We start from the raw sequence: 54,870 nt of genomic DNA on the forward strand, positions 1-54,870 counted from the left end.
GCCGTCCTTGCGCAGCCCGTGCAGCTCCAGCCCCGCACCCATCGGCCGCACCTGCCGGGTGGAGGCGTAGCCGTTGCGGTGGGCGGCATGCTTGTCGTGGAACCGGCCGGGGATGAGGATCTCGACGGGGTAGCCGAGGAGTTCGTCGCGCCGGTAGCCGAAGAGTGTCTCGGTCTGGGCGTTGACGAGTCTGATGGTTCCGGTGTCGTCCACGATCACCATCGCGTCGGGGGCCGCCTCCAGCAGTCCCCGGAACCGGTCCTCGGCGGTCGTGGGCTTGCTCGTCAGGGCGCGCCCGCGGAGTGGCCGCCCGACGGCTCCCGCCAGGCCAGTTGACACTGACGTACCTCTATCGCCCATATCTGACCTAACTGCCGGCTGATGCGCTAGGAGCCAGCTCAGCGCATCCCCCGCATCGCCACCCCCATCTGCCGCCTACTGGAGCCGAGTTGCCCGCGTTTGCCTGCCCTTGACCGGGTGGGGTTCTCGTTTGACATGAACGATTGAATCCCTCAAGCAGGCAGAGCGCTGCGCTCGCCGCCGTCGGCGAACAGGACGGCACCGTTGACGTACGAGCTGGCCGGACCGACCAGGAACGAGACGATGTCGGCGATCTCCTCGGGGCTTCCGGCCTTGCCGCGGGCGTTGGTCGTGTCCAGGACCGCGACGTGCTCGCCGAGCATCGCCTGCGTGCCCTCGGTGTGGACCGGGCCCGGGGAAACGGTGTTGACCCGCACGCCCGAGGGGCCGAACTCGGTCGCCCAGTAGCGCGTGAGGATCTCCGCGCCCGCCTTGGAGGCGCCGTAGGCGGCGCCGATCGGGGCGGGCAGACGGGCCGCGCTGGAGCCGACGATCACGACCGACCCGTGACCGCGCTCGGCCATGCCCGGCGCGAGCGCACCCACCAGGAGGAACGGGGCGCGGGCGTTGACCGCGACGTGCCGGTCGAAGCTCGCCGCGTCCGTCGCCGCGGTCGGGGCGAACTCGTACAGGCCCGCATTGCTGACCAGGATGTCCACGGCGCCGGCTTCGGCGGCCAGGCGCAGGGTGTCGTCGGCGTCGGTCAGATCGGCAGCGATGAAGCGGGCGGTTCCGCCCAGGGCCTCGATCTCCTTCATCAGGCTCTCGCCGCGTTCCTGGTCCCGGCCGTGCAGCACGATCCTCGCGCCCTGGCGGGCCAGCTTCCGGGCGACGGCCTTGCCGATCCCCGACGTCGCCCCGGTCACGAGTGCGGTACGGCCCTGCAGTGAGGTGCTGCTGCTCATCATCGATCCCTTGCGGTGGTGGTCTTGGCGACGGGCGCTGCGCGCATCGTGCGGATGCCGCCTCGGACACCGCCTCGGACACCATCCACTATGCATGGCAGATGTTCTGCCTACAAGACGATCTGTTGGGGAGCGGTTTGCTGGTAGGGTGGTCGCGTGAGCGATATGACGTCGGAGAACGGAACACGGGTCACCGGGGCCCAAGGGCCGCCACTGGAGACGGACCTGGGCTGGTCGATCCGCTTGGTCTCCGCCGCCTTCAGCCGTGTGGCCACCGAATCCGTCGCCGACCTGCCCGGGCGGGCGCGGGGCTACCTCGTGCTCATGGCACTGGCCGGCGGCGAGCCGCCCTCTCAGCTCGCACTGGCCAAGGCAGTGAGCCTCGACCGGACCGTCATGACCTACCTGCTCGACGACCTCGAAGCTCACGAGCTGATCTCGCGACGACCGGACCCCCGGGACCGCCGCGCGCGCCAGGTCATCCTCACCGACACCGGCCGCAGGCGACTGGAGCAGGTGCGGCGCAGCTTGGGGGCCGCCGAGGCGCGACTGCTGACACACCTCGGTGACGAGGACGCCGAGCAGCTCCGCGCCCTGCTCTCCCGTGTCGCGCGCAACGCCCAGCAGGAGAGGCTCGCACCCGACGACGCAGACTGCTGAAGCAAGTCCGAACGATCGTCCTCGGCCCGACACTTCCGGTCCCACAAGCCTCCGCAAGGGGGGCAACAGCACCGCATGAGAGTCCACCGGCCCAGGACGATCCAGAGCTCGGCACCTCACCATGGGAGCACTCCCGACGACGAGTTCACGCGCCGGAGACCGCGGTCCTGCGACACGGAGCAGCGATGAACCTTCAACCCCGTCCCGTGGACACGCCACCGCACTACCCGGCCGCCTACGAACGCGAGCTGCGGCTCAACGACGGCCGCCGCGTCGCGATCCGGCCGATCGTGCCGGCCGACGCGCCGGACCTGGCCGCGGCGATCCGGTCGGCGGACTCCGAGACGCTACGACGCCGCTTCCTCGGCGGCGCGCCACGCATCACGCCGGAACTGCTGGCCCGGCTGACCCAGCTGGACTACACGCACCGCTTCGCCCTGGTCGCAGCGGACGCCACGTCCGGGCAGGGCATTGCCATCGCACGCTACGAACGTCTGGCCGACGGCGTCGCGGAGGTCGCCGTCGCGGTGGACCCCGCCTGGCGCCGGGCAGGGCTTGCGACCGCGATGGTGGAGATCCTGGCCCAGGCGGCGCTGGAACGGGGCATCCACGGTTTCAGCGCCTCCTATCTCGCCGACAACCGCCCGGTGACGGCACTGTTGTCGCTTGCCGATGTCGCCCGTCCACGCCCGTTGGGACACGGACTGGCCGAGTCCGAGGTCGAGTTGGACCAGGGCGGCGTCGCTGCGGCCGTGCGCGCGATGAACACACGACCGAGTTCAGACCACCGTCAGAGGCATGCGCGACGGGCCGTACGACTGTTTGGTTCCGCGTCGCGGACGTAGCCTGATGGCGACGAGGGTACGGCCCCGAGCAAAGGCATGTGGTGCGCATGTCCGTGAACACCTCCCAGCACTTGCTGGTGCGGCTCGACCAGGTGCTGGCGTCGTACCGCGCGACGTGGCTGCGCCCACCACAAGGAGATGGCCTGGCCCGCGGGCTCGACCATCTCGGCGTGTACCTCGACCTCGCCCTCGACGAACCCGCTGCCGTTCAGCAGGTGCGGGAAGCGGCAGCCGGGCAGCGTGAGATTCCCCGGCTGGACACCGTACTTCCGACGATCACCGACACGGCGGTGGATCTCATGGGCGCCGAGTTCGGAAACATCCAGCTCGTCGACCCCGGGGACCGTTCGCTCGTCCTGGTCACCCACTCCGGCTTCCATGAGGGATTCAACGACCACTTCGCGGTGGTCCGCGACGACAGTTCCGTCTGCGGCCAGGCCGCCCGGACCAGCGCTCAGGCGGTCGTGGCCGATGTCCGGGAGGACCGGTCACTGGAACCGCACCAGGGGATCTTCCGCGCTGCCGGCGTCCGTGCCGTCCAGTCCACCCCGCTGATCGACCCGGCGGGCCGGATCATCGGCATGGTCTCCACGCACACGTCACAGCCCGGCCGGCCGTCCGATCGGGACCTGCGGCTCATGAAGCTCTACGGACGGCTCGCGGGCGAGGTCATCGCACGACACCTCGGCGACGCATCACCCACGACCCGTGAGAGCCCCGCCATCCGGCTGCCCGACGGCACCGCTCTGTCCTGGCCCGACGACCCATCGGTAGAACCGCAGGTGCGCCAAGCCCTGTCCGACACGATCAGCCGGATCTTCTCCGCCGGCCTGAACCTCGCCGGCACGCTCCAACTCGTCGCCCACGACGACCTCGCAGCGCGGCGGGTGCAGGCCGGCCTTGATGACCTCGACGCAGCGATCCGGCAGGTCCAGCGGGTCGCGCTGGAGATCGGCATCCGGCGTTCCGGCCGGACCGGAACGGACGGGTCCCAGAGCACGGGGGCCTGATCCAGTAGGTCGACAAGGCCACTGATCGGTTGTCGGACATCGCTCGGCGCCGGGCCTCCACGACTGCGTCGGCGCCGGCGTCATCACCTCGTACGAGACATCCGACGTAGCGTCCGATGCGTCGGGGTGCTCTGCTTCGGTTCGGGGCCGTGGCGGGAGCCGATTCCCTCGTCCTCACACCCGACCCACATCGAGGGGTCGAACGGATCACGGGGGATGAAGACGACCTCGGGCTGCACGGGGTTCTGCCGCGGCTCGACTGCCGCCGCGCTCTGCTGCAGCAGGTCGAGGTCCTCCTGCAGGTGGTCGGCGTCCGCGCGGGCCCGGCGGACGTCCGGGCCGTCCCCGAGGTGGCTCTGGAGGCGATCCACCACTCGGGCCAGGTCGTCGAGAGCATGCCGAGCGTGCACCAACTCGTCGTGAACCGACATCGGTCCCTCACCTCCGGACGTGTTCGTGACGGAGCCCTCCACGGTCCGCCGCGGCGTGCTTGAGCCTTGCCCCTCCATGGTGTCCAGGTCGGCCACCTCCGCGTATGGGCCGTCAGGCCCGTCGGTCAGGGCCGAACAGCCGGACTCGAAGCGTCGTCGGTGGCGAGTCGGCCCGTCCCGGGTGCGGCCTCGAACCATTCATCGTGTCTGAACACACTGTATGGTTACTGGCGGAACAACCCGGCGGGAGCACTGCGGTGACCGCCGCCGGCCAAGAAGCCACCACCTTTTCCAGAGGCAGGACACAGCCAATGACGCGGACAACCACTCCATTCGGGATGCGCGCCACCGCCACGGAGGTACTCGACGGGGTCGATCTGGGCGGACGCCGGATGATCGTCACCGGCGGGTCCTCAGGGCTCGGCGCCGAGACGGTGCGCGCTCTCGCCGGTGCAGGTGCCGAGGTCACCATCGCCACACGCAACCCCGAGGCCGCCAAGGCGCTGGTCGAGGAATTCCCCGGGACGCGAGCCGTCGCCCTCGACCTCGCCGACCTGGATTCCGTCCGCGCCTTCTGCGACGCCTGGAGCGGCCCGCTCGACGGCCTCATCGCCAACGCCGGCGTGATGATGCTCGCGACCCGGCAGGTCAACGCCCAGGGCTGGGAGATGCAGCTCGCCACCAACTATCTCGGTCACTTCGGCCTGGCCGTAGGCCTGCGCTCCGCTCTGCGGAGTGCCGAGAACCCGCGCGTCGTCGTGGTCAGCTCCGGAGCGCAACTGCGGGCCGGATTCGACTTCGACGACCCGCAGTTCGAACGTCACCCCTACGACCCGTTCCTCGCCTACGCCCGGTCGAAGACCGCCGACGTACTGCTGGCCGTAGGAATCAGCCGGCGATGGGCCGAGGACGGCATCACCGCCAACGTCTGCGCACCGGGATGGATCCACACCAACCTCGCGCGCCATATCGACAAGGCGACCATGCAGGCTCTGGGCGCGATGGACGCGGACGGCAACCTCATCACGCCCGACCACTACAAGACCCCTGCTCAGGGCGCTGCCACCACGGTGCTCCTGGCCGCGTCGCCGCTCCTCGAGGGCGTGACCGGACGGTACTTCGAGGACAACCAGGAATCCGAAGTCGTCGACGGCGGCCCCGAGGCGATGGCGGGCGTGGCGAAGTGGTCCGTCGACCCGTCCATGGCCGACCGACTGTGGGACTACGCTCTTCCGGTGGTGCGCTGACCCGGTGCTCCCCGGGGCAATGGGCCGACGCCTCAGCTGCAAAAGAATCACCAGCGTGACTTGCGAGAAGGTTCCCGATGAGACCCGTGACCCGACGCCAGGCCGATCACCATGCGGCGCGCTCGGCTGCGACCGTGGCCCAGGTCATGTCCGCCCTTCAGCGGCTCCTCGATGCGGGCGAAGCCTTCTCCGAGATCAGCGTCCAGCGGATCCTGGAGGAGGCCGGGGTCTCCCGGGCCACGTTCTACGCGCACTTCCAGAGCAAGTCCGACGTCTTGGTACGGCTCACCAACGATCTTCGACAGTCGCTGCTGGCGCTTGCGCAACAGTGGGACCCGTCGGCCGGCCCCGACAGCCTCGCCGCGTTCTTCGAGGAAGTGGTCAAGATCCACCGGGCCCACCAGAGCGTCATCACAGCGGTCCACGAGGCGGCGGCCTACGACCCCACGGTGGATGACTTCTACACCGCAGACCTCGAAGGTTTCGACGAAACGGCCCTACGGTCCCTGCTCGCCGACCAGGCTGCCGGCTTGACCCCGGCCGGACTCGACGCGGTCTCCGCCAGCCGCATCATCGTCTGGGGCGGCGCTCAGGCGATCGCCCACCACATCCGCGTCGACGACGGCAGCGGCGACACGGTCTTCGCCCGCGAACTCGCACAGATCTGGTGGCACGGCGCCTACCGCCGGCCCAGTTGAACCCGGGCGCCGGACTCAGCCCGGCGTCCGCCCGCGCCGCCCCGTATCGGGCGGGGCGCGCAGTTCACCGAGCACCGCCCACGCCACCGACACCATCGGCACCGCCACGACGGCACCGATCACCCCGGCCAGGATGCCGCCGGCGATCACCGAGACGGCCACGACGACCGGGTGCAGCCGGACCGCCCAGCTCAACACCAGCGGATGAAGGACGTGGCCCTCGATCTGGCCCACGACGACGATCAGCGCGAGCACCACCAGCGCGATGACCGGCCCGCGCGACGCCAGGGCGACCACCGTGGCCACGCCCAGCGCTATGGGTGATCCCACCAGCGGGACGAAGGCGGCGAAGAACTCCAGCAGCGTCAGCGGCAGGGCCAGCGGCACCCGCAGCACGAACAGCGCGATGCCGACCAGCACCGCATTGGTGGCCGCCACGATGACGATGCCACGCGTGTATCCGGCGAAGGTCCGCCACGCCACCCGGCCCGCCCGGCCCCACGGGTCGCGCGCTTCCTGGGGCAGCCAGCCCTGGAAGCGCTGCCAGAACCGGTCACCGGAGTGGATGAAGAACAGCGAGCAGAAGAGCGCGAGCACCGCGGCGGTCAGCACCTCGACCAGCCGTCCGGCGCCGGTCACCGCACTGCTGATCAGCGCGGACCGATGCTCCGAGACGAAAGAGTTCACCTTGCTCTGAAGGTCCGACGTCACCGTGGGGCTCACATGGAGGGGAGGGCCCTGCAGCCACCGTTCGATGCGCCCGACGCCGCCGCTGAACTCCCGCCCCAGCCGATCCCATTCGCTCGCCACCAGCTCGCCGACCAGAGCCAGCAGACCGAGGACCGCCAGCAGGCTTCCCACGACGCTCAGCACCACCGCCACGACCCTCGGCAGCCACCGCGCCAGCAGATCGGCGAGGGGCCGCAGCACCGAGGTCACCACCAGGGCGAGGAACAGCGCGACGGCGACCAGCTGCAGCCGCCCCAGGATCACGAACCCCGCGTACACGGCCGCCCCGAGCACCAGCAACCGCCATGCGTACGCGGCACCCGTCCTCAGCCCGTGGTGCACGGTGACGCCGTTCCCCGCGTCCCGCGCCACCGTGGACGCCCTGCGCGCCCGGGCCACCGCGCCCACCCCGCGGGCAGGGCGACTGCCCAGCACGACGTACCGCATCCGCCGGCCGCCACCGGCGACCGTGCCCTGGCGCGAGGGCCGCGAAGCGCCGCTCACCTGCACGTCACCGCCTCGCCTCGTCGGAACCACGCAGCTACGTGTCCCCCGAGAGCACCCTTTCTAAAATCGCCGACCGCTCCACGGACCGAGCCGGCCCGCACCGCCGGCGCCTTGGCCGAGAACGGCCGCCGGGTGAAGGGGGCGGCACGGGACCGTTGTCGGCCGTGTCCGGAACAGCGAAGGCCGGCGCGGACGGCATCGAGGAGTGTTCTGGAGGCGCCCCTGATCCGGGCCGTCCGGGCCGGCGAGTTCCACAGCGGCCTGGCTCAGCACGGCACCGAGTCCCTCGCCGGAATCTGGGCCGGGGAGGGCCACGCCGCCCCCGCCTTCCTGGCGGAGCCGCGCAGCCCGGCGAAGGAGGAGGTCTTCGGCATCCTCGGAGCGCGAGCCCCGCATCTGCTGCCCGGTGGCGCCGACCAGGTGCGGTTCACGCAGATGCGTGAACTCGGGGACGCACGGCCGTAGCCAACTCATCGTAGAGACAGACCCGATGGGCCATGTGCCGATTGTCCATCTGGCCGTCACGCGTCAGATCGCACAGGAGGATGGCGACATGGCGTGGATGGTGTGGGGCGAGGAGAATTCGTTCGTCGGCCGGTCGGAGGAACTCGGGCTGATCGACGCGGCGATGAGCGGGAGCCGGCTGGTCACGCTCACCGGTACGGGCGGCGTGGGAAAGACGCGTCTCGCCCGTCGAGTTGCCTCCGCGGCACTCGAAGAGGCCGGCACCGAGCGCCACGTCGCCTGGGCGGACCTGTCCCCCCTGCTCAACACTCAGCTCCTGGCGGCCACCGTCGCAGATGCTCTCGATCTCGCCGACCACACTCCACGCCTGCCGGTGGAAGCGGTCTGTGCGTGGGTCGGTGACCGCAGGACGCTGCTGGTGCTCGACTCGTGCGAGCACCTGCTCACCGAGTGCCGCAGCCTGGTCGGCCGGCTCCTCACGGCCTGCCCGCATCTGCGGATTCTTGCCACCAGCAGGCAGCCGCTGCACGTGAGCAAGGAGGCGGTCGTGGAGATCCAGGCCCTAGCGTCGGTGCAGGAGGCGGTCGCCCTGTTCGCCGACCGTGCCGCGTCGGCCGGCAGGCCGCTCAAGGACGACGGCGATCAGCGGATGGCCGCGGACCTGTGCGATCAGCTGGAACGGCTGCCGCTGGCACTCGAGCTGGCCGCCGCGCAGTTACGGAGCATGTCGCTCGCGGAGCTCTGCGCGGGCGCGCGATCGGCGGTGGACCTTCCTCCGGCCGTGGAGCACACGACGCCGCGCCGGCACGCGGCCATGCGGACCGCCATCGGCTGGAGCCACGAGCTGTGCACCCCCTTGGAGAGGCTTCTGTGGGCACGGCTCTCCTTCCTGCCCGCCTCCTTCGACGGCCAGACCGATGGGCAGGTGGCCGGCGGCGGCCCGCTCTCACCGCTCCGTGTCCAGCGGACCCTGGCGTCGCTGTGCGACAAGTCAGTCGTCATCGAGAGGCACGGAACGTACCGGATGCTGGATGCCTTACGCGACTACGGCAGGATGTGGCTGACCGAGCTCGGCGCCGTGCGGGAGATGGCCCACCGTCACGCGGAACACGTCCTGGCGCAGACCCGGCAGGCCCACCACGAATGGTTCGGTCCCGCCCAGCGAGGCTGGTACCGGCGGATCGACTTCCTGCACGCGGACATCAGAATGGCGGCGGACTACCTCCTGGCGACCGACCCGGCCGCCGCCCTGGAGATGATCAGCAACGTCACCTTCTTCTGGGTCTGCTCCGGTTATCTGTACGAGGCCCGCCGCTACCTGGAGCAGGCGACCGCCCTCGCACCCGAGACCACACGGGACAGGATCTGGAGTCACGGCATGTGGTGCCTGGGACTCGCCCTGACCTTGCAGGGCGAGCACGACGCGGCACAGCTGAGGGCCGCCGACTGCCGCCGCGCCGCGGCAGCCGCCCTCGACGTGGAAGACCAGGGACGGGCCGCCTACCTGGACGGCCTGCTCCACCTCCTCCAGGGCCGCCCTCTTGCGGCGGCGTCCGTCGTCGAGTCGAAGACACTCCACTCCGCGGTGTCCCGGCCCGGTCGACTCACCGCCGCGACGGTCCTGTGCCGCCTCGTCCACGTCTTCGCCCTCACCGGGTGCGGACAGCTGGAGGAGGCCCGGCACGAGGCACTCGATCTCCGCGACGTCTGCCAGGCGTCGGAGGAGCACTGGACACGCTCCTACGCCGAGCACCAGCTGGCTCTCATCGCCTTGCTGGAGCGGCGCACCCAGGACGCCGTACTACACGCGCGTGCAGCCCTGGAAGGCAAGCAGCACATCGGGGACGCCTTCGGAATCGCCATGGTCATGGACGTCCTCGCCATCGCCCTGGCCGATTCGGGAGAGGAGCCGGCCGCGGCCTACGCCCTGGGGGCGGCGGCCCGCTTCTGGGAGACCGTCGGCCATCCGCAGCGCGGGACACCCGAGATGGCGTCGCTGCGGGACGAGTGTGAGGACCGGCTTGTCCGCAGCATGGGCGGCAGGCAGTACGTGGAGGTCCTTCGGCGCGCGGCCGCGTGCGACGGGCGCAAGCTCGTGGCCTGGGGCGCGGTCGGAGGGCCTCCGCCGGCGGGATGACCGAGTCCGGTTGCCGGCACGACCGACACGACCGCCGTCGTCCGAGGTCGTACCCCCGCCGTCCACCAGCGGCTGCTGCTCGTTCGGGTGGAAACGCCGGCCCATGAAGGATCTCGTGGCCGCACCGGGAACAGGCGGTCCGGCGGGCACTGTTGCATCGACGGAGGGACCGGTGCGCCGGCTGGGCCGGGATCACGGAGACCACAAGGTCGTGCGCCCGGCGGAACCGGGTCCCGGGATCGCGGACGTCCGAGGCATGCTCGGACCAGGACGTATATACGCAGGAGGACTTTTTTCATGACTGATCGACCCTTGACGCTCATGGCTGTGCACGCCCACCCCGACGACGAGGCGACCGGAACCGGAGGAGTCCTCGCGCGGTACGCGGCAGAAGGCGTCCGCACGGTTCTCGTGACGTGTACCGACGGTGCGTGCGGTGACGGACCGGGGGGTGCCAAGCCGGGCGATCCCGGGCACGATCCGGAGGCCGTCGCCCTGATGCGTCGGCAGGAACTCGAGGCGAGTTGCGGCGTGCTGAAGATCAGCGATCTGGAGATGCTGGACTATGCCGATTCCGGGATGATGGGCTGGCCGAGCAACGACGCTCCCGGATCCTTCTGGCAGACCCCCGTGGAGGAGGGCGCCGCCCGGCTCGCGGAGCTCATGCGGCACTATCAACCGGATGTGGTCGTCACCTACGACGAGAACGGTTTCTACGGCCATCCCGACCACATCCAGGCCCATCGCATCACGATGGCGGCGCTGGAGATGACCACGCTGACCCCGAAGGTGTACTGGACGACGATGCCCCGCTCGGGGATCAAGCGGTTCGGCGAGATCATGCGCGAGTTCGCCCCGGACATGCCGGAGCCCGATCCTGCGGAGGCCGCCGCGATGGCCGAGATCGGCCTCCCTGACGACGAGATCACCACGTGGGTGGACACCACCGCGTTCAGTGGCCAGAAGTTCGACGCGCTGGCCGCGCACGCCAGCCAGGGCGAGAACATCTTCTTCCTCAAGATGGGCAAGGAGAGGTTCGGCGAGTTGATGGGCGTGGAGACCTTCCAACGGGTCCAGGGCGCCACCGGCGCTGCCGTACCCGAGAACGATCTCTTCGCCGGACTGCGCTGACCCACCCGTCCGGAGCGGGGCACGGGCGACCTGGCCGGCCCCGCTCCGGCGAGCACCGACCTCTTCCCCAGATGCGGCTACGAGGCCATCAACACCGCGTCGATCTCGTCGAGTTCCGCCGAGGAGAACTCCAGCTTGTCGAGAGTTCCGAGGTTCGTCGCGAGCTGCTCCACCGAGCTGGCGCCGGTGACCACGGACGTGACACGTTCGTCCCGCAAGGCCCAGGCCAGGGACATCTGGGCGAGGCTCTGGCGTCGCCGCTCCGCGATCCGGGCAAGGGCTCGGAGCTTGGCGAGGAGGTCATTTGTGAGATCGTCCGCGGACAGGACCTCCGCCTTCTCCGCGCGAGAGCCCACAGGCACCGTCCCGTCCAGATACCGGTCCGTCAGCAGGCCCATCGACAGCGGCGCGAAGGCGATGCAACCGATGCCCTCTCCCCCGAGCGTGTCCAGCAGACCCCTCTCGATCGTCCTGGCCAGCATCGAGTAGTGGGCCTGGTGGACCAGCAGAGGCACGTTCATGCCGCGGAGGATCTTGGCCGCCTCCACGGTGGAGGGGCCGTCGTAGGACGAGATCCCGACGTGGAGAGCCTTGCCCTGGTGTACGGCATCGGCCAGCGCACCCATCGTCTCGTCGAGGGGGGTCTCGGGATCGGGGCGGTGGTGATAGTAGATGTCGACGTAGTCCACGCCCAGTCTGGCCAACGATTGATCGAGCGAGGCGTGCAGGTGTTTCCTCGACCCGTGATCTCCGTACGGACCGGGCCACATGTCCCATCCGGCTTTGGTGGAGACGACGAGTTCGTCACGGTGGCCCCGCAGATCGGTGCCGAGAACACGGCCGAAGAATTCCTCCGCCGCACCCGGCGGCGGACCGTAGTTGTTGGCGATGTCGAAGTGGGTGACTCCGGCGTCGAATGCGCAGCGGATCATTGCGCGGCCGCGCTCGCGATTGCCGTCTTCGCCGAAGTTGTGCCACAGGCCGAATGAGATGGCGGGCAGTTTCAGCCCGCTGCGGCCGCAGCGTCGGTACGGCATCGTCGCATGGCGGCGCTGCTCCATGTCGTGCATGTGGATGTCCTTGTCCGATGAGGTGTCCGTCCGGGGTGTGCGACGTCAGGCGCCGGCCGGAATCTCCTTGTTGGAGTAATACGCCTTGCCGAACGGGAAGGCGCCGGCCGTCCACTGGCGGAGCGCCCTGTAAAGGGTGACGTAGTAACCGCGCTCGTAGGCGTCAGGGGTCACCCACCAGCTCACATCGACGTCGAATTCCAGCTTGTCCTCGGTGAGTCGGGTTCGCCGGCCCATCGGATACAGGTAGCAGCAGCCGAGATAGCCGCCGCCGGACTCGTACACGGCATAGGCGAACGACTCGCCCTCGCGGAACTCGCATTCGTGCCAGACCAGGTCGACGAAGTTGAAGTCGGCGGTGACCGGTTCGACGGGCCAGGATCCACCTCGCGTCCGGCGGATGAGGTCGAGGCTGGCGTTGATCCCCCGGACGTCGTCGTCGAGGTGTTCACGGGTCAGTGCGGCGGCCCGGATGTCGTCGTAGGTCAGCTCGATCGGGGCGACCCACCCCGCGGGCAGGTTCAGACGCTTGACAAGCAGCTCGGTGTCCACGATGCATCGGCCCCCTCAGCGAGCTGAGACGCGGTAGGTGAGCATGACGATGCCGCTGTCGAGCTGGATCGTGTCGACGAGGTCGAACATGGCGCTGGATCCCGCCCGGAAGAGGAGATCGGTTCCCGTGCCGGTGCCGAGAATGAACGGGTGCACCCACAGGCGCAACTCGTCCAGCAGCCCGTTGGCCATGAGCTCGTGAGCGAGCTGACCGAATCCGTACTGCGCGATGTGGGCACCGGGTTGCTGCTTCAGATCGGCCACGGCGGCGATCGGGTCGTGATCGATGACGGTCGTGTTGTTCCACGCCGGGTCGGCGAGCGTTGTCGAGACGACGTATTTCGGAAGAGCGTTCATCCGGTCGCCGATGGGGATGCCGGCCAGGCCGGGCCATACGGCGGCGAAACTGTCGTACGTATGGCGGCCCATCAGCACGGCGTCGCAGTCCTCCAGCAGCTTCAGCTGGAGGTCATTCCCCTTGTCCCCGAAACCGCCCGTCGACGGCCAGTTCTGGGGATTCTGGATAACGCCGTCGAGAGTGACGTAGGTCGAATTGATGATCTTACGCACGGTGAACTCCCTCTCCGTGTCGGATCGGTCTCCTGCCGGCCGTTCGCCGCGCAACGGCCGGCGGCACGCCTCGATCCTGGACGATTCTCACCCGGCCCGGACAGCCGACCGCGTGCCTTCTTTCGATAGTTTGTCGTCATGCACCGGGTTGCCGTGATAGCCGCCGATCGAGTTGCCGGATTCGATCTCGTGGTGCCGGGTCAGGTGTTCGGCACGGCGCACTCGATGGACAAGCCGCCCGGGGCGCTCCTCGGTCATCCGTTGTACGAGGTCAAGGTCTGCGGCGAGCAGCCCGATCTCATGGTGACGGGCGTGGGCGGAACGGACCTGTTCCGTCTTTCCCCGCTGTACGACCTTGCCGAGGCCGTGGAGGCCGACACTGTCGTCCTGCCCGGCATGCCCACGCCCGAGGCCGAACCGACCGAGGTGATGCGCGTCGTGATGGCGGCGTACGAGCGGGGCGCACGCATCGCGGCCATCTGCAGTGGTGCGTTCCTGCTCGCGCGAACGGGACTTCTGAACGGCCGGCGCGCCACATGCCACTGGACGGACCTTGATGCCTTCGCGATGAACTTCCCGTCGGTGACGGTCGTTTCAGACGTGCTGTACGTCCAGGACGGCCGACTGGTCACCGCGGCGGGCGCGGCCACCGGCCTGGACGTCTGCCTCCACCTGATCCGCCAGGACTTCGGATCGGCGGTCGCCGATGACGTCGCCCGGCACTTCGTGGCCACACCGCAGCGTGATGCGGCGCAGGCTCAGCTCGTGGTGCACAAGGCGCCGCACCCCAGCGGCGACTCCCTCGAACCGACCATGCGGTGGCTGCGCGAGAACCTCGGCGAACCACTGACCCTCGCCGACATCGCCACGCACGCCGGTGTCAGCCCGCGAACCCTCAACCGGCGCTTCCGCCAGCAGGCCGGCACCACACCCATGCAGTGGCGGCTGCGGCTACGCATCCGCCACGCACAGGAGTTGCTCGAGACGACCACGATGTCGGTCGACCAGATCGCGCGGCACTGCGGGTTCGGCACGGCCGTCGCCCTCCGCCAGCACTTCGCACGACGGGTGCACCGGTCTCCCCTCGCCTACCGGCAGTCGGTCCGGGCCAACGGCACCGGCCACATCTGAACCAGATTCCCTGTCCACCACGTGACACCGGGCGACTCCGAGTGGCTCCGCCATTCGGCGCCCCCTCAATCACCCGAAACCGCATGCCCTTCCCGGGCGGAATCATGGGTCGCGAGCGTCGCGTGCGGGATGGTGATCTGGGGTGCCCGGCGTGGCATGAGCAGGAGCGCGGCCATGGCGACGACCGCGCAGCCGATGATGTACCAGCTGATGTAGGTGCTGGACCCGGTGTGCTGGAGGATCGCCGCGGCGATGAGCGGGGCCGGTCCGCCCGCGATGACCGAGGCGAGCTGATAGCCGAGCCCCGCACCGCTGTAGCGCACGTTCGTCCCGAACCCTTCGGCGATCAGCGCGGCCTGGGGCCCGTACTGGATGTCGTGGAAGACGAGGGAGAGCACGATGGCCAGCAGGGCGAGCCCCGAACTTCCCGTGTCGAGCAGGGCGAAGTAGGGGAACGCGAACAGACCGACGCAGCAGATCCCGATGCCGTAGACGAGCCGCCGTCCGAAACGGTCCGAGAGGTGGCCGAACAGCGGGACGCTGATCAGGCCGACGGCCGCCGCAACCAGTGTGTCGTTCAGCAACTCGCCCTTGGGGAGGCCGACTTCCTCCGTGCCGTAGGTGAGCACGAAGGTGATGAAGAGGTAGAAGGGCGCCTGCTCCGACATGCGGACGAAGGCGGAGGTCAGCACGGCGCGAGGCTGATGGCGCAGCACGCTCCAGACGGGCTGACGGACCACCACCCGCTCCTGCTTCACCTCGGTGAAGGCCGGGCTCTCCAGCACCCGCAGCCGTACGTACAGGCCGATGCCGATCAGCACCGCGCTGGCGAGGAAGGGCACACGCCAGCCCCAGCTGTCGAACCCTCCGCCCGCGACCGAGTTCATCAGCTTGACCATGCCGGTCGAGGCCAAGAGTCCCAACGGCACGCCGAGTTGCGGCCAGCTTGCCATCAACCCGCGCCGTTTCGGGGAGCCCCACTCCATCGACAGCAGGACCGAGCCACCCCACTCCCCGCCCACGCCGATGCCCTGAACGATGCGCAGCAGAACGAGAAGCACCGGGGCGGCGAGTCCCAGCGATGCGTAGCCGGGCAGGCAGCCGATGAGGAAGGTGCTCGCGCCCATCAGGAGGAGGGTGGTCACCAATGTGGACTTGCGCCCGACCCGGTCTCCGATGTGCCCGAAGATCGCGGCCCCGAGCGGCCGGGCCGCGAAGCCCACGAATTGCGTGGCGAAGGACGCGAGGACCCCGGTGTACGTGGCGTGGCCGGGGAAGAACACGTGCGGGAACACCAGCGCTGCGGCGGTTCCGTAGAGGAAGAAGTCGTACCACTCGATGGCGGTGCCCACCGTGCTGGCGATCACTGCGCGGCGTCGATGTCCGAGTGTCGCTTCGGGGACGGTTGCGGGGGCGTGCCTGGTGGTCATGACGACTCCCAAAAGTGGTTGAACCACTGACCCACTGAACGAGTTTCGGAGAGAGTGCTAGCCTCCAGGAGGGGTGTCAAGAGGGGGCGCGGGGGATGAGCGAAGCTCTACGACCGATCGGCCGTCCACGGCTGTACGAGCAGCTGGTCGAGCGCCTCCACGCCTACATCGAGGAAGCCGCCCTCCAGCCGGGCGACCGGCTGCCCGCCGAGCGTGAGCTGGCAGAGCGGCTCGGCGTCAGCCGCAACTCCGTCAAACAGGCCACCGTCGTGCTGGAAGTCCAGGGTGTGGTCGAGATCCGTCACGGCGGCGGGACCTATCTGCGCCGCAGGGATCTGCCGGCCGAGCCCGTCGCCGCTCTGCTCGACCGGCGCCAGCGGCTCCCCGACGTCCTCGACGCCCGGGAGGCGATCGAGACGAAGATGGCCGAACTCGCCGCGGTCCGGCGTACGGAGGACGATCTCGCCGCGATGGACGCGGCACTGGACGCCATGCGGGCCGCCATCCGGGCCGGCGACCTCGGCTGCGAGGCGGACCGGGACTTCCACGCGGCCGTCGCCGGGGCGTCGCACAACCCCGTTCTCATCGAGTTCTACCGGCAGTTGGCACCGCAGATCGCCGAGACGCGCGCCGAGTCCCTGCGCCAGCCCGGCAGGCCGCCGCGCTCTCTCGCACAGCACCAGCGGATAGCCGACGCGATCCGCGCCGGGAACGGACGCCAGGCCGCTGCCGCCGCACGCCGCCACGTCCGCACCGTGGGCAACGTCCGGCTGCTCTCCTGGCACCCGGGCGACGAACCCGCGCCGGACGGCGGTTCCCAGTACTAGCGGCGGTTCCCTGCAAGACGACGCTCGGGGCCGTCAGGCCGCTGACGGTCGACACATGTGCGGCCGTCGTCCTGATCCACCCGGAAACGGGCACCGAGCGGGCACGACTCAGCCACCGAACAGGCTTCGGCCTCCCGCGCCCCGGGCCCTCCACCCCGTCGACCAGCGCCATGCGTCCCGGAAAACGGGCATATTCGGTCACCGACTTCGCTACGACGAGCCTGGTCAGTAGGCGCGATCCGCTTGTACAAATTTGGCCACCAGAGCCCGACCGGGCCGGGCTCCGGAACACCGCCCACTCGGGCACCCATGACGGAGTCGTGAAACGGAGGTGTCGCCGTGGACGCCGATGAACGAAGACGCGGGATCCTGGAGACGGCACGCCGTGACGGATCGGTCGACGTCGTGAAGCTCGCCACCGACCTCGACGTCTCCAAGGAGACCGTACGGCGAGATCTGAACCTGCTGGAGCGGCACGGCCTGGTCCGGCGCACGCACGGCGGCGCCCACCCCGTGGAGAGCGCCGGCTTCGAGACCACGCTCGCGATCCGGACCACCCTGCACGTCCCCGAGAAGGCCCGGATCGCGTCCGCCGCGGCCGAGCTCCTCGGCGACGCGGAAACCGTCTACATCGACGAGGGCTACACCCCCCAGCTCATCGCCGCCGCCCTCCCCCGCGACCGGCCACTGACCGTGGTCACCTCCTCCCTGTCCACCGCGGGCGCCCTGTCGTCGGCGGAGAACATCAACGTGCTGCTGCTCGGCGGCCGGGTGCGTGGCGGGACCCTCGCCACAGTCGACCACTGGGCCACCCGCATGCTGTCCGGCTTCGCCATCGACCTGGCGTACGTCGGCGCGAACGGCATCTCCCGCGAGTACGGCCTCACCACCCCCGACCCCGCGGTCGGCGCACTCAAGGCCGAGGTCATGCGCGTCGCCAAACGCCGGGTGTTCTCCGGCGTCCACACCAAGTTCGGTGCCGTGAGCTTCTGCCGCTTCGCGCAGGTCACGGACTTCGAGGCCGTCGTCACCGACACGGGACTGCACAGTTCCGAGGCCCGCCGCTACGCACTGCTCGGCCCCCAGGTCATCCAGGCCTGAGCCGCAGTCCATCCCCCCATGCACCCATCCCGCAAGGCCGGGGCCTGGTTCCCCATGCCCTCGAACACCCTGGAGTCAGTCATGCGTACACGGAGAATGGTCCACGTCCTCGCCACAGCCACGGCCGCGGGCTCCCTGCTGGTCGCCTGCAGCGGGGCGGGAGGTTCCTCGAGCTCCGGTGGCGGCGGCAAGAGCATCAACGTGCTGATGGTCGGCAACCCGCAGATGGAGGACATCCAGAAGCTGACCAAGAGCACCTTCACCAAGGACACCGGCATCAAGGTCAACTTCACGGTTCTGCCCGAGAACGAGCTGCGCGACAAGGTCACCCAGGACATCGCCACCCAGGCCGGCCAGTACGACGTCGCGACCATCGGCGCCTACGAGGTGCCCATCTGGACCAAGAACGGCTGGCTGCACGAACTCGGCTCCTACGCCGACAAGGACGCGAGCTTCGACAAGGCCGACCTGCTCAAGCCGATCGTCACGTCGCTGTCCGGCTCAGACGGCAAGCTCTACGCCCTGCCGTTCTACGGCGAGTCGTCCTTCCTCATGTACAACAAGGACGTCATGAAGGCGAAGGGCGTCACGGTGCCCGAGCACCCGACCTGGCAGCAGATCGCCGACATCGCGGCCAAGGTCGACGGCGCCGAACCCGGCATGCGGGGCATCTGCCTGCGCGGACTTGCCGGTTGGGGCGAACTGGGTGCGCCGCTGACCACGGTGGTCAACACCTTCGGCGGCACCTGGTTCACCAAGGACTGGAAGGCCGAGGTCAGCAGCCCCGCGTTCAAGAAGGCGACGAACTTCTACGTCGACCTGGTCAAGAAGCACGGTGAGGCGGGGGCGGCACAGTCCGGCTTCACCGAGTGCCTGAACGCCATGAGCCAGAAGAAGGTCGCGATGTGGTACGACGCGACCAGCGCCGCCGGATCTCTGGAGGACCCCAGCGCCAGCAAGATCGCCGGTCACGTCGGCTACGCCTACGCCCCGACCGCCGAGACCAGGAGCAGCGGCTGGCTGTGGAGTTGGGCCTGGGCCATGCCCAAGACCACCAAGAACGCCGACGCCGCCTCGAAGTTCATGCTGTGGGCGTCCAGCAAGAAGTACGAGAAGCTCGTCGGCGAGAAGCTCGGCTGGGCGCGCGTGCCGTCGGGCAAGCGGGCGAGCACGTACGCCATCCCGCAGTACCAGAAGGCCGCCGCCTCCTTCGGCGACCTCACCCTGAAGTCCATCGAGGCGGCCGACCCGGCCAACCCGGGCGTCCAGCCCCGGCCGACCGTCGGCGTCCAGTACGTGGCCATCCCCGAGTTCCAGGATCTCGGCACCAAGGTCACCCAGGAGATCTCCGCCGCCATCGCCGGCAAGACCGGCGTGGACAAGGCACTGAGCGACGGCCAGAAGCTCGCGGAGAACGTCGCCAAGAACTACCAGAAGTGACCTTCATCGCCTGGCCGGCCCCCGCGCCGGCCGGGCGCCGCCTTCCCCACCCCGGCCGTCACCGGCAGAGGAACCAGCCATGACCACGCTCACCGCCCCACCCAAGACAGCACCATCCCCCAGCAGATCGCGCACCTCCACGGCCGCCGGCTCATGGAAGCGCCGTCTCCCGCTGCTGCCGGCCCTGGTCTTCACCATCGTCGTCACCCAACTGCCCTTCGTGGCCACGCTGGTGATCTCCACCCTCCAGTGGAACATCCTCAAGCCGGGCGAGAGGCACTTCGTCGGCCTGTCCAACTTCAGGTTCGTCTTCACCGACGAGCGGCTGCGTACGGCGGTCCTCAACACCGTCGTGCTCACCGCGTCCGTGGTCATCATCAGCGTGGTCCTCGGCCTGGGGCTGGCCATGCTGCTCGACCGCAGGTTCGCCGGCCGAGGTCTGGCGCGGACGATGCTCATCGCGCCCTTCCTCGTCATGCCGGTCGCGGCGGCGCTGCTGTGGAAACACGCCATCTACAACCCCGACTACGGCCTGCTGAACGGCACCCTCAACGCCGTATGGCGCCTGTTCGGCGCCGCCAACGGCCCCACGGTGGACTGGGTTTCGTCGTACCCCATGCCCGCGGTCGTCATCTCTCTGGTGTGGCAGTGGACGCCGTTCATGATGCTGATCCTGCTCGCGGGTCTTCAGGCGCAGCCCGGTGACGTGCTGGAGGCGGCCCGGATGGACGGGGCCTCGGCGACGCAGACGTTCCGGCACATCACGCTCCCGCACCTGCGCCAGTACATCGAGCTGGGCGTCCTGCTCGGCACGATCTACGTCGTGCAGACCTTCGACGCCGTCTACACCATCACCCAGGGCGGCCCCGGCTCGCAGACGACCAACCTGCCCTACGAGATCTATCTGACCATGTTCCGCAAGTACGAGTACGGCCAGGCGGCCGCCGCCGGCGTCGTCGTCGTCCTCGGCTCGATCGTGATCGCGACCTTCGCGCTGCGCACCATCGCGTCGCTGTTCCGGGAGGAGGTGTCCCGATGACCGCTCACGCGGCGCCCGCCGCTCCCGGGGCGAGGCTCAGGAAGCTCGTCCGCCGCCGCGGCGACCACGGCGACGCGCCGAGGCTGTCCCCGCTGTGGACCTTCGTCGCCTGGCTCGCCACCCTGGCGTTCTTCGCTCCGGTTGCCTGGATGGTGCTCACCTCCTTCCACCAGGAGGCGGACGCGGCCACCAACCCGCCCAGCCTCCTCGCCCCCGTCACCTTCGACCAGTACAAGCTGCTGTTCAGCCGGGACATCACCCCGTTCCTCCTCAACTCGGCGATGGCCAGCGTCATTTCGACCCTGCTGGTGCTCGCCCTCGCGGTGCCGACGGCCTACGCGCTGTCCATCAAGCCGGTCAAGAAGTGGACCGACGTGATGTTCTTCTTCCTGTCCACGAAGTTCCTGCCCGCCATCGCGGCCCTGCTGCCCGTGTACCTGATCGTCAAGGACGCCGGGATGCTGGACAACGTGTGGACGCTGATCGTCCTCTACACCGCCATGAACCTCCCGATCGCGGTGTGGATGATGCGCTCCTTCCTCGCCGAGGTCCCCAAGGAGATCCTCGAGGCGGCCGAGGTCGACGGCGCCAACCTGCTCACCGTGCTGTGGCGGATCGTCGCGCCCGTCGCCATGCCGGGCCTCTCCGCCACCTCACTGATCTGCTTCATCTTCAGCTGGAACGAGTTCATGTTCGCGGTCAACCTCACCGCGACCAACGCCTCCACCGCACCCGTCTTCCTGGTCGGCTTCATCACCAGTGAAGGGCTCTTCCTCGCCCGGCTGTGTGCCGCCGCCACGCTGGTGTCCCTGCCGGTCCTCATCGCCGGTTTCGCCGCCCAGGACAAACTCGTCCGCGGCCTGTCCCTAGGAGCAGTCAAGTGAAAGCCGCCGTCATCGAAGCCCCCGGCAAGGTCACCGTCACCACGGTCCCCGACCCCACCCCCGGGCCGCGCGAGGTCGTCGTCGACGTGGCGGCGTGCGGGCTGTGCGGGACCGATCTGCACATCCTCCAGGGCGAGTTCGCACCCACCCTCCCCGTCGTCCCGGGCCACGAGTTCGCCGGCGAAGTGGTCGGTCTCGGCAGCGAGGTCACCGAACTCGCCCTCGGCGACCGGGTCGCCGTCGATCCCTCGCTGTACTGCAACGAGTGCCACTACTGCCGGGTCGGCCGCAACAACCTCTGCGACCGCTGGCAGGCGATCGGCGTCACCGTGGCCGGCGGCGCCGCCGAGTACGCCGTGGCACCCGTCGCCAACTGCGTACGGCTGCCCGAGCACGTGGACGTCCAGGACGCGGCGCTGATCGAGCCGCTGTCCTGCGCCGTGCGCGGCTACGACGTGCTCAGCAGCAGGCTCGGTTCGCATGTGCTGATCTACGGCAGCGGGACGATGGGCCTGATGATGCTGGAGCTCGCCAAGCGCACGGGCGCCGCCTCGGTGGACGTCGTCGACATCAATCCCGAGCGGCTGGCCACGGCCGAGAAACTGGGCTGCTCCCAAGCGGCCGTCTCCGCCGACGAGTTGGGACGCCCGCACGGCTGGGAGGTGGTCGTCGACGCGACCGGAAACGCCGCCGCCATCCAGGACGGCCTGGACCGCGTCGCCAAGGCCGGAACCTTCCTGCAGTTCGGGGTCTCCGACTACGCGACGACGGCCACCGTCTCGCCGTACCGGATCTACAACCAGGAGATCACCATCACCGGTTCCATGGCGGTACTACACAGCTACGAGCGCGCGGCCGAACTCTTCGCCGCCGGCGTGCTCGATCCGCAGATCTTCATCAGCCACCGTCTGCCCCTGGCCCACTACCCCCAGGCGCTGGAGCAGTTCGCGGCCGGTCAGGGGCGCAAGATCGTCGTGCTTCCCTGACCCGGGGGCGGCGGGCCGACGTGGCGTCAACCGACCTTGTTCGCACAGTCGGTGGCGGGCCAGGATGGACGTGGCACCCCGCTGTCGGGACGTACACCGGCAGCCGGGAGGCCGGCGACCGGCAACCCTGGCGACCAGCACAGAGGCATGTGAATGACGCAGGCGGACACCACGTACACCGCGCCCACCCCGATCGACCTCGCGTCCCTGGGAGAGGACTTCACCCGCGACCCGTACCCCGTCTACGCGCGGCTGCGGTCCCGCGGTCCGGTCCACCGGATCCGGATGCCCGGAGGGGCGGAAGGATGGCTGGTCGTCGGGTACGAGGCCGCGCGGGCGGCCCTGGCCGATCCGCGCCTGTCCAAGGACTGGGACAAGGCCTCGCCTGCCCTGGGCATGACCACGGTCGCCGCGGGCCGGCACATGCTCTCGTCCGACCCGCCGCACCACACCCGGCTGCGCAAGCTGGTCGCCAAGGAGTTCACGCCACGTCGGGTGCAGGACCTGGAGCCCTGGGTGCGCCGGATCACCGACCGACTGCTGGACGACATGCTGGCCACCTCGAACGGCAGGGCCGACCTGGTGGCCGCCCTGTCGTACCCGCTGCCCATGTCGGTGATCTGCGAACTCATCGGAGTGCCGGCGTTGGACCGCAACGACTTCGCGGCGGCATCGAACACCGCACTGACCTCACCCGACCCCGCCGAGCAGCGCGAAGGGGCAGCCACGGCATCGCGCCTCATCGGCCAACTGCTGGCGGACAAGAAGCGGAACCCGGGTGACGACCTGCTCAGCGCACTGATCCGCGCGTCGGACGAGGAGGGCGACCGCCTCACCGCCGACGAACTGAACGGCACCGTCTGGCTGTTGATGGTGGCCGGTTTCGAGACCACCGTGAATCTCATCTCGAACGGCGTGCTCGCGCTGCTGACCCATCCGGACCAGCTGGCCATGCTCCGCGCCGACCCCTCCCTGATGGAGAACGCGGTCGAGGAGATGCTCCGCTACGACGGGCCGGTCGAGACGCCGACGTACCGCTTCACCACGGAGCCCGTCGACATCGCCGGCACCACCATCCCCGGTGACGGACAACTCGTCCTGGCCACCCTCGCCGACGCGGACCGCGATCCGGCCCGCTTCCCGGACCCGGATCGCTTCGACATCCGCCGGTCGGCCCGCGGGCATGTCGCCTTCGGCCACGGCATCCACTACTGCCTGGGGGCTCCGCTGGCGCGCCTGGAAGCGCGCGTCGCGATCGGGGCCCTTCTCGACCGGTGCCCGGATCTCGCACTCGACGTCCACCCGGCCGCGCTGACCTGGCGGGGCGGCATGCTCATCCGGGGCCCCCTGCACCTGCCGGTGCGCTGCCGCTGACGCCCGGCGACAAGCGTCCGGGACCGGCCCCCCCGCCCGGCCGAAACATTCACCTACGCACCGACCGGGCGGTGGCGTGTGCCGCGCCTCCTCACCCTCATGCGGACCCGCGAGTTCAAGCCACTCCCCGCAGGTGATGAACCAAGCCGCCGCCGCTCGCGTCATCTCCCGAGACCGCTTGTTCTTCGGGGGAGTAACGGTGCTGCGAATTCACTTCGCGGGCGAGGACATCGGGCGCGTCCGATTGGCCGCCGGGCCGAGACCGGCCTGGGAGATGCTGCTGAGTCTGCACGCCCTGCGCGGGCCGGCCGACCACGGCGTCTTCGGCCCGTGGCGCGCCAGGACGCGGAGCACGCTCGACCCCTCCGCGAGGCTGCTGCTGCGCCTCGCCCCGCCGAGGGGCTATTCGCCGGACTTCCTGACTCCGGCGGCCGACAACGATATCGAGTCCGTCGTGGACGCCGTGCAGAGCACGCCCCGGGGCCGGTTGCGCACGGAGCTCACGCTGCTGGCGGCCCAGCGCGCCCCGGCAGGCTGGATGCGGCCACTGGCCGGCGGTGACACCACGGCCCTGCGACGCGTGGGCAGCGCGATGCTCCGGTACCACCAGCGTGCTCTGGCTCCGGCGTGGGACCACATACGCGGGGTGGTCGCGGCCGAGCGTGCGGCACGCGCGGCGGACCTGCTCGACGGAGGCGTGGAGCGGATGCTGAGTGGGCTGCATCCGCAGATCCGCTGGGAGGCGCCGGTGCTCTCGGTGGCCTATCCCGTCCGCAGGGAACTACACCTCGGCGGCCGGGGGTTGCTGCTCGTGCCCTCGTACTTCTGCTGGGCGCGTCCCATCGCGCTGCACGACTCCGGCCTTGATCCTGTGCTGGTGTACCCGGCCAACCGGGGCCTTCAGCGGCTCGCGGACGTGCCGGAGGCGTCCAACGGCGATTCCCTGGCCCATCTGCTCGGTGCCACGCGCGCCGCCGTTCTGGGGGAGATCGCGGGTGCCGAGGGTGTCACGGGCACGGACCTCGTCCGGCGCCTTCGTATTTCGCCCGCCTCGGCGAGCGAACATGCCTCCGTGCTGCGGCGGGCGGGCTTCGTCGTCAGCCACCGTACGGCCAACACCGTGTGGCACATGCCGACCCCTCTCGGCCGGGCAGTCCTCGAGCGTGGCACCGGCGGGCGGGCCCGGTGCCCAAGTCAGCCCAGCACGGCCGGAGTCGACGCCCTTCCGTGAGGACCCCCACCCCGGTCCAGGACCCGTTCCATGTCAAGTCCCTCGCGCGTGACAGGCCGGTCTTTCGGTTGAGTCCGAACCGCCGTGCGCGAGTTGAGCGTCTCGTGCAGGCTGAGCCGCGACCATCGGTCTCCACTCGCTCGAAGCTCACGCCGGAGGCGGCTTCGCACCGCGTCTGCCCACCGCGCGGCGCGGCAGGACCGAACCGACATCGTCATCAGGGGGATCACCATGAGGACACCCGCGCGCAAGATCTCGGCGCTCCTCACCACCGGCCTGTCCCTGGCCGCGCTGGGCACCTTCCTCACCGGCACCGCGCAGGCGGCCAATCCGTGCTGGTGGGGCAGTAACGGCATGCACATGTACTGCAACAACGTCGTGGGGGCCACGGTGTACGCCACCCCCGACACCAGCCATCCGGTGGGCAAGATGTACTCGAACCCGAGCTGGTTCGAATGCCGCACCGACCACGGCGCCTACGTCGGCGGTCCGCACCCCTACCGGTGGGAGTACACGGAGGCCGACAACGGCCAGTGGGGCTACATGAAGGACACCGATATCTACAGCGAGACGGACCCGCTGACCGAATACATCGGCAACGGCATCCCTCAACCCTGCTGACACGCCGCCGTCCGGCCGTCAGCAGGACTGACCGAGCACACGGAACCCACCGAACACGATCCGACAACGGGGAAGGAACCACCGGCACGTCAACGTCCGCTCGGGTCCGTCCACCACGTACTCGATCTCCGGCCACGTGGCGGAGGGCTACGTCAGCGCGGTCTATCTCAAGGGGGACCAGTACGGCGGGCTGCCCGCATCGGCGACCTGCTGACGACGCCTCGACCACGCAGGGGCGGCGAACCACCGTTCGCCGCCCCGTACTTCGTCCCGGAGCAGCGTCCGGGCGACCGAAATCCCGCCACGATGGACCTGCCCAGAGGGAGAGCAGCTCAATGCAGTCGATCAAGAAGCTCGCGGCCCGTGCGGCCGCGGCCGCCGTACGTGGATCCACCACTTCGGCCGGCGACCCCGGCAAGGCCGGACCACGGCGCCGTGGCGCCGCCGCGGTGGCCGGCGTACTCGCGCTGGCCGGGGCCGCGGTGGGCACGGCCGCCTCACCGGCATCGGCCGCGGGCTGGGCCTGCGACCACGACGGACAGACGGTGTGGTGCGCCTCGGTGACCGGCATCTCGTCCGGGTCCTATCTGGCCTCCCACAACGGACCGTCCTACGGATCGGGTACGACCGGGCACCGCTACTACAACGGCAACACCATGATGCTGGCCTGCTGGACGACCGGCGACGGCGACGCGGACGGCCACGGCGACCACTACTGGTTCGCGCTCGACTTCGACAGCGACAGCGGTTACATCAACGACTGGTACGTGACGACCGGTTCACCGTCCCAATGGCAGCCACACGTACCGCACTGCCGGTGACACCGGCACGACCGGCGGAGCAGAGGCCTTGGGTTTCACGAGGTACAACGGCACAGGAAGTGTGGCGTGGAACCCTCGCCCCTGCGAACGCCTGCGCATCCGATGCGGAATCGGCTGCAACCCTCCCTCGCGCTCGGGCGTGACCAGCTTGTGAGAGGGCACAGGCGAGGCCCTCGCCCGAGAGGAGCGAAGGGGGGCTTGTGCGCGACCCAGACGACTTCGACGCCTTCTACACCGGCAGCGTGCGGCGGCTGACCAGCCAGATGTACGCGATGACCGGGAGCCGCAGCGAAGCGGAGGACCTCGTCCAGGAGGCCTTCGCCCGCGCCTGGCAGAACTGGCAAAAGGTGTCCTGCTACGACGACCCCGAGGCGTGGGTGCGGACCGTGGCCCACCGCCTGCGCGTGAGTGTGTGGCGCAAGGCGGTCAACCGCCTCGCCGCCCACCGGCGCCGCGGTCAGGACGAGGACGTCCCCGCCATCGGCATCGACTACGTGGCCATCGTGTCCGCCCTCCGTCGCATCCCCACTGCGCAACGACGGGCGATCGTCCTGCACCATCTGGTCGGCCTGACCGTGGACGAGATCGCGCACGAGACGGGTGCCCGGCCCGGCACGGTCAAGGCGTGGCTCTCGCGCGGTCGGCGGGCCATGGCTCCGTACCTGACGGAGTCGGCCGGGGACGCCGGTCCCCCTGGTACGGCCGAACCCGGCGCGTCAGGGGGCGCGGACGCCGCCCTACCGGTCCCCGGCCGGCACACGACCGCCATCCGCAGCAGCGCCGTCGGCTCGGCCGGCGAGGAGGTGCCCCACCGTGACTGAGGAGTTCGAGGCCCACCTCAAGGCCGGTGACGCCGAGTTCGGCGCGCGAATCACTCCGCGCGCCCCCGAGGCGGTCCGTGCCCGCGGCGACCGGCTCCTGCGCCGCCGCCGGTTCGCCACCGTCCTGGCCGCCGTGGCCGTGGTGTCCGCGATCGCAGGCGGCGTGCTGGCCGTCGTGGGGCCCTCCCGCGGCACCGCCCCTCCCGCGTCGGCGACGACGGACGGCACGACGGCGGTCCCGTCGCAGGCCGCAAGTCCGACGCAGGGCGGCGCCACCCAGGTTCCGCCGAGCGCGCCCACCACCACTCCCCCGAGCACCGCTGCCGCTTCTTGCCGGTCCCTCGTCGTGCCGCAGTCGGTGAAAGACGCCGTCACCCAGGCCTATCGCCGTTCGCAGCACGGTCTGGAGCACATCACCCCGGCCAAGGGCAGCTTCTACTACGGCACATGCGGCGACACCGCGTACGCGGCCACCCGGTTCGAACCCACCCCGGGCGCCACACCGGGCGAACAGGTCCAACTGCAGGACGCGGGCGGCCAGGAGAAGTACTTCACCAAGGCCCCGGCCGGCCAGTGGACCTACGTGGCCGGCGACGGACTCCCGCGTGACCCGCGCGGCTGCGCCGCCATCCCACAGATCCCCTCCGACCTGGCCCGTCTCTGGGCCGACTGCAAGTAGACCCCCGCGGCCGGGGTGCCGGGGCGCGACGCTCGACCCAGTCCGGTTCCGGTACCGCCGTGGGCGTCCCATCTCCGTCCCAGCGACGGTCGGTCTTCGCAGGTCACGGGCGGCTGACCATCCCGGCGTCCCAATCCGGGAATGAGGGGGTCCGCTTCGGGGCGACCGCTGCGAGCATGACCGGCACCGGGATCTCCCGGCCAACTCACAAAGGGGGAACACCAGATGGGACAGAGGACGCTTCTGCGGGGTCTGACCCTCGCCGTAGCAGCGGTCCTGCCCCTGTGCGGGACCGCGGTGGGGCAGGCGGCGGGGTCCGCGGCCACCGCCGTCGCGGTCTGCGGGCACACGAGCGCGCAACCGACCCTGCAACAGGGGTCCACGGGGGACGCGGCGCTCGAGGCGCAGTGCGAGCTCAACCTGGCGACCAAACCGAGCCGGTACACGCCCATCGCGGCGGACGGCTCCTTCGGGCCCGGCACGGAGACGCGGGTCAAGGAGTTCCAGCGGTGCGCCGGGCTGGACGTGGACGGCGTGCTCGGCCCCAAGACCTGGGCGACGCTGAACACTTGGGCCGCGCAGCCGCACACCTGCGCCACGCTGGGCACGTCGAGTACGGCGCAATCGACCGTGTGCGGCCACACCACCACGCGGCCGACGCTGCGTCAGGGGGCCACAGGCACCGAGGTCAAGGAGGTGCAGTGCCGTCTCAACCTGGCCATGGAGCCGTTCCATTACGCACCGCTGGTCATCGACGGCAGCTTCGGCGGCGGGACCGAGTCGCGGGTCATCGAACTCCAGCACTGCGCCGGCCTCAGTGCCGACGGCGTCGTAGGCCCCAACACCTGGGCAAAGTTGGTGGATTGGTCGAGTCGTACCACGTACTGCACGCCGCCGCGGCCCGCGGGCTACTCGATCGACGGCCTGGACACGGCCAAGTACCAGCACCCCGGCGGCGCGCCGATCGACTGGAAGGCCGTACGGGCGTCGGGTGTCGAGTTCGCGACGGTCAAGGCGACGCGGGGCACGAACGTCACCGACGACTACCTCACCTCCGACCTCCAGGGGGCCAGGGCCGCGGGGCTGGCCGTCGCGCCCTACCACTTCTACACCGGCAGCTCGCCCGACACGGGCACCGCGCAGGCCGACCGGTTCATCGCCGCCGTACGGGCCACCGGCTACACGGGGCAGCGTGCGGGCGATCTGCCGCCGGTCTTCGACCTGGAGCGCATGGACGACGGCAGCGGGCGCTGCCCCACCTACGGGACGGTGTCCGACACCAAGGCCTGGCTCGACCGGGTGCAGGCCGCCTTCGGCCGTACTCCGATCATCTACACCCAGAAGTCCTTCCTCGACGACTGCATGGGCTCGACCACCGCCTTCGCCGGATATCCGCTGCAACTCGCCGACTACCGCCAGTCGATCACCCAGCCGCCCGTGCCGAACGGCTCGACGACCTGGACGATGTGGCAGTACACCGATGCCGCGCTGTTCCCGGGCATCCAGGCACCTGCGACCGGGGACGTGTTCAACGGCACCCAGGCCGATCTGGATCGGCTCGCCAACCGCTGATCCCGCCCGAAAGAGGAGAACCCGCATGACCACCCGGTTCGCTCGGGCGTTTCCCGTCGCGCTGCTCGTCGCCCTGGGACTCACCGTTCCGACACCCGCCTCCGCCTCGCCCCACTCGCCCGCCACGACCGCCGCGGCGACGACCTGCTACGGCGGGGCGGTCACGGTGCACTACGGCGACGCGCTCGAGTTCGGCCCCTACTGGGCCTCGGCCCGCTGCACCGACATCAACATGCGCGTCATCGGTGGAACCGCCGAATACGTCAACGCCTGCGTGAAGTTCGCGAAGTACGGCACCTGCAACCGCTGGACCAAGGTCGGCCGCAGCTGGACGACCATCGCCACCGACGTCCTGGACGGCAGCAAGTTCACGGTGCCCGCCGGCGTGCCCCTGGAGGGCGACGACGCCGTCATGCAGATCGCCTTCTGACCCCCTCTCACCGACGGAGACCCCCATGATCCGCCAAAGAACCTTCGCCGCGGCCCTGTTCACCGCGACCGCACTGCTCGGAGCGGGCGTCGCGCCCGCCTCGGCCCACCCCTCGGCCGCCGCCGTCAGTTGCTACGGCGGCGCCAAGTCCCTGACGTACCACTACTCCCCGGCCGCCGTGGAGTACGGCACCTACACCACGTCCTCGCGGTGCAACGACATCAACCTGCGCCTGATCACGGACGAACCGGGGGTGTACCTGGACGCCTGCGTGGTGTTCGTCGACCACACCACCAAGTGCAACAACGGCGATGCATACACCACGCACGGTACGGAGTGGGGAACCGTCGCCACCGACGTCAAGGACGGCACCCACTTCGTCCTGCGCATCCACGCCTATGACACCGACGCGCAGAACGTCTCCTTCCAGATCGCCTACTGACCTCTGACCCCTCACGACCGGCCTCTGGCCTCTCCCCCACCACCGTTTCGAAAGGACCCCCATGACTTCCTCCTTCCGTCCCATCAACCGCCGCGCCATGCTGCGCGGCACGCTGGCCGCCGGCGCCGGCGTCGCCTTCGGCCAGCTCCTGTTCTCGGGCACCGCGCAGGCGTACGCGTGGTCGCGCACCCTCGAACAGGGCGCGAGCGGAGCCGACGTGACGGAGCTTCAGATCAGAGTCGCCGGGTGGGCGGCGGACAGCGCCAGCCACAGCCGCGTCAGCATCGACGGCGACTTCGGTCCCGGTACGGCCGCGGCCGTTCGCCGCTTCCAGACGGCGTACGGTCTCACCGCCGACGCCAGCGTCGGGCCGAACACCCAGGCGAAGCTCAACTCCCTTGAGCAGTCGGACGGTTCCACGCTCCACTTCAACTGGAGCGAGTTCGAGAACCAGACGGACGGCACCTTCAACGGCGGCAAGCTGAGCGCGTCGCAGGTGAAGGAGAACGTCCGCCGCTGCATGTACAAGCTGGAGGCGCTGCGCAAGAAGCTGGGCGACAAGCCGATCACGGTCAACTCCGGCTTCCGCAGCATCGCGCACAACGCCGAGATCGGCGGCGCCAGCGACAGCATGCACCTGTACGGCACCGCGGCCGACCTCGACGTGTCCGGCGTGGCCACCAAGACCGTCTACCAGAAGGCGGAGACCTGCGGATTCTCCGGGCTGGAGACGTACACCGTCGACCACCAGCACGTCGACAGCAGGGCCGACCTCGGCCGTGCCTGGTGGTGGGAGGACGGCACGGTCTGACGCCGGCCGGACGTCCGGAGCCTCGGGTGCGTGCCGTCGTGGCGGCACCCGAGGCTGCCGGCTTCTCAGGCTTTCGGTGCGTTCGTCGGTGCGTTCTTCAGCGCCGCCTCGCACGAGGGCCAGTCGTGGAAGTCATGCCGGACGCTCCACAGCCGGTGCGCCGCCTGGATGTTCCACTCCGGGTCGAACGCCCGCAGCGGAGTGCCGTGGAGATCCAGCAGGCGGGCGTCGGAGATCTGGAACACACCCCAGTTGCGGCTGCCGTTGGTGTTGGGCAGCACCCACAGCGGGTCGAGGAACGACGCGCAGCGGGCGATAGACACGGCGGTGTCCGGGTCCTCGACGAACACCTCGCGAACCCGCTTGGCCACCTTCGCCGGCGACCAGGTCACCATGCTCGTCCTCCTCGCGTAGAGCGCCTTCTTGGTGGCCTCGTCGACCACGCCTCGTGCCGTCACACCGGACAGCACCTGGAAGGCGGTCACCCGGCGCAGCGTCTCCGGTCCGAAGTCCCCGTCCACGGCCAGCCTGCCCTTCGCCCGCACCAGCAGGCTCTGGACCTCCCGCACGCAGTCGTCGTGCTGTCCCATGCTCACCGTCGCGCAGGCCGGGGAGTCCAGCACCTTGTCACCGGCCGCCGGAGAGGCATCCGCCGGGTGCCCGGAGGGCAGCCACACGAAGCCGGCCACCAGCATCACCGCGACCACGGCCGCCAGCACCGCCCACCGCGAGGAGAGCCGCCCCGGCAGCAGGGACCGTGCCGGTGCCTGGCCCTTGTCGGGCGTTGGCTCCGGCGAGGTGACGTCGGCTGGTCCAGGGCTGAACTGCACGGGCTCGGCGGATGGGGCCGGCGAGTCGGGTACGGCGAGTGTGGCGGGCGCCTCGTGCACATCGCGTACCGGTCGTGGTTCCGGATTCTCCTCGGCCGAGGCGGCCGGTGCGTCCCGGTCGCTGTCCGCCAGCGCCCACAACCGATGTAGTTCGCGAAGCTCGTCCGCACTGGCGCCGCACACCTTGGCGAAGGCGTGCACCGCCCGGTAGTCCCCCGGCACGCTCAGGCCGGAGCAGTACCGATGCAGACTGGAACCACTGACACCGGCCTCCTTGCCGAGGCGGTCGTACCCCCGGCCACTGCGGTCCTTCAGCATCCGGAGGTAGGCAGCGAATTTCTCAGTACGCGCAGAGGCAGCCACAGGTCCCCCCTTGCTCAAGCCCCTACTGACGCGTAGAAGCTACACCGCGAACCCGCACGCGCGTTCCCTTTCCGCGGGGGAACGCGACCACCAGCTACGCCCTGCCCGACAACGAGGTTGAGGCTCCGTCCAGGCCGAAGGACAGGCCGGTGGTGGTGACGTCGACGCTCGTGGCCTTCAGCCCCAACGGGTAGGCGACGTCGGTCCGTTGGGCCAACCCGTCCTGGATGCGGTCGACGAGCCGGCCGGGTGCGGCCCTGCCGAGAATCGTCGCGCTGTCCAGGTGCAGGACCATCCGCCCCTCCTCGACCCGGGGTTGCAGGGTCACCTGCCCCAGCCCGCCCTGGCCGAGTTCGAGGGTGACGGTGTCGGCCTCGTCGTCGAAGTGGACGGCGGTGACCGGCAGTCGGCTGTCGCGGTCGCCGGTCATGGACTGCAGGGACGTGGCGGGGATCTCGACTACGGCGTGCGTACGGGCGACCGTTCCTGAGCGTTCGCCCGTCAGACGAATGTCGTCCAGGCGGACGCGGACGGACACGTCCGGGATACGGCCGAGGGTGGCATGGTCGTTGGCGACGGTCACCGAGTCGAGGTGGCGGTGGAGCAGGTCGACCAGAGCCGACCCATCGTCGACGTCCACGCTGCTGCCCTTGCCTAGTGCCCGGTCGGCCGCCGCGGCCACGCGGCTGTGCAGCAGCGCGCGGGCGGTGAGTTCGGTGACGCCGACGGCGAGCAGCACGACAGCGAGGGCGACGGCGGTCACCGATACGGCCCTACGCCGCCGGAAGACGGACGGGATCATCCCTGGTCTCCCCGGGCAGCCGTGGCCGCGCAGGCCGACTTCACGTTCGGCGCCACAACTCCCCCTGCCGGCACCGGGCCTTCGGGATCGAGGTGCGGCAGGAGCCGGTCCAGCCAGGCCGGCAGCCACCAATTGGCCCTCCCGAGCAGGTACATGGTGGAGGGCACGAGGACCAGCCGGACGACGGTGGCGTCGATGATGACGCTGACACCGAGCCCCAGGGCCAGCATCTTGATCACCACGTTGGTGGAGAGCAGGAAGGCCAGGAAGACGCTGGTCATGATGAGCGCGGCGCAGGTGATGACGCGCGCGGTGCCGGCCAGACCGGTCGCGACGCTGAGATGGTTGTCCCGGGTCTGCAGCCACGCCTCGCGGATGCGGGAGAGGAGGAAGACCTCGTAGTCCATGGACAGCCCGAAGACGATGGCGAACATCATCATCGGCACGTACGACTCCACCGGTACGGGTTCGCCGACCCCCAACAGAGCGCTGCCCCAGCCCCATTGGAAGACGGCGACGACGACGCCGTAGGCGGCACCGATCGAGAGCAGATTCAGCAGGGCCGCCTTGAGGGCGACGAGCAGGCTGCGGAAGACGGTGAGCAGGAGGAGGAAAGCCGCCACGACCACCACCGCGACGATCAACGGCAGACGGTCCACCACAACGTCGCGGAAGGTGAGTTGGGCGGCGGTGACGCCGGTGACATAGCCGTGGGCGCCCGTGCCTTCGAGTGCGTCGGGGAGGGTGTCGTCCTGCAGGCGGTGCATCAGGTCGGAGGTGGTCTCCTCCTGCGGGCCGGTGTCCGGCGTGACGGTGGTGATCAGCAGGGCGTGGTCGCCGCTGGTGACGGGAGTGGTCACCTGGGCGACGCCGGGTGTCGCGGCCAGTGCGTCGTGCAGCGTCGTGGGCGACGCGCTGGTGTCGCCGTGCGCGTCGCGCAGGTCGGCGACGATCGTGAACTGACCGTTGGCGCCTGCTCCGAAGCCGTCCGCGACGAGGTCGTAGGCGCGCCGGTCGGTGTAGTCGGTGGGGTCGGCGCCGTTGTCGACATGGCCGAGGCGCATGGAGGCGGCGGGGACGGCCAGCACGGCCAGGACCAGGGCGCCGACGGCGAGGAACACCCAGGGACGGCGGCCCACGGCGGCGGCCCAGCGGTGCCAGGTGTCGGCGGTGCCGCTCGGTTCGTCGACCGGAATGCGCACCCGCCAGCGGTCGATGCGGCGGCCGGCGACGCCGAGGAAGGCGGGCGTGAGGGTGAGGGCGGCGACGGCGGCGACCAGGACGGTCAGCCCCGCGGCGGCCCCCAGAGTGCCGATGAAGGTCACGCCCGAGGCGTAGAGGCCGCCCAGGGCGAGGGCGACGGTGGCCGCGGCGACGACAACGGCGCGGCCACTGGTGGCCACGGCCCGGCCCGCCGCCTCCGTGGGGTCGTCGAGGGTGTGCAGGAGCCGGCGGTGACGTGTGCTCAGGAACAGTGCGTAGTCGATGCCCACCCCCAGGCCCATCATGGTGGCCAGCGTCGGCGCGGCGTTGCCGAAGGTGAACGCGGCGGCCAGCAGGCCGAGCAGGGAGATGCCCGCGAGCAGCCCGACCACTGCGGTGAGCAAGGGGAACGCGGCGGCGGCCAGGCTGCCGAATCCGACCAGCAGCACGAGCACGGCGGTGGCGAGGCCGATCGCCTCCGACAGCCGGTCCGCGGCCTTGGTGCGCGCCAACTGCCCCAGTGGGCCGCCGTATTCGACCTCCACGTGGTCGGCACGCAGACCGTGCACGGCGTCGTCGACACCGTCGAGGTAGGAGACCTCGTAGCGGGCGGGGTTCTCGGTGAAGCGCGCCGTCATGATGCCGGTGGCGCCGTCGGCGGAGACCGCGCCGGGCGTCTGCAGCGGGTCGGCCACCGTGATCACCCCGGGCAGTTCCCTCAGCTCGCGCACCGCGGTGGCGACGCTGTCCCGATGGGCGGAGAGGGTGCCGTCGCCGGTGTGCAGCACGATCTGGGAGGCGGTGCCGCGGACCTCCTTGGATCCGTGTGCGTCCAGCAGGTCGGCGCCGGTCTGTGCGGAGGTGCCCGGCAGCGCGAAGTCGTCGTCGTAGGTGCCGCCCCAGGCCCGGTCGGCGAAAAGAACGGCCAGCAGCACCAGCAGCCAGCAGGCGATCACCCACCACGGCCGTCGGGCGCACCGGCGGCCGAGCCGGTGCAGGCGGCCGACGCCTTGGGGGGCTGCTTCGGGGTGGCCGGGGTTTCGGGGAGTTGTGGAGACGTCGGTCATGCATCGTTCCTTGTCATGGGGTGGTGTAGGCGTCAGCGCGAGGCGCCGCGTACCTCGGCCCAGCGCCGGACCTGTCCGTCGTAGCCGTATCCGCCCCAGCCGCCCGAGAGCGCCTCGGCTCGGATCGCCGCCCGTCTCACGGCCCACCCACTCCCATTCAGAGCACGCAACATCCTTATGCCGAGCTTGAGTCGGGTGGGAAGAGCCGCGAATCGGAGTCGGCCGTTCTCGGCTCGGAGGCTGCCGGCAACGGCCGGGCTTCTCGCCGAAACGCTCACAGCGACCGTGTCGGCCGGCCTGGCCGACGAGGCCGTCCAGGCCAGTGCGGTCACGGCGGCCGTCGCGATCGCCGGTGCGACGACCCGCCTGTGGCGAGCCACGGCGGTACGGACGTGGATCACGGTGTTCTCCCTTGCTCGATGGCGGCCTCAGCCTGGCCGGAGCGTGCGAGCGGAAGGTTCGGCGAATGTTCGGGGCGTGTAAGGGCTGGTCGCGAGCGCGACCAGGCCTCGCCGCCCTGGTTAGCATCGAAGGCCGCGCCGGAAGAGAGAGACACATGCCGGAGAGCAAAGGGCTCGTCCTGGTCGTCGAGGACGAACGGAACATCGCCGACCTGCAGCGGCGCTACCTGAGCCGGGAGGGCTTCGGCGTCCACGTCGAGGCCGACGGCCATGCCGCGCTGGCCTCGGCCCGCCGCATGCGTCCGGCGGCGATCGTGCTGGACATCGCCCTGCCCGGCATGGACGGCATGGAAATCTGCCGTCGGCTGCGCCAGGAGGGCGACTGGACGCCCGTGCTGTTCGTGACCGCCCGCGACGAGGTCACCGACCGCATTCTGGGCCTGGAACTGGGCGGCGACGACTACCTCACCAAGCCCTTCTCCCCGCAGGAGCTCGTGGCCCGCGTCAAGAGCCTGCTGCGGCGGGCCGCCGGCCCGGACCGCGATCCGGTGCGCCGGGTCGGGCACCTCGTACTCGACACCGGTCGTCGCACCCTGCATGTCCAGGACCGCCCGGTGGAGCTGACGACCACCGAGTTCAACCTGCTCGCCTTCCTGATGCACCACCCCGGCCAGGTGTTCACCCGCGAACAGCTGCTGGCACAGGTGTGGGGCTACGCCGACTACCGGGACACCCGCGTGATGGACGTCTACGTCTCCCAACTGCGCGCCAAACTCGGCAGCGCCAGCCCTCTGCGCACGGTGCGCGGCGTGGGCTACGGCGTCAGTGACGGCGGCCGATGAGCATCGAACGTCCCCGCGGCTCCCTGGCCCGCAGCATCGTCCTGCTCGCCACCGCCGTGGCCGCCGTGGCCGTACTGGTGACCGGCCTCTTCGCCTGGCGGATCATCGGGACGAACACCGAGGCGCAGGAACGTGACCAGCTGTCCCGCCAGGCGCAGGTGCTGGCCCGCACCCCTCCCCTGGCCTCCTGGATGCTGGACAGGCAGCAGCGCATCGCCGGTCCCGACGACATCAGCCTCGCCCTCGTCCGTCCCTCCGGCGAGGTGGACGGACCCGCCGCGTCCGTCGTCGACACCGAATCCCGCACTGCGCTGCTCTCAGGCGGCGCCGTGTCCGCCACGGCCCGTCTCGACGGCCACCAGGTCGTGGTGGAGGGCGTACCGACACCCACCGGCGGCGGGCTGGTACTCGCCCAGCCCATGAGCGCCGTCGACCAGGCCACCGACCGGATGCGCGGAGCGCTCGCGCTGCCCCTGGTCCTGGGCCTGGCCGGCGCGGCCCTGGGCGGCGCGCTGCTGGGCCGTCGCCTGGCCCGCCCGCTGGTGACGGCCGCGCGGGCCGCGCACCGGCTGTCGGCAGGTGAGCGCGGGCTGACGGTGCCGACCGCGGGGCCGGCCGAAGTGGCGGAACTGGCCGGTGCGTTGAACGCCCTGGACGGGGCGCTGGCCCACAGTGAGAACCGGCAACGCGACTTCCTGCTCTCCGTCTCCCACGAGATCCGCACCCCGCTGACCACCGCGCGAGGCTATGCCGAGGCCCTCGCCGACGCGGTCATCACCGGTGACGAGGTGCCCGCGGCCGGCCGCATCCTGCGCACCGAGATCGAGCGGCTGGAACACTTCGTCGGCGACCTGCTGGCCCTGGCCCGCCTCGAAGCCGACGACTTCCGCCTCGACGTCGCCGAGGTCGACCTCGGCGACCTGGTCGGGGAGGCCGCAACCGCCTGGTCCCCCCGCTGCGCCCGGCACGACGTCGACTTCCGGGTCGAGCGGCCCGCCCATGCGCCGACTCTCACCACCGACAGCATCCGCGTACGCCAACTCCTCGACGGGCTCGCCGAGAACGCCCTGCGTGTCACTCCGGCCGGAAAGCCTCTCGTCCTCGCCCTGCGCGCCGATGCGTCCGGCGCCCTGCTGGAGGTGCGCGACGGCGGTCCCGGCCTCACCGACGACGACGTCGCGGTCGCCTTCGAACGCGGCGCCCTCAGCGAGCGCTACCGCGGCGTCCGCCCGGTCGGCAGCGGCCTGGGCCTGGCCATCGCCCACCGCCTGACGGCACGCCTCGGCGGCACCATCACCGTGCGGGGACACGGTCCCGAGGGCGGAGCCTGCTTCACCGTCCGGTTGCCGGCCCTCTCCCGGGCCACCACCGGATCCGCCCCGGCCGGACGAGTCGAAACCAGGTAGGCCCCAGGACCCGACGCCCCGCCCGCTGCCCGCATGGTTGTGCTGCCGCCGTCGTCGTCCGCACACGAGCCGGGCCTCGGCCGTCGCGCGTCGGCCGAGGCCCTGATGGGGGTGCGAGATCAGCAGCGCTTGGCCGTGGTGGCCTGGCCCGCCACCGGGTCGCCGGGGGCGCGCAGCGTGCCGATCGCCGCCGTGCACTCCTTCACCGTGTCGGCGGGCAGGGACCAGAATTCCTGGCTGTTGGTGGCGTTCCACCAGTCCTGGCCCACGACCTCGTCACGGGCGTAGCTGTAGACGCCGGTGCTGACGTCGTAGTCCTTGATCTTGTCGCGGAAGCTCTGCCACACCCAGACGTAGCCGTAGTTCGCCTGGCACTTGGGCGAGTAGAACTGCTTCACCGAGGCGACGTGGGCTCCGCTGCGGTTGATGTAGGCGGTGGCTCCGATCTGATAGGCGTCCGAACAGACGCCGGCCGCCTGCGCCTTGACGCTGAAGGGGTTGCCGGCCTCGGACGGGGTGGTCGAGCGGGTGGTCAGACTCTGCTTGCCGGGCGACGGAGCCGGGCCGGTCCCGGCGAACGCGGACGAGGCCGGCAGCAGGACGCAGGCGGACGCCGCCGCCACGACCAGGACGGATCGAGCACGCATGTGGAAGTTCCCCCACTTCTTGGTGTGTGACGCGCAGGGTGGAGAAGCGGACGCGGGCAGGGGTCATCGCAGGGCGAAGCACCATGAAGAGGTGGAGAGCACCAGGAAGAACGCTGTCCGCGCGTTTCGGTCATCAAGTCAGACCACCGGTGCCGCAGGATGGTTGTGGTGCAACACACATTTATTGAGGGCGAGTTCGATGTGCGCGACTGGCGGTTCACAGCGCCAGGGCGCGGAGACGGACAAGCGGTGCGAGGATCGAGTCGGGCGCAGGGGTGGCCTGCTACGACGCGAAGGAGTGTCCGCCGGTGAAGAGTGAGTGGCTGCAGCTGGACGGCCTGAGCGCGGATCTTGCCGACCTCTATCGCGACCTCCACCAGCATCCGGAGCTGTCGCTCCAGGAGGTCCGCTCGGCCCGACTGCTTGCCGAGGCGCTGGACTCCGCCGGATTCGAGGTCACCGAACAGGTCGGCGGCACCGGTGTGGTCGGTGTCCTGCGGAACGGGGACGGACCGGTGGTCATGCTGCGCGCGGACTTCGACGCCCTGCCCGTCGAGGAGAAGACCGGTCTGCCGTACGCGAGCACGACCCGGGCCACCGACGCCGAGGGACACGACGTCCCCGTCATGCACGCCTGCGGACACGACATGCACGCCGTCTGCCTGGTGGGCGCCGCCACTCTGCTGGCCCGTACCTCCGATACGTGGTCCGGCACCCTGCTCGTCGTCCTCCAGCCCGCAGAGGAACTGGCCCGCGGCGCCCGGGACATGGTGGAGGACGGGCTCTTCGAGCGCTTCCCGAGGCCGGGCATCGTGCTGGGCCAGCACGTCGCACCGCTTCCCGCCGGGTTCATCGGCCATGCTTCCGGTCCGGTCATGGCCGCCGCGGACAGCGCGGCCGTCGTCCTTCACGGGCGGGGCGGCCACGGCTCCCGGCCCGAAGCCACCGTGGACCCCGTTCTGATGGCCGCCCACGTGGTGACCCGGCTGCAGGGCATCGTGGCCCGCGAAGTGCCGCCCGCCGAGGCGGCCGTGGTCACCGTCGGCCGGCTGCAGGCCGGAACCAAGGACAACATCATCCCGAACACTGCCGAGCTCGGCATCAACGTACGGAGCTACTCCCCCGAGGTCCGCGCCCTCGTCAAAGCGGCGATCGAACGCATCATTCACGCGGAGTCGGCGGCCGGCCCGGCCCCGCAGCCACCCGACATCGTCTGGACGCACAGCGCCCCACTGCTGGTCAGCGACCCGGAGGCGACGGCCGCCACGGTGGCCGCCTTCACCGATCACTTCGGGCCGCAGCGTCTCCTGCCGATGCCACTGGTCGCCGCGAGCGAGGACGTCGGCGTCTTCGGCGAGGCAGCCGACGTCCCCACCGTCTTCTGGTTCTGGGGCGGACTCGACACGGAAACCGCGCTGGCCGCCTTGTCGTCCGGAAACATCGACTCGCTGCCGAGCAACCACTCGCCCCACTTCGCCCCGGTCATCGAGCCCACGCTCACCACCGGGGTCCAGGCACTGATCATCGCCGCCCGCACCTGGCTCGCCTGACGTTCACTCACAGCGGCTTCTCATCGCGGTCCAGGTCGTTGTCCGGGCCGTCGCGGTTGTAGCGGCCCTCGTCCGCCGATCCGTACACGACGTGGGCCGGCTCGGTCACGGCTCTGCGGATGGCGCGCCGCTGAGTTGCCGTCGTCGCGCCCCAGATGCCGTCGTCCTCGCCGTGGTCGATCGCCCAGGTACGGCAGGAGATGAGCACGGGGCACCGCCTGCACACCGCCCGGGCATGGCGGGCGTCGGTTTCGGAAGCGGCGGAGTCGGAGAGCGGAAAGAAGACTTCCGGATCTTCCCCGACACAAGCAGCGCGGTCACGCCAGTCTGGGGTTTCGGGGGACGCGCCAAACAAACCGGTCATGGTGCACCTCTGGTCAGCCCGACTGCACGCAGTGCGAGCGATGGCTGCGGCACGCAGCTGTACCGCACGCCCGGCAGAGGTTTCGTCCTACCGTAAGGCAAGATGCCCGATTTGCGGTAGTGGTGCGGTTCAGCGAAAGAAGAGTGCGCGGGGTGACGTGCGGTGGCGCCACCCGTGAGCCGGCAGACCTACCAATCACACGGTCGTGTCACGGCCTTCGACACAACGCGTGACGGGCACCTGACACGGGTAAGATCCGCCAGGTTCAACCGCACAAAGACAACGGGGGTACGCCGTGAGCTCGTACGGGGGGACTGGCTACGGGAGTCCGCAGTTCGGACCGAACGGGCGGCCACCCGGGCCCGGACCGACGGGCCCCTACCCCTCCCCACTCCCCCCGCAGCCGGGCGCCCCGTATCCGCCGCAGCCGCCGGCCGGCTGGGGTCCCAACCCGCCGCACCCGTACGGCGGGAATCCGCCTCCCGGCATGCCGCCGGGGATGCCCCCGGGGATGCCGCCCGCCCCGGCACCGACGCGCCGCCAGAAGATCCTGCGCTGCCTCCGCAATCCGCTGTACGCCGCCCAGCAGGTCTTCCGCCCGTCGCGCCCTGATCGAGTCGAGGACCCGACCGTCGGCCGGCTCCAGCTGTGGCGGACCGTGCTGGGCGTCGCCGCCTGGCTGTGGCTCACCATCACCTACGGCCTGATCAGCGACGCCGACGACGTCACGTCCGCCCTCTCGGACCGGTTCGACCAGGCGTGGATCAGCGTCCTGGTGCTCATCTGCACGTTCCCCGTGGTGGTGGGCGTGTTCGTGGCGGTCGCCGAGACATCCCTGCGGGGCCTGTACGTACGTCGCGCCCTGCGTTCCGTGGCCTCGATCGGCGCCCTGATGGCCGCCATGGCGACGTTTCCGCTGGCCATGGCACCGGACCCGGTCACCAAGGGATTCAGGGACTTCATCGGGGTGCCCGGCAAGATCGCCCTCGGGCTGTTGTGCCTGTGGTCGCTCGGGTTCGCGCTCTACGGCATCGGGCTCTCGCTCGTCCACGTCCTGCGCACCGCCGACATCCACGAACTGGTACCGCCGAGCCTCGCCATCGTCCTGTCCTGGGAGCTGGCCCTGATCGATGTGATCACCGGTGCGTATGCCGGCGTCCCCCTGGTCGCCAGAGTGGTCTTCATGATGGGCGCCCCGCTCACCGTGACCGCCCTCTCCTACTGGGAGATGCGCCGCTTGCGCGAACGCCACGGCCTGAGCCTGCGCCAGGCGCTACGTGCCTGAAGTCGTCGGCGGGGTCGAGGTGAGCCGCGACGGTGAGTCGAGGCGGACCGATCACCCGTGGTTGGCCCGGAAGGTCACACGAGGCAGTGGCGGAGGAGCCGTCGCGCCTTGTGCGCGGACAGGGTCAGCTCGTCCTCGTCCCCCGCGTCGATGACGAGCACCACTTCGTTGCTCGGCGAATCAGCACGTCGCAGCCGGCCAGCGCCTCCAGCACGCGTAGGTCGGGTGCGGTGGACAGGTCTTGCAGGGCCTTGCGCGCCACCGATGCGAAGACCTCGGCCGGGATCTCAGTCATGGAGCCGCACCTTCACTGCACGATCCGGTACAGGTGCATCGCATGACGACGCGACCGTGTGACGACGCGGCCGCGTGACCGCGCGATGTCTGCGCATATCTGGAAGTTCTACGCATAATGGCGGTCGACGTGACTGGCTCGCCCGGGCCCACGCCGGAGGCGGCGAGGCCCGCCGTTCGACAAGGAGGCGCGTATCGATGACGACCAGCGTCGATGAGATCGCAGACGGGATCTACCGGCTGTCGACCTGGGTGCCCGACATCGCGCCCCCGGCCGGGTTCACCTTCAACCAGTTCCTCGTCGACGGCGAGGAGCCGCTGCTCTTCCACACCGGCCCGCGCGCGATGTTCCCCCTGATGTCGGAGGCCGTCGCACGGATCGTGCCGGTCGACCGGCTGCGCTGGATCACGTTCGGCCATGTCGAGGCGGACGAATGCGGGTCGATGAACGAGTGGCTGGCCGCCGCGCCGCGCTCCGAGATCGCCCACGGGGCGGTCGGCTGCCTGGTCTCGATCAACGACCTCGCCGACCGGCCACCCCGCGCCCTGGCCGACGGCGAAGTGATCGACATCGGCGGCAAGCGGCTTCGGCACATCGACACCCCGCACGTGCCGCACGCCTGGGAGGCCAGGCTGCTGTACGAGGAGACCACGCGGACGCTCCTGTGCGGCGACCTGTTCACCCACGTGGGCAACGGTCCCGCGCTGGTCGAAGGCGACATCGTCGAGCCGGCCATGGATGCCGAGGCGATGTTCCGCGCCACCGCCCTCGCCCCGGACACCGGCACGGTCATGCGCCGCCTCGCCGACCTCGAACCCACCACACTGGCCCTGATGCACGGCTCCTCATTCAACGGCGACTGCTCCACGGCGCTGCGCGATCTGGCCACCTCCTACGAAACGCAGTACTTGGCCCGGCCCTGATACACCGGAGGGCGGCCAGCGGCACGGTGCCACGCCCCAGGCACCGGACCAAAGTGCGGGCGCAGGGGGTTTCATGAGTCCGCTCACGATCACGTGGAAGCTGAGCCATCACGGGTGGGTTGCACGCCGTCACCCGACTGATGCTCAACAACACCGATGGCCGGGCCGAGTTCGAGGCCGAGCCGCAGGTCTATCGGTGGCTCTTCCACCGCGAAGGGGCTGAGTCGACATCCGCCCGCTGCGGACTACGGACTCGCAGACCGCCGACGACGCAGCTGTGGTCCTGTGGCCGAGTCGTCACTCGAGGCGCTACGGGCCGCTCTCCGCGCCGTCTCGAAAGGAGGTGCCGGCCCGAAACACCGCTGACTGCCCGGTGCGGCGCGCGGCATCAGGCCCGCACCGCACCAGGCTCACCTCGCGTCAGCAGGCGCCACAGCACCGCCGGGCGGGGCGCCTTCGAACGAGGACCAGGATCACCACCAGGCAGATGAAGATGAGTTGCGGGCACTGTTCCGATCGCGCCAGTAGCGACAGGATGATGTCGTAGTACATGCCGGGCCTCTTTCGTGGATGCTCGGTGGCGGGCCCCGGTCATGTGGCGACATGGGGATCCGGGGCCTGCCGCGGAAAGTGCCACAAGGGTCGATGGAACGTGCCTCTCCGTCACCCCACCCGGGAGGTCAACTACGCCTGGGAATCCTTCCGTTGCCGAACGTCATCCGCAACAAAACCGTCCAACTGTACTCATTCTCCGCGCCTTTGACCCCGTCGAGCGAAGCTCCGCACGCAAAGCGTCACCTTCACGCCAACCGGGTTGGCCACACAAGTAGGCCAACTCGGTTGACCTTTCGATGACAGTCGGTAGCGGTTCGAGGACCGTCAGCCGTCGCGCTCCAGCCGGCGCAGCGTTTCCCGGCTCCATCCGGACAAACCTGCCAGCGCCGACTGGGAGATGCCCGCAGCCGACGCTTCGGCAACCGCCGCACGCAGCAGCTGCCGGGCATCGCGCAGCCTGCGCTCCGCATCCGCACGCAGGGCGGCCGCACGCCGTACACGCTGCTCCATCAGTTCACGCAGCCCGAACACGGCTGGCCGCGCGGCACGTTGCGGTGAACGCACCACCACCCGCACCGCGGGTGCACCGGCCGCCGTCACCTCCTCCAGAGTGCGGCCGTGCTGACCGAGATAGGCCTGGAAGGCATCCACCGCGAGATCGATCGGACTACCGCCCGACCCCCACTCGGGACTGATCTTCTGCACCTGCCACTCACGCCCGTCCCGGAGTTGGACCTCCATCCGGTAATACCCCGCACCCTGCCCCGCGCCAGCCATCCCCGCCCCTCCCGGCCAACCCGATCCCCGCCGCCGTCCCGCAGCCTGCCCAAGTCCAGGTCATTGGACGCGCGCTTCGACGCCTTGCCCGATGGCGTTGTCACCGCACCCCGCGCTGGTAGTCGCGTGGCCGAATGGATGCGCTTCAAGTCTCGTATATCACTTGTCAGTTGAGTGTTCTCTTTGACCTGAAAGCGCCTTCTGAGGCGCTCCCTCCACCACCAGATTCAATCGCGAGACGCTCACTGCACCGGTGAGCGACAGGAGAGGACAGTACGGCGGTTTGCTCCACCTGCCGTAGGCACACGCCTTCACTCATGCATCAGCATCAGGGGGAACACCCAAACATGGCCCTGACCAGGCTCACGAAGACAATCCTCGGTACGTTCACCGCTGCCGCACTCGGCATCGGCACCCTCGCCGGAGCGACCGCGGCCACCGCCGCGCCCGCCCAGCAGACTTCCGCCCGGACCGTCACCATCCAGGCGGTCAACAACCTCGGCCTGAACACCGCCGAGGCGAAGAGCGTGCAGTGCTACGTCCGCGACGCCGTGCCCGTCGGGAAGTACAACCCCGGCGCCATCGACGGCCAGCTCGGCACCAACAGCTGGAAGGCCTGGCAGCGGTTCCTCAACGACCGCGGATACAACGCCGGAACCGTGGACGGCGACGTCGGCCCCAACACCATCCGCGGCCTCCAGCGCTTCCTCGTCGACATCGGCTACGACACCGGTGGCATCGACGGCGTCGCCGGAACCAAGACCAGGGCCGCGTGGAAGGCGTTCGCCAACCTCGGCGGAGGCTGGTGCTGACCACACCCGCCACGCCACAACCAGGCACGCACCGTTGAACATGTTCGCGATGGTGGCCTGGACCGTATGACGTCCAGGCCACCAAGCCCACCCCCAGCCGGTCAGGCCGCGGCTCAGCGACGCCGGTGGCCGCGGGTGCGGGCCAGTACGACGCCGCCTCCGCCGGCCACGAGGAGGAGGGCGCCCGCTCCCGCGACGTACGGCGTGAGCGGGGTGCTGCCGGTCTCCGCGAGGTTGCCTCCGCTGTGCTCACCGACGGACTGCGGCCGCATGTCGCCATGCGCCGGGGTCGCGGCGGCGGACGGCCCCGCAGCAGGCGACGCCTGCACCGCTGCGGACGTGCAGCTCGCCTCCGCCAGCGTGACGGTTCCCTCCACCCGCGCGACGTTGAGCTTCAACGGGTCGACGGAGACGTGCAGTTGGAGCGCGGTCGCGGCGGCGGCACTGCTGGTCGTCTCCGTACGGGACAGGTCGAGCTGCACCGTACCGACGTCGGGGACCTCCACCGTCCGGCTGCCCTTGAGCGTGAGCGGGATCCGCTTGCCCAGGACGGTGATCGGGCCGGGGATCGCCGATGTGGCGGTCGGCTTCTCTCCGGCCTTGCAGACCGCGGTGGAGGTCACCTGCTCGACCTCCACCAGGGCGAGCAGCGGCACTCCCGGGACGTGAACCCGCGCGTGGACGAGGTGGGTGTGCGCCTTGGCCGCATTGTGCGTGACCTCGGCCCTGGCCGTGGCGACATCCGCCCGCAGCACGCTGACGGGTCGGCCGCCCTCGACCGCGTCGAGCTTGATGTCGAGCGTCTTCTTCTCGGCCGTCGCGGGAGCCTGGACCTCGTTGAGCACGGTGTGCAACGGCACGGGTCCGAGCCCGCCGAGGCGCGAGACGTCCAGGCTGGTGCGCAGGACGGCCGCGCTGGCGCTGCCCTTCTTCATGTCGCCGGTGTGCACGTCGCCGGTGTGCGCGGACGCCGCGGTCCCCAGTGCGGCCGGCCCGGCGGCGAAGGCTCCCAGAGCGAGCAGGACGGCCCAACTGCGAGCGGACACAGACGGGAGCGAGACAAAGCTGTTCAAGGTGACGAGTCCCCTGCTTGAAACTACAGAACGATGAGAGAGCACACCGCGCGTCGGTATCCGACGGGGCGATGTCAGCCCGGGTTCATCCTGTCGACACCGATAGCGGCCAGACAAGCATGAAATGCCCAATCGTCACAAAGAGTTAGTTTCGGATCGCCAGTTCGCCTCTTCTGCACGTCCGTCCGAACAGCCTGCCGGGGAACCAGCCCGTCCCCCGGCGCATACCTTCAGATCAAATGCCCTACTCAGGAGGCAAGTTGCTGCTCGGTCGGCCGCCTCCGCCTGCCCGCACCGCGCGTCAGGCAAGCCGGGCGAGGGCGGCCTCGGAGGGGCTCCCGGGTGCCGCCTGATAGATGATGATCACTTGGTGCTCGGCGCCGCCCACGGTGAGTGCCTGGCGTCGTAGGGAGAGCTCCCCGACGACCGGATGCGTGAAGCGTTTGAGCTCGTCGCGCGAGGGCTGTACGTCGTGCCGCTCCCACAGTCGGCGGAAGTCCTCGTCCGCATTCAGTTCGGCGAGCAGCAGCGCCGTCCGGGGATCGCGCGGGTCGGACTCGGCGCGCAGGGCCGCCGCGGTCTGCGCGGCGATCTCCGGCCAGTCCGGGAAGAGTTGACGGGCCTCGGAGGCGAGGAACACGTCGCGCGCCAGGTTGTGGCCGGGTTCGTACATCCGGGCGAGGGCGCGGGCCCGCTTGTTCGCGGCCAGCACGTCGAACCGCCGGTTGCGCACATAAGCCGGAGTGTCCACCCAGGTGTCGAGCAACTGATGCACGTCCCGGGTGACCTCGGTCTCCGTGGACGGTACGGGGTCCGGGGCGGCGAGCGTCCACAGGTGCGCCGTGGCATCGGCGTCCAGTTCCAGTGCCTGCGCGAGCGCCTGCAGCACCTGCGGTGACGGGTGCCGGTCGACGCCCTGTTCCAGCCGGGTCAGGTAGGGCTCGCTGATCCCGGCCAGCCGGGCCAGTTCCTCGCGGCGCAGTCCCGGGACCCGGCGCCGGCCGGTTCCGGGGAGGTCCACGCGCGAGGGTGGGACCCGTCCCCGGCGGGCCTTCAGGAACTCTCCCAGGACGTTGTCGGTCGCCATAGCCGGAGGGTAACCCTCCTGGGGTTCTGGCTGCAGGACGGCGGCGGGCGCAGGGTCGAGGCATGAAGAAGACCTGGTTCATCACCGGCGCGTCCCGCGGCTTCGGCCGGATCTGGGCCGAAGCCGCACTCGCCCGTGGCGACCGCGTCGCCGCCACGGCGCGCCGCCCCGAGACCCTGCAATCGCTCGTCGAGACCTACGGCGACAGCGTCTCCGCCCTCGCGCTCGACGTGACCGACCGGGCCGCGGTCACCACCGCCGTGCAGAGCGCCGTGGACGCCTTCGGCCACCTCGACGTGGTCGTCAACAACGCGGGATACGGCCTCTTCGGCATGGTCGAGGAGACCACCGAGGAGCAGGCCCGCGCCCAGATCGACACCAACCTGCTCGGGCCCCTGTGGGTCGTGCAGGCCGCACTGCCGTATCTGCGTGCCCGGCGCAGCGGGCACATCCTGCAGGTGTCCAGCATCGGCGGTCTCGCCGCCTTCCCCACCCTCGGGCTCTACAACGCCTCCAAGTGGGCACTGGAAGGGATGAGCGAGGCGCTCGCCCAGGAAGTCGGCCCGCTGGGCGTTCACGTCACGATCGTCGAACCCGGTCCCTACGGCACGGACTGGTCCGGTGCGTCCGCGGTGCATGCCGAACCCATCGCGGCGTACGAGCCGATCCGCGAGGCGCGCCGGGCCGGCGCCGCCGCTCGCGCGCCGCAGGATCCACAGGCCACGGCCGCCGTCATCCTCGAACTGGTCGACACCGACGAACCACCCCTGCGGCTCTTCCTCGGCGACTACCCCTATCCCGTCGTCGAGGCTGCCTACCGGCAGCGTCTGGACACCTGGAACGCGTGGCGCCCGCTCGCGACCAGGGCGTGAGTGCCGGGCGGCGCGATCAGGCGTCCCCGGCGTCGGCGGGTGACGCCTCGCCGAGCATGGCGAGCGTCAGTACGTCGCCGCCGATGCCCCAGCCGCCGTCGGCGACCTCCTCGATCAGCACCATGGTGTTGCTGCGGGCGCGCTCGCCGTAGATCTCGACGTAGAGCTCGGTGGTGCGGGTGACGATCTCCTCCTTCTGCTGCGCGGTGAGGGTCTTCTCCGGGACCTTGAAGTTCGCGAAAGGCATGGCTGGTCGTTCCTTCACTCGGTGAGACGTCGGGTGGGAGCCGGTGGGGGCTGCCCGCGGCGAGCGGGAAGCCGGAGCGGCTCTCCTTTCCCACGGTGAGGCGTTCCCGGCGCGCGTACCAGGGGATGTCATCCCCAGCGTCAGCGGCGCCGCCGGCGGCCGCCGTCCCGCAGACTGGGACTCATGGGCTCCCCGAAATACACCGAACTCGGCGTCTTCCTGCGTTCGCGCCGCGAGCGCATCCGGCCGGAGGACGTCGGCCTCGTCTCGGGCCCGCGCCGCCGTGTACCGGGGCTGCGCCGTGACGAGGTGGCGCAGCTCGCCGGGGCCTCGGTCGACTACTACAACGAGATCGAGCGCGGCGCGGGATCCCAGCCCTCCGAGCAGATGCTCGCCGCCCTGGCACGCGCGCTGCGGCTGACGTCGGACGAGCGCGACTACCTCCACCGTCTGGCCGACCGCCCCCTGCCCACCCACGGCGGGCCGCAGTCGCACGTGCATCCCGGAATGATGGACCTGCTCACCCGGCTGACCTCGACTCCGGCGCAGGTGATCACCGATCTGCACGTCACGCTCGTGCAGAACCCCCTCGCCGTCGCCCTGCTCGGCGACCAGTCAGGGTTCCGCGGCCCCAGCGCGAGCCTCGTCCACCGCTGGTTCACGGACCCCGACGCACGCCGCCTCTACCCCGAAGCCGATCACGACACACAATCCCGTACGTTCGTCGCCGACCTGCGGGCCGCCGCGGCACGCCGTGACGCGAAGGACCGCCAGGCCCGCACCCTCATCGCGGACCTCAACGCGCGCTCACCCGAGTTCGCCGCCCTGTGGGACCAGCACGAGGTCGCGGTCCGCCGAGGCGACCGCAAACGCATCAACCACCCCACACTCGGCACGCTGGAGGTCGACTGCCTCAACCTCTTCAGCGAGGACGGCCGCCAGCGCCTGCTCTGGTTCACTCCCGCCCTGGGCACGGACAGCGCCGACAAACTGGACCTGCTCGCCGTCATAGGAACCCAGCTCTCCGACTCCCCTCACGGCTAAGTTCCCACCTGCGCCCCGGACTTGACTCACCCGTGTCGTCCGAAGGTGCGTTCAGTAGCATCGCCTCGCCCGGATGAGGTCCTGTTCCGACGAAAACGAGTGAGCCATGAGCGACGACGTCCTCTCTGTCATTCCGACAGATCCGCACTGGCAGCCCGAGCAGATCGCAGCCGACCGTGCCGCGTCGATGGTGGAAGACCTGGCACCCGGGCTCCCCGCCGGCGTCGACGTCGAGATCGACGTCACCTGGCACGACACACTCACCGTCGTCGACTGCGGACAGAATCTGGAGAAGATCGGCTGCCCCCACTGCGGCGCGTCGATCGGCACCGAGTGGTGGGGCGACCTGCTCGAAGCCCACTACGAGGACGGCTTCGCGACCCTCGCCGCGGTGGTTCCCTGCTGCGGCACCGCGACCTCGCTGGACGCACTGGACTACGACTGGCCGTGCGGCTTCGCTCGATTCGAGATCGCCGTCTGGAACCCTGAGCGCGCCTGGTTCAGCGACGAGGAGCTGGCCGCCATCGGGGACGCACTCGGACATCCGGTGCGGCAGGTCAGGGCTCACATCTGACGCACGTGAGCCTGCGCCCAGGCGCAGCACACGGCGACCGACTCCGGGGCTCCGCGCGGTGATCTGGTAGCTGGCGCTGGGTGGGGCGATGCCGAGTGACTGGGCCACCTCTGTGGTGGTACGGCCGCTGTGGCGGGCCACGTCCATCAGTACGGCGCTCCGCGTGCGTCCCAGCAGACGTTCGAGCCGTTCGTCGCTCGCGCGGACGAGGAAGACGTTGAGGCCGTGCGCGGCGATGGCCTTCAGTTCGCCAGGCTGGAGTCGCTTGTTGAGGGTGCTGCCCGGGACGTTGGAGAGGTAGCGGCCGACGTAGCGGAAGCGGGCCTAGTAGAGGGCCGAGGCGCGGGCGTCGGTGAGTTCGGTGACGGTGTCGCATGCCGTGACGGCGCGGGTGTTGTCCCCCGTGGACACCAGCAGGGTGGCCCAGGTGGGGAAGTCGCCCTGGCCGTTGACGGCGAGCCGTACGAAGCTCTGGAAGTCCAGCACTCTCGCGGCGAGTCCGGCGTCGTAGGCAGAGGTGAAGGAGACTCCGGGCCCGCCGGTCGAAGAGCGTCGCCGCGCTGAACAGGCTGACCCAGGTGCCGGCGGATCCCTCGCCCACGGTGTGGTCGCGCAGTCCTTGTTTCGTGGCAGGGCCGAGCGCGCCCGTGGCGACGTCGTCGCTCATGGCGAGCTCGTACCGGATGGCCCGGGTAGGCGCCGTCGACGCCCATGTTCCGTTTGAGGCTGGTGACGGATGCGGAGACGCGTTCCGTGTAGTCGCCGTTGATCTGGTCGCCGTCGTATCCCTTGCAGTACAGGGCCGACTATGCCGTTGACCTCCACCTTCGATATGTCGTCGACGTCGTACAGGCCCTAAATGTGGGCCTGTTGGGGCGGACGCAGCTCAGCCTTGGGCGCGTGCGCAGCTCACCCTCGCGCGCGGCCGCGCCGCCACACGCCGCGTCCGCACGGCCCCGAACGGTCCCGTCAGTCCTGCTCCTCCTCGGTCGCGAAGTCCGGCGGTGCCTGGAGGTCGTGGGCGCGGAACAGGACGGCGTGCTCGACGCCCATGGCCTTGCCGCTCATCGCGGTGAACTTCGGGATGAAGTCCGCGGGGGCCGGGTGGTTCGGGAGCGCGGCCAGGTATGCGGCGTGCGCCTCGAGGGAGGCGACGCCCCGGCGCAGCGGCTCACCCGTGATGTCGACTCCGTGGGTCGCGCGGGGGCCGGTGACTTGGGGGACGATGTACCAGCGCGCGGAGTGCGGTTCGAGGTCCTCGTCGTCGATCTGCTCCGGGAAGACCCACCGGTTGCCCGCGTCGCGCACCGCGTCGAGCGTCGCGAGCCCGACCGCTCGGTGGTCGGCCTGGTCGAAGCCGTAGGGGGCCTCGATCTCGAAGCTGGTGCCGAGTACGACGTCGGGCTTGAACCGGCGGATCTCGCGGCAGATGTCCCGGCGCAGGTCGAGGCCGTAGACGAGGACGCCGTCGGGATGGTCGAGGACGGTCAGGTGCTTGACGCCGACGACGGCGCAGGCGGCGCGCTGCTCGGCGAGGCGCAGGCGCGCCGTCTCCTCGGGCGGGTTCGGCATGCCGGCCTCGCCGCGGGTGAGCAGGAGATAGCCGACGTCGATACCGCGGGCGGTCCAGCGGGCGACGGCCGAGGACGTGCCGTACTCCATGTCGTCAGGGTGCGCGACGACGCAGAGCACGCGCTGGAAGGACTCCTCGGGCAGGGCGGGCAAAGCGGGCGATGTCATATCGGCCATCCTTCCGTCTTGGGCTCAGGCCGTCCGTCATTCAGGAATTCCGGTGAGTCTCGAAAGGTGCCGGTCCCCCCCTCTACGGGACCGGGACCGTCATGCCTGTTCGTGCGCCGTGTAGACGGTCGCGGTCATCGGCGCCACCACCGGGCCCGTGCCGAGGCCGTCCGTCATCTCCTGCGTGACGGCGGCCTGGAGGACCTGCACGTCCCCGTGTGCCGCAAGGGCCGCGCTCACCGGTGTGCCGGTCAGCAACCCCGTAGCGACGGACGCGGCCGATTGCGCGATGCCTTCCAGCGTGACCTCTTCGGCGGTGCCCAGGGTCAGTCCGGCGGCCGTGACGTCGGCGGCGACCACGGCCGGGTCGGCGTAGCCGTGGGGCACGTCCCGCAAGAACGACGGCGCCCTGTCGGGCAGGGCCTTCTCCAGGGCGTCCTGGAAGGCGGCCCCGAACCCGTGCGAGGCCAGCGGGCCCCAACTGCTGAACAGGAAGCGTCCTCCAGGGGCCAGCACCCTGCGCACCTCGGCGTACGCGGCGGGCCGGTCGGGGAAGAACATCACCCCGAACTGGCACACGACGAGGTCGAAACCGCCGTCCGCGAAGGGGAGTTCCTGGGCGTCCGCCTGCCGCCAGTCGGCGCGCGGTTCGCGTGCCGAACCGGCCGTGACCATCGCTTCGTTGAGGTCGGTCGCCACCACCGTGGCGGTGGGCACCTCGGTGAGCAGGGCCGAGGTCAACGCCCCGGTTCCGGCGGCGAGTTCCAGGATCGTCAGGGGCCGCAGCGCCGCCGCCCTCGCGGCCAGATCGGCGGCGAAGGGGCGGAAGAAGACCGGCACCAGGTGTTGTTCGTAGGCCTCGGGCATGGACCGTGTCCAGCGCCGGTTCGCGTCGTCTCCGCTCACATGTCAGACATTAGCCTCACAAGAGGACCGACGACGGCCCTTCGCGGCCATAGCCGTCCCACCAGGGGCACACGGTACGGTCGGTGACGGCGAAGCCGGACCGTCAGGTGCATGCCCAGGAAAATCCCCAGGCACAGTCCGCGGATGTGACCTAGGTCACGCACGCCTCAGGGAACCCGGCGGCGGGTGCGGACAGGGGCAGGTGTGGAACTCTCCTTGCGCGCCAAGCTGCGCTCCGGTGATCCGGAGGCATTCGGGGCGATATTCGACGAACATGCCCGGACGGTGCACCGGTACGCCGTCCGGGTCACCGGGAACTGGGCGACGGCCGAGGACGTGGTGTCGCTGACCTTCCTGGAGGCGTGGCGGCTGCGTGAGACGGTGCGGCCCGAGGGCGACGGCCTGCTCCCGTGGCTGCTCGGCATCGCCACCAACGTGCTGCGCAACACCACGCGGGCCGCCCGCCGCTACGAGGCCGCCCTGAACCGTGTCCCGCGGCACGACACCGCACCGGACTTCGCCGACGAGGTCGTCGAGCGGATGCAGGACGCCAGTCGCCTGGCCGCTGCGCAGCGGGCGCTGCGCCGGCTGCGGCGCGCCGAGCGGGAGGTGTTCGCGCTATGCGTGTGGGCCGGCCTCGACTACGCGGCGGCGGCCGAGGCGCTGGACGTGCCCGTCGGCACGATCCGCTCCCGCCTCTCCCGCGCCCGGCGCAGGTTGCGGAAGCTGACGGACGAGGAACTCGCTTCCGACAGGACGGAACCGGCGTCGCGTTCCGGACAGCAACAGGACGGCCGCGCGACCGCGGCCCGGTCGATCCAGGAGCAGATCCGATGAACGCCAAGACGCCTCATCACGACGGCCTCGACGCCACGGAATCCGTGGAGCGCGAGGACGCGGCCCGGCTGCTGCCGCTTCCGGCGCTCCGCGATCTGCCCGACGACCGCCTGGGCGTCCTCAAGGAGCATCTGATGAGCGAGATCCGCCGGTCCGTCCCCACGTCCGCCTCCGGCCCCGCGTCCGCCACCCTCCCCACGTCCGCCTCCGGCCCCGATGCCGCCGCCCCGGCCGACACCGCCACCGGCGCCGCAGCGCCGAGACGGCGTCGGCGGCGCTGGCTCCCTGTCCTCGCCCCGCTCGCCGCGGCGGCCGTCGTGGCCACCGTCCTCACCACCGGCGTCGACCGCCACGACCAGCACGGCGATACGGCGCGGCCAGCCCCCTCCAAGGCCTCGATGCTGCTGGAGAACGCCGCCGACGTGGTCTCCCGCGCCCCGGCCGTCACGGTCGGCCGCCACCAGTACGTGTACGTCCGCAGCGTCTCCGCCGGACGGGACAACCCGCTCCAGGCACGGTGGACCGACAAGGACGGCAAGGTGCACAAGAAGTACGCCAAGGTCGCCGGGAAGGTCAGCAGGCTGGAGACTCTTCGGGAGTGGATCCCCTGGTCGCGGAGTCAGGCCGGCGCCCAGGCGTACGGCGACAAGGCTCCCGAGCGTCTCGACTTCCCCGGTCCCGGCGAGGGGACGGTGGGAGGTCCCGGGCACACGCAGAGTCCCTACGAGGACCTGGCCGCCCTTCCTCGCGACCCGGCCAAGGCGCTTCGGGCGATCGAGGCGGACTGGCAGCGGCAGGTGGACAACGCGGAGAACTCCAAGGGGGGCAAGCGTCCGGGCGTGAGCATGCCATGGGTCTTCGCGTATCTCGGCGGCATGCTCCAGGAGTCCGTGGACCCGCAGACCACGGCGTTCCTCTACCGGGTCGCCGCCCAGATCCCGGGCACCACGGTGATCCCCGACGCGGTGGACGCGACCGGCCGGCACGGGGTCGCGATCACCCTGCGCGGACAGGCCGAGGACCGCCAGGAGTGGATCTTCGACAAGTCCACGTACGCCTTCCTCGGTTTTCGTGACGTCACCCTGGAGGACACGGTGATCGGCAAGGCCGGCAGCGTGATCCAGACCACCGCGGTGCTCCAGCGCGCCGTGGTGGATCACGTGGGCGAGGAACCTCACCAAGGGTCCTGACACTGGAGGTGGAGTCGGCCCGGGCGGCACACATGAGGCCCCTGGGCCGAACGGCCCCATCCCCGCAGGGGGCCGGACGGCACCGTCGAGGTGGTCTGTCGGGCACTGCCCGCGGCCCCGCCGACCGACGAGCATCTGAGCTGAGAGGCAGAGGCGAGACGTACTGCGCGACCACAGGAAGAGGACAGCCGGCGATGACCGCAACCTTCACGGATGGAGTC

The 54,870-nt window shown here is 70.2% G+C and carries 57 protein-coding genes; 36 read left to right on the forward strand and 21 right to left on the reverse strand.

Annotated features, from left to right (window positions below; all coding sequences use genetic code 11):
- Together ACFU97_RS23520 and ACFU97_RS23525 are read right to left on the reverse strand one after the other, a co-directional pair.
- Positions 1-339: PAS domain S-box protein (locus ACFU97_RS23520; RefSeq protein WP_384259651.1), on the reverse strand; the 339-nt coding region annotated here is incomplete at its 3' end.
- A 173-nt stretch (positions 340-512) separates the two neighbouring features.
- Positions 513-1,265 carry an SDR family NAD(P)-dependent oxidoreductase gene (locus tag ACFU97_RS23525; RefSeq protein ID WP_384259653.1) on the reverse strand — a complete coding sequence of 251 codons (753 nt, stop codon included), beginning with the start codon at positions 1,263-1,265 and terminating at the stop codon, positions 513-515.
- A gap of 165 nt (positions 1,266-1,430) precedes the next feature.
- Here ACFU97_RS23525 and ACFU97_RS23530 point away from each other — a divergent pair, with 165 nt between their 5' ends.
- The 3 genes from ACFU97_RS23530 (at position 1,431) to ACFU97_RS23540 (ending at position 3,780) form a co-directional block, all read left to right on the forward strand.
- On the forward strand, positions 1,431-1,925 hold the full coding sequence (locus tag ACFU97_RS23530; RefSeq protein WP_384259799.1) for a MarR family winged helix-turn-helix transcriptional regulator: 495 nt from the start codon (positions 1,431-1,433) through the stop codon (positions 1,923-1,925).
- 185 nt (positions 1,926-2,110) lie between these two features.
- Positions 2,111-2,770, forward strand: coding sequence for a GNAT family N-acetyltransferase (locus ACFU97_RS23535; protein WP_384259656.1), 660 nt, complete (start codon positions 2,111-2,113; stop codon positions 2,768-2,770).
- 47 nt (positions 2,771-2,817) lie between these two features.
- Positions 2,818-3,780 (forward strand): GAF domain-containing protein, encoded by a 963-nt coding sequence (locus tag ACFU97_RS23540; RefSeq protein WP_384259658.1) that lies wholly within the window; start codon positions 2,818-2,820, stop codon positions 3,778-3,780.
- A gap of 83 nt (positions 3,781-3,863) precedes the next feature.
- Here the strand turns inward: ACFU97_RS23540 and ACFU97_RS23545 are convergent, their stop codons facing one another.
- The gene (locus ACFU97_RS23545) at positions 3,864-4,211 is read right to left on the reverse strand and encodes a hypothetical protein (RefSeq protein ID WP_384259660.1); all 348 of its coding nucleotides are present in this window, start codon (positions 4,209-4,211) and stop codon (positions 3,864-3,866) included.
- A 311-nt stretch (positions 4,212-4,522) separates the two neighbouring features.
- Between ACFU97_RS23545 and ACFU97_RS23550 the strand changes: the two genes are divergently transcribed.
- Both ACFU97_RS23550 and ACFU97_RS23555 read left to right on the forward strand, forming a co-directional pair.
- Positions 4,523-5,458: an SDR family NAD(P)-dependent oxidoreductase gene (locus tag ACFU97_RS23550; protein WP_384259663.1), complete on the forward strand. Its 936-nt coding sequence runs from the start codon at positions 4,523-4,525 to the stop codon at positions 5,456-5,458.
- Between the two features lie 77 nt (positions 5,459-5,535).
- Complete coding sequence (locus ACFU97_RS23555) at positions 5,536-6,156, forward strand: TetR/AcrR family transcriptional regulator (protein WP_384259665.1); 621 nt, start codon at positions 5,536-5,538, stop codon at positions 6,154-6,156.
- A gap of 15 nt (positions 6,157-6,171) precedes the next feature.
- Here ACFU97_RS23555 and ACFU97_RS23560 read toward each other — a convergent pair whose 3' ends face one another.
- Entirely contained in the window at positions 6,172-7,332 is a 1,161-nt protein-coding gene (locus ACFU97_RS23560; protein ID WP_384259801.1) for an AI-2E family transporter, read from the reverse strand.
- A 171-nt stretch (positions 7,333-7,503) separates the two neighbouring features.
- Between ACFU97_RS23560 and ACFU97_RS23565 the strand changes: the two genes are divergently transcribed.
- From ACFU97_RS23565 to ACFU97_RS23575, 3 genes are all read left to right on the forward strand, one after another.
- Positions 7,504-7,857 carry a hypothetical protein gene (locus ACFU97_RS23565; RefSeq protein WP_384259668.1) on the forward strand — a complete coding sequence of 118 codons (354 nt, stop codon included), beginning with the start codon at positions 7,504-7,506 and terminating at the stop codon, positions 7,855-7,857.
- 88 nt (positions 7,858-7,945) lie between these two features.
- Positions 7,946-9,994, forward strand: a complete 2,049-nt coding sequence (locus ACFU97_RS23570) for an ATP-binding protein (RefSeq protein ID WP_384259670.1) — start codon at positions 7,946-7,948, stop codon at positions 9,992-9,994.
- Positions 9,995-10,291: 297 nt separating this feature from the next.
- Complete coding sequence (locus tag ACFU97_RS23575) at positions 10,292-11,125, forward strand: PIG-L family deacetylase (RefSeq protein ID WP_384259673.1); 834 nt, start codon at positions 10,292-10,294, stop codon at positions 11,123-11,125.
- A 77-nt stretch (positions 11,126-11,202) separates the two neighbouring features.
- On the opposite strand, the gene ACFU97_RS23580 is transcribed toward ACFU97_RS23575, so the two are convergent.
- The 3 genes from ACFU97_RS23580 to ACFU97_RS23590 are packed head-to-tail and all read right to left on the reverse strand — an operon-like array spanning position 11,203 to position 13,317.
- Positions 11,203-12,195: an aldo/keto reductase gene (locus ACFU97_RS23580; protein ID WP_384259675.1), complete on the reverse strand. Its 993-nt coding sequence runs from the start codon at positions 12,193-12,195 to the stop codon at positions 11,203-11,205.
- A gap of 45 nt (positions 12,196-12,240) precedes the next feature.
- Entirely contained in the window at positions 12,241-12,747 is a 507-nt protein-coding gene (locus tag ACFU97_RS23585; protein ID WP_384259677.1) for a GNAT family N-acetyltransferase, read from the reverse strand.
- 15 nt (positions 12,748-12,762) lie between these two features.
- A complete protein-coding gene (locus tag ACFU97_RS23590; RefSeq protein ID WP_384259680.1) occupies positions 12,763-13,317 on the reverse strand; it encodes a dihydrofolate reductase family protein in 555 nt (184 codons plus the stop codon).
- 138 nt (positions 13,318-13,455) lie between these two features.
- Here ACFU97_RS23590 and ACFU97_RS23595 point away from each other — a divergent pair, with 138 nt between their 5' ends.
- On the forward strand, positions 13,456-14,448 hold the full coding sequence (locus ACFU97_RS23595; RefSeq protein WP_384259682.1) for a GlxA family transcriptional regulator: 993 nt from the start codon (positions 13,456-13,458) through the stop codon (positions 14,446-14,448).
- 65 nt (positions 14,449-14,513) lie between these two features.
- On the opposite strand, the gene ACFU97_RS23600 is transcribed toward ACFU97_RS23595, so the two are convergent.
- Positions 14,514-15,878 carry an MFS transporter gene (locus ACFU97_RS23600; RefSeq protein WP_384259685.1) on the reverse strand — a complete coding sequence of 455 codons (1,365 nt, stop codon included), beginning with the start codon at positions 15,876-15,878 and terminating at the stop codon, positions 14,514-14,516.
- Between the two features lie 95 nt (positions 15,879-15,973).
- On the opposite strand from ACFU97_RS23600, the gene ACFU97_RS23605 reads away from it, so the two are divergent.
- The 16 genes from ACFU97_RS23605 to ACFU97_RS23680 all read left to right on the forward strand — a co-directional run bounded on the left by ACFU97_RS23605 (position 15,974) and on the right by ACFU97_RS23680 (position 30,957).
- A complete protein-coding gene (locus ACFU97_RS23605) occupies positions 15,974-16,705 on the forward strand; it encodes a FadR/GntR family transcriptional regulator (protein ID WP_384259687.1) in 732 nt (243 codons plus the stop codon).
- Positions 16,706-17,044: 339 nt separating this feature from the next.
- Complete coding sequence (locus ACFU97_RS23610; RefSeq protein WP_384259690.1) at positions 17,045-17,806, forward strand: DeoR/GlpR family DNA-binding transcription regulator; 762 nt, start codon at positions 17,045-17,047, stop codon at positions 17,804-17,806.
- An 81-nt stretch (positions 17,807-17,887) separates the two neighbouring features.
- On the forward strand, positions 17,888-19,246 hold the full coding sequence (locus ACFU97_RS23615; protein WP_384259692.1) for an ABC transporter substrate-binding protein: 1,359 nt from the start codon (positions 17,888-17,890) through the stop codon (positions 19,244-19,246).
- A gap of 79 nt (positions 19,247-19,325) precedes the next feature.
- On the forward strand, positions 19,326-20,285 hold the full coding sequence (locus ACFU97_RS23620) for a carbohydrate ABC transporter permease (RefSeq protein ID WP_384259694.1): 960 nt from the start codon (positions 19,326-19,328) through the stop codon (positions 20,283-20,285).
- Positions 20,282-21,169, forward strand: a complete 888-nt coding sequence (locus ACFU97_RS23625) for a carbohydrate ABC transporter permease (protein WP_384259697.1) — start codon at positions 20,282-20,284, stop codon at positions 21,167-21,169. Before ACFU97_RS23620 ends, ACFU97_RS23625 begins: the two co-directional genes overlap by 4 nt.
- Positions 21,166-22,155, forward strand: coding sequence for a zinc-dependent alcohol dehydrogenase family protein (locus ACFU97_RS23630; RefSeq protein ID WP_384259699.1), 990 nt, complete (start codon positions 21,166-21,168; stop codon positions 22,153-22,155). Before ACFU97_RS23625 ends, ACFU97_RS23630 begins: the two co-directional genes overlap by 4 nt.
- A 153-nt stretch (positions 22,156-22,308) precedes the next feature.
- Entirely contained in the window at positions 22,309-23,529 is a 1,221-nt protein-coding gene (locus tag ACFU97_RS23635) for a cytochrome P450 (protein WP_384259702.1), read from the forward strand.
- A gap of 199 nt (positions 23,530-23,728) precedes the next feature.
- A complete protein-coding gene (locus ACFU97_RS23640; protein ID WP_384259704.1) occupies positions 23,729-24,760 on the forward strand; it encodes a winged helix-turn-helix domain-containing protein in 1,032 nt (343 codons plus the stop codon).
- 231 nt (positions 24,761-24,991) lie between these two features.
- Positions 24,992-25,381 carry a hypothetical protein gene (locus ACFU97_RS23645; RefSeq protein WP_384259706.1) on the forward strand — a complete coding sequence of 130 codons (390 nt, stop codon included), beginning with the start codon at positions 24,992-24,994 and terminating at the stop codon, positions 25,379-25,381.
- Between the two features lie 335 nt (positions 25,382-25,716).
- The gene (locus ACFU97_RS23650) at positions 25,717-26,202 is read left to right on the forward strand and encodes a hypothetical protein (protein ID WP_384259708.1); all 486 of its coding nucleotides are present in this window, start codon (positions 25,717-25,719) and stop codon (positions 26,200-26,202) included.
- A 200-nt stretch (positions 26,203-26,402) separates the two neighbouring features.
- Complete coding sequence (locus ACFU97_RS23655; protein ID WP_384259710.1) at positions 26,403-27,023, forward strand: SigE family RNA polymerase sigma factor; 621 nt, start codon at positions 26,403-26,405, stop codon at positions 27,021-27,023.
- The gene (locus ACFU97_RS23660) at positions 27,016-27,702 is read left to right on the forward strand and encodes a hypothetical protein (RefSeq protein WP_384259712.1); all 687 of its coding nucleotides are present in this window, start codon (positions 27,016-27,018) and stop codon (positions 27,700-27,702) included. Before ACFU97_RS23655 ends, ACFU97_RS23660 begins: the two co-directional genes overlap by 8 nt.
- A gap of 225 nt (positions 27,703-27,927) precedes the next feature.
- Positions 27,928-29,274, forward strand: coding sequence for a GH25 family lysozyme (locus tag ACFU97_RS23665; RefSeq protein ID WP_384259714.1), 1,347 nt, complete (start codon positions 27,928-27,930; stop codon positions 29,272-29,274).
- A 25-nt stretch (positions 29,275-29,299) separates the two neighbouring features.
- Positions 29,300-29,704 carry a hypothetical protein gene (locus ACFU97_RS23670; RefSeq protein ID WP_384259717.1) on the forward strand — a complete coding sequence of 135 codons (405 nt, stop codon included), beginning with the start codon at positions 29,300-29,302 and terminating at the stop codon, positions 29,702-29,704.
- A 25-nt stretch (positions 29,705-29,729) separates the two neighbouring features.
- Entirely contained in the window at positions 29,730-30,146 is a 417-nt protein-coding gene (locus tag ACFU97_RS23675) for a hypothetical protein (RefSeq protein WP_384259719.1), read from the forward strand.
- A 61-nt stretch (positions 30,147-30,207) separates the two neighbouring features.
- On the forward strand, positions 30,208-30,957 hold the full coding sequence (locus ACFU97_RS23680; RefSeq protein WP_384259721.1) for a D-Ala-D-Ala carboxypeptidase family metallohydrolase: 750 nt from the start codon (positions 30,208-30,210) through the stop codon (positions 30,955-30,957).
- Positions 30,958-31,022: 65 nt separating this feature from the next.
- On the opposite strand, the gene ACFU97_RS23685 is transcribed toward ACFU97_RS23680, so the two are convergent.
- From ACFU97_RS23685 to ACFU97_RS23695, 3 genes are all read right to left on the reverse strand, one after another.
- The gene (locus tag ACFU97_RS23685) at positions 31,023-32,150 is read right to left on the reverse strand and encodes a helix-turn-helix domain-containing protein (protein WP_384259724.1); all 1,128 of its coding nucleotides are present in this window, start codon (positions 32,148-32,150) and stop codon (positions 31,023-31,025) included.
- 94 nt (positions 32,151-32,244) lie between these two features.
- Positions 32,245-32,913, reverse strand: a complete 669-nt coding sequence (locus tag ACFU97_RS23690; protein ID WP_384259726.1) for a hypothetical protein — start codon at positions 32,911-32,913, stop codon at positions 32,245-32,247.
- Between the two features lie 35 nt (positions 32,914-32,948).
- The gene (locus ACFU97_RS23695) at positions 32,949-35,222 is read right to left on the reverse strand and encodes an MMPL family transporter (protein WP_384259728.1); all 2,274 of its coding nucleotides are present in this window, start codon (positions 35,220-35,222) and stop codon (positions 32,949-32,951) included.
- 556 nt (positions 35,223-35,778) lie between these two features.
- Between ACFU97_RS23695 and ACFU97_RS23700 the strand changes: the two genes are divergently transcribed.
- Together ACFU97_RS23700 and ACFU97_RS23705 are read left to right on the forward strand one after the other, a co-directional pair.
- The gene (locus tag ACFU97_RS23700; protein WP_384259731.1) at positions 35,779-36,465 is read left to right on the forward strand and encodes a response regulator transcription factor; all 687 of its coding nucleotides are present in this window, start codon (positions 35,779-35,781) and stop codon (positions 36,463-36,465) included.
- Entirely contained in the window at positions 36,462-37,871 is a 1,410-nt protein-coding gene (locus tag ACFU97_RS23705) for a sensor histidine kinase (protein ID WP_384259733.1), read from the forward strand. The genes ACFU97_RS23700 and ACFU97_RS23705 overlap by 4 nt, the downstream gene beginning before the upstream one ends.
- A gap of 119 nt (positions 37,872-37,990) precedes the next feature.
- On the opposite strand, the gene ACFU97_RS23710 is transcribed toward ACFU97_RS23705, so the two are convergent.
- The gene (locus ACFU97_RS23710) at positions 37,991-38,518 is read right to left on the reverse strand and encodes a hypothetical protein (RefSeq protein WP_384259735.1); all 528 of its coding nucleotides are present in this window, start codon (positions 38,516-38,518) and stop codon (positions 37,991-37,993) included.
- A 308-nt stretch (positions 38,519-38,826) separates the two neighbouring features.
- On the opposite strand from ACFU97_RS23710, the gene ACFU97_RS23715 reads away from it, so the two are divergent.
- A complete protein-coding gene (locus ACFU97_RS23715) occupies positions 38,827-40,068 on the forward strand; it encodes an amidohydrolase (protein ID WP_384259738.1) in 1,242 nt (413 codons plus the stop codon).
- A 7-nt stretch (positions 40,069-40,075) separates the two neighbouring features.
- Here the strand turns inward: ACFU97_RS23715 and ACFU97_RS23720 are convergent, their stop codons facing one another.
- The gene (locus ACFU97_RS23720; protein ID WP_384259740.1) at positions 40,076-40,432 is read right to left on the reverse strand and encodes a WhiB family transcriptional regulator; all 357 of its coding nucleotides are present in this window, start codon (positions 40,430-40,432) and stop codon (positions 40,076-40,078) included.
- A gap of 511 nt (positions 40,433-40,943) precedes the next feature.
- Here ACFU97_RS23720 and ACFU97_RS23725 point away from each other — a divergent pair.
- On the forward strand, positions 40,944-41,717 hold the full coding sequence (locus ACFU97_RS23725) for a hypothetical protein (protein ID WP_384259742.1): 774 nt from the start codon (positions 40,944-40,946) through the stop codon (positions 41,715-41,717).
- Positions 41,718-41,841: 124 nt separating this feature from the next.
- On the opposite strand, the gene ACFU97_RS23730 is transcribed toward ACFU97_RS23725, so the two are convergent.
- Positions 41,842-42,012, reverse strand: a complete 171-nt coding sequence (locus ACFU97_RS23730; RefSeq protein WP_384259745.1) for a hypothetical protein — start codon at positions 42,010-42,012, stop codon at positions 41,842-41,844.
- A 197-nt stretch (positions 42,013-42,209) separates the two neighbouring features.
- On the opposite strand from ACFU97_RS23730, the gene ACFU97_RS23735 reads away from it, so the two are divergent.
- Positions 42,210-42,935 (forward strand): MBL fold metallo-hydrolase, encoded by a 726-nt coding sequence (locus tag ACFU97_RS23735; protein WP_384259747.1) that lies wholly within the window; start codon positions 42,210-42,212, stop codon positions 42,933-42,935.
- 879 nt (positions 42,936-43,814) lie between these two features.
- Here the strand turns inward: ACFU97_RS23735 and ACFU97_RS23740 are convergent.
- On the reverse strand, positions 43,815-44,195 hold the full coding sequence (locus ACFU97_RS23740) for a hypothetical protein (protein ID WP_384259750.1): 381 nt from the start codon (positions 44,193-44,195) through the stop codon (positions 43,815-43,817).
- Between the two features lie 419 nt (positions 44,196-44,614).
- On the opposite strand from ACFU97_RS23740, the gene ACFU97_RS23745 reads away from it, so the two are divergent.
- A complete protein-coding gene (locus ACFU97_RS23745) occupies positions 44,615-45,079 on the forward strand; it encodes a peptidoglycan-binding protein (RefSeq protein ID WP_384259752.1) in 465 nt (154 codons plus the stop codon).
- Between the two features lie 113 nt (positions 45,080-45,192).
- Here ACFU97_RS23745 and ACFU97_RS23750 read toward each other — a convergent pair whose 3' ends face one another.
- Both ACFU97_RS23750 and ACFU97_RS23755 read right to left on the reverse strand, forming a co-directional pair.
- A complete protein-coding gene (locus ACFU97_RS23750; protein WP_384259754.1) occupies positions 45,193-46,125 on the reverse strand; it encodes an SCO1860 family LAETG-anchored protein in 933 nt (310 codons plus the stop codon).
- Between the two features lie 328 nt (positions 46,126-46,453).
- The gene (locus ACFU97_RS23755; RefSeq protein ID WP_384259757.1) at positions 46,454-47,239 is read right to left on the reverse strand and encodes a helix-turn-helix domain-containing protein; all 786 of its coding nucleotides are present in this window, start codon (positions 47,237-47,239) and stop codon (positions 46,454-46,456) included.
- Between the two features lie 62 nt (positions 47,240-47,301).
- Here ACFU97_RS23755 and ACFU97_RS23760 point away from each other — a divergent pair, with 62 nt between their 5' ends.
- Positions 47,302-48,111 carry an SDR family oxidoreductase gene (locus ACFU97_RS23760; protein WP_384259759.1) on the forward strand — a complete coding sequence of 270 codons (810 nt, stop codon included), beginning with the start codon at positions 47,302-47,304 and terminating at the stop codon, positions 48,109-48,111.
- 16 nt (positions 48,112-48,127) lie between these two features.
- Here ACFU97_RS23760 and ACFU97_RS23765 read toward each other — a convergent pair whose 3' ends face one another.
- Positions 48,128-48,358 carry a tautomerase family protein gene (locus tag ACFU97_RS23765; protein ID WP_384259761.1) on the reverse strand — a complete coding sequence of 77 codons (231 nt, stop codon included), beginning with the start codon at positions 48,356-48,358 and terminating at the stop codon, positions 48,128-48,130.
- 183 nt (positions 48,359-48,541) lie between these two features.
- Between ACFU97_RS23765 and ACFU97_RS23770 the strand changes: the two genes are divergently transcribed.
- A complete protein-coding gene (locus ACFU97_RS23770) occupies positions 48,542-49,402 on the forward strand; it encodes a helix-turn-helix transcriptional regulator (RefSeq protein WP_384259763.1) in 861 nt (286 codons plus the stop codon).
- A 106-nt stretch (positions 49,403-49,508) separates the two neighbouring features.
- Positions 49,509-49,976, forward strand: coding sequence for a hypothetical protein (locus ACFU97_RS23775; protein ID WP_384259765.1), 468 nt, complete (start codon positions 49,509-49,511; stop codon positions 49,974-49,976).
- A 324-nt stretch (positions 49,977-50,300) separates the two neighbouring features.
- Here the strand turns inward: ACFU97_RS23775 and ACFU97_RS23780 are convergent, their stop codons facing one another.
- The 3 genes from ACFU97_RS23780 to ACFU97_RS23790 all read right to left on the reverse strand — a co-directional run bounded on the left by ACFU97_RS23780 (position 50,301) and on the right by ACFU97_RS23790 (position 52,583).
- On the reverse strand, positions 50,301-50,462 hold the full coding sequence (locus tag ACFU97_RS23780; protein WP_384259768.1) for a hypothetical protein: 162 nt from the start codon (positions 50,460-50,462) through the stop codon (positions 50,301-50,303).
- Positions 50,463-50,945: 483 nt separating this feature from the next.
- A complete protein-coding gene (locus tag ACFU97_RS23785) occupies positions 50,946-51,716 on the reverse strand; it encodes a PIG-L deacetylase family protein (protein WP_384259771.1) in 771 nt (256 codons plus the stop codon).
- 99 nt (positions 51,717-51,815) lie between these two features.
- Complete coding sequence (locus ACFU97_RS23790) at positions 51,816-52,583, reverse strand: class I SAM-dependent methyltransferase (protein ID WP_384259803.1); 768 nt, start codon at positions 52,581-52,583, stop codon at positions 51,816-51,818.
- Between the two features lie 243 nt (positions 52,584-52,826).
- On the opposite strand from ACFU97_RS23790, the gene ACFU97_RS23795 reads away from it, so the two are divergent.
- Both ACFU97_RS23795 and ACFU97_RS23800 read left to right on the forward strand, forming a co-directional pair.
- Entirely contained in the window at positions 52,827-53,459 is a 633-nt protein-coding gene (locus tag ACFU97_RS23795) for an RNA polymerase sigma factor (protein WP_384259773.1), read from the forward strand.
- Positions 53,456-54,649, forward strand: a complete 1,194-nt coding sequence (locus tag ACFU97_RS23800) for a CU044_5270 family protein (protein WP_384259775.1) — start codon at positions 53,456-53,458, stop codon at positions 54,647-54,649. The genes ACFU97_RS23795 and ACFU97_RS23800 overlap by 4 nt, the downstream gene beginning before the upstream one ends.
- The last annotated feature ends 221 nt before the right edge of the window (positions 54,650-54,870 follow it).

The organism is Streptomyces sp. NPDC057616 (assembly GCF_042800575.1).
Lineage (GTDB): Bacteria > Actinomycetota > Actinomycetes > Streptomycetales > Streptomycetaceae > Streptomyces.

Coding starts and splice junctions, on each gene's coding strand:
- ACFU97_RS23600 (WP_384259685.1), bottom strand. CDS start 15,878: ATGACCACCAGGCACGCCCCCGCAACCGTCCCCGAAGCGACACTCGGA.
- ACFU97_RS23770 (WP_384259763.1), top strand. CDS start 48,542: ATGGGCTCCCCGAAATACACCGAACTCGGCGTCTTCCTGCGTTCGCGC.
- ACFU97_RS23700 (WP_384259731.1), top strand. CDS start 35,779: ATGCCGGAGAGCAAAGGGCTCGTCCTGGTCGTCGAGGACGAACGGAAC.
- ACFU97_RS23720 (WP_384259740.1), bottom strand. CDS start 40,432: ATGACCGGTTTGTTTGGCGCGTCCCCCGAAACCCCAGACTGGCGTGAC.
- ACFU97_RS23625 (WP_384259697.1), top strand. CDS start 20,282: ATGACCGCTCACGCGGCGCCCGCCGCTCCCGGGGCGAGGCTCAGGAAG.
- ACFU97_RS23615 (WP_384259692.1), top strand. CDS start 17,888: ATGCGTACACGGAGAATGGTCCACGTCCTCGCCACAGCCACGGCCGCG.
- ACFU97_RS23605 (WP_384259687.1), top strand. CDS start 15,974: ATGAGCGAAGCTCTACGACCGATCGGCCGTCCACGGCTGTACGAGCAG.
- ACFU97_RS23595 (WP_384259682.1), top strand. CDS start 13,456: ATGCACCGGGTTGCCGTGATAGCCGCCGATCGAGTTGCCGGATTCGAT.
- ACFU97_RS23665 (WP_384259714.1), top strand. CDS start 27,928: ATGGGACAGAGGACGCTTCTGCGGGGTCTGACCCTCGCCGTAGCAGCG.
- ACFU97_RS23735 (WP_384259747.1), top strand. CDS start 42,210: ATGACGACCAGCGTCGATGAGATCGCAGACGGGATCTACCGGCTGTCG.
- ACFU97_RS23620 (WP_384259694.1), top strand. CDS start 19,326: ATGACCACGCTCACCGCCCCACCCAAGACAGCACCATCCCCCAGCAGA.
- ACFU97_RS23765 (WP_384259761.1), bottom strand. CDS start 48,358: ATGCCTTTCGCGAACTTCAAGGTCCCGGAGAAGACCCTCACCGCGCAG.
- ACFU97_RS23555 (WP_384259665.1), top strand. CDS start 5,536: ATGAGACCCGTGACCCGACGCCAGGCCGATCACCATGCGGCGCGCTCG.
- ACFU97_RS23545 (WP_384259660.1), bottom strand. CDS start 4,211: ATGTCGGTTCACGACGAGTTGGTGCACGCTCGGCATGCTCTCGACGAC.
- ACFU97_RS23635 (WP_384259702.1), top strand. CDS start 22,309: ATGACGCAGGCGGACACCACGTACACCGCGCCCACCCCGATCGACCTC.
- ACFU97_RS23670 (WP_384259717.1), top strand. CDS start 29,300: ATGACCACCCGGTTCGCTCGGGCGTTTCCCGTCGCGCTGCTCGTCGCC.
- ACFU97_RS23785 (WP_384259771.1), bottom strand. CDS start 51,716: ATGACATCGCCCGCTTTGCCCGCCCTGCCCGAGGAGTCCTTCCAGCGC.
- ACFU97_RS23575 (WP_384259673.1), top strand. CDS start 10,292: ATGACTGATCGACCCTTGACGCTCATGGCTGTGCACGCCCACCCCGAC.
- ACFU97_RS23800 (WP_384259775.1), top strand. CDS start 53,456: ATGAACGCCAAGACGCCTCATCACGACGGCCTCGACGCCACGGAATCC.
- ACFU97_RS23790 (WP_384259803.1), bottom strand. CDS start 52,583: ATGCCCGAGGCCTACGAACAACACCTGGTGCCGGTCTTCTTCCGCCCC.
- ACFU97_RS23755 (WP_384259757.1), bottom strand. CDS start 47,239: ATGGCGACCGACAACGTCCTGGGAGAGTTCCTGAAGGCCCGCCGGGGA.
- ACFU97_RS23775 (WP_384259765.1), top strand. CDS start 49,509: ATGAGCGACGACGTCCTCTCTGTCATTCCGACAGATCCGCACTGGCAG.
- ACFU97_RS23550 (WP_384259663.1), top strand. CDS start 4,523: ATGACGCGGACAACCACTCCATTCGGGATGCGCGCCACCGCCACGGAG.
- ACFU97_RS23710 (WP_384259735.1), bottom strand. CDS start 38,518: ATGCGTGCTCGATCCGTCCTGGTCGTGGCGGCGGCGTCCGCCTGCGTC.
- ACFU97_RS23530 (WP_384259799.1), top strand. CDS start 1,431: ATGACGTCGGAGAACGGAACACGGGTCACCGGGGCCCAAGGGCCGCCA.
- ACFU97_RS23650 (WP_384259708.1), top strand. CDS start 25,717: ATGCAGTCGATCAAGAAGCTCGCGGCCCGTGCGGCCGCGGCCGCCGTA.
- ACFU97_RS23725 (WP_384259742.1), top strand. CDS start 40,944: ATGCCGCCCGCCCCGGCACCGACGCGCCGCCAGAAGATCCTGCGCTGC.
- ACFU97_RS23535 (WP_384259656.1), top strand. CDS start 2,111: ATGAACCTTCAACCCCGTCCCGTGGACACGCCACCGCACTACCCGGCC.
- ACFU97_RS23560 (WP_384259801.1), bottom strand. CDS start 7,332: ATGCGGTACGTCGTGCTGGGCAGTCGCCCTGCCCGCGGGGTGGGCGCG.
- ACFU97_RS23695 (WP_384259728.1), bottom strand. CDS start 35,222: ATGACCGACGTCTCCACAACTCCCCGAAACCCCGGCCACCCCGAAGCA.
- ACFU97_RS23580 (WP_384259675.1), bottom strand. CDS start 12,195: ATGCACGACATGGAGCAGCGCCGCCATGCGACGATGCCGTACCGACGC.
- ACFU97_RS23680 (WP_384259721.1), top strand. CDS start 30,208: ATGACTTCCTCCTTCCGTCCCATCAACCGCCGCGCCATGCTGCGCGGC.
- ACFU97_RS23745 (WP_384259752.1), top strand. CDS start 44,615: ATGGCCCTGACCAGGCTCACGAAGACAATCCTCGGTACGTTCACCGCT.
- ACFU97_RS23730 (WP_384259745.1), bottom strand. CDS start 42,012: ATGACTGAGATCCCGGCCGAGGTCTTCGCATCGGTGGCGCGCAAGGCC.
- ACFU97_RS23705 (WP_384259733.1), top strand. CDS start 36,462: ATGAGCATCGAACGTCCCCGCGGCTCCCTGGCCCGCAGCATCGTCCTG.
- ACFU97_RS23570 (WP_384259670.1), top strand. CDS start 7,946: ATGGCGTGGATGGTGTGGGGCGAGGAGAATTCGTTCGTCGGCCGGTCG.
- ACFU97_RS23675 (WP_384259719.1), top strand. CDS start 29,730: ATGATCCGCCAAAGAACCTTCGCCGCGGCCCTGTTCACCGCGACCGCA.
- ACFU97_RS23760 (WP_384259759.1), top strand. CDS start 47,302: ATGAAGAAGACCTGGTTCATCACCGGCGCGTCCCGCGGCTTCGGCCGG.
- ACFU97_RS23525 (WP_384259653.1), bottom strand. CDS start 1,265: ATGAGCAGCAGCACCTCACTGCAGGGCCGTACCGCACTCGTGACCGGG.
- ACFU97_RS23645 (WP_384259706.1), top strand. CDS start 24,992: ATGAGGACACCCGCGCGCAAGATCTCGGCGCTCCTCACCACCGGCCTG.
- ACFU97_RS23540 (WP_384259658.1), top strand. CDS start 2,818: ATGTCCGTGAACACCTCCCAGCACTTGCTGGTGCGGCTCGACCAGGTG.